Consider the following 46,879-nt stretch of genomic DNA (forward strand, 5'->3'; position numbering starts at 1 on the left):
GTCCGGTTGCGGGGGCGTGAGCCGCATGGATGCGGCGACCGAGCTTACATGGACGTACTTGCAGCGTCCCCCGCAACCGGACCCACCCCGCCAAACCACGGAATGCACGCTGTTGCCGTTGCTGTTGCTTCGGCTTTTGCTTCGGCAGGTGCAGGGCGCAGCCCTGCAAAGAACCCTATCCTCGCGGTCGGCTGCGCGAGGGCACCAGTGCGAACGTATCCACCGCCAGCTTCTCCGCATGGTTCAACCACGCGCGGATCTCCAGATCATCCACTTCGTGGTCCAGCCCGAACGACACGTTGATCTTGCCGTTGGCATCGGGCTGCACCCACTGCTGCGCCAGTACCACCTTGCGCTGCGAGGACACCGCCTCGATCCAGAAGCCGCGATCCGGGCGCGTGCTCGCCACCAGCTGCAGCATGTACTGGCCGGCACGGGTACGACGACCCTTCTGGGTGATCATGTGCGCCTGGCGCACGCTCGGGCGCGGGCCCTGGAACGCATCCAGCGGTGCATCCACCGCGATGCCGCCACGCAGGTCGTTGTCGCGGTACAGCTTGATGCCGTTGTCGCGGTTGACCAGCAGGGCGCACCAGTCACCGTCGGCCGAGCCGTCCTCGAACGCGGTGCAGCGGTCGACGTAGGCCAGGGTGTTGTCCGGGTTGGCATCGTCGAACTGGCGTGAGGTGTTTTCCAGGTACACGGACTTCAGACTCCAGTCCTTGTCGTACTCCAGCAACACCGGTGGCTGTACGTGCTGCAGGCCGACCACCACCTGGTCATCGCCATCGATCTTCAGCTCGCGGGTCGGTTCGCCCAGCCACAGTGAACGCGCGAAGGCCAGATACTGCGGATAGTCACGGCCACCATCGCGCTGGGTGGCCACGCTGGCGCTGGGCGCGCGCTGGCTGTCGATCAGCGAACGGCCGAAGCCCATCGTCTTCAGGTTCGGGTCCAGTAGGCTGAGCAGGGTCGCACCCGAATCCAGGGTGGTGCCGGCATCGGCGCTGAGCTGCTGCGGGGCAATGCCATCACCCAGGAACAGCAGCAGGTTCTCACGCTTCTGCCGGGTCAGGATGTGGGTCAGATCGTTGGGCATCGCCAGGTGGTCGGAGGCGATCACGATCAGCGTGTCCTTGCCGTACGGGCTGGCCTGGATGCGTTGCACCAGCTGCGAGATCAGCCGGTCGCTGCACTTGAGCGCGTTGAGCATGTTGATGTTGCCGTACTGGCTCTGGTAGCGCTCGCCCTTGCACGACACCGGCAGATGACCGGCCGGGTGGTGGGTGTCCATGGTCAGCGTGGTCAGCATGAACGGCGAACCGGCGCGCGAGAGCTGCTCGAAGCGCTGGTAGGCGGTATCCAGCAGCACGTCATCGTGCACGCCCCAGGCCGAGTAGTGGACGCGGCCGATCTTCTTCTGCTGCTTGAACCACGCCAGGTCATGCACTTCATCGAAACCATGGCTGGCCAGGAACTGGCCCTTGCCGGCGAACTGGCCGTTGGCACCGCCCAGATAGTGGTTGGTATAGCCCTGCTGCTTCAGGTAATCGCCCAGGCACACGGCCTTGGGCAGGAAGCTGCCCATGCGGTCCATGCTGTTCTCATCACCCTGCGAGGTGGTCAGCGGCACGCCGCACATCGACGACACCAGGCCGGCGATGGTCCAGCCGCTGCCCTCGGCCGAGGCCAGGTTGCGCACGTCCAGTGACTCGGACGCCAGGCGGTTGAGGTTGGGCATCAGGCCGGGAAACACGGCCTCGTCCAGGTAGGTACGTTCCAGGCTCTCGCCGTAGATCCAGACGATGTTGCGCGGGCGCTGCAGCGGCTGCGTCGGCACCTGGTATTCGGGTGCGATGCGGGCGAAGTCGACCGGCCGCAGCTGCTGGTACAGGCGCTGGCCGTCGCGGGCCAGCGGACTGATCATGATCGTGGCCACCCACACGGCCGCGAAACCGGCGAACAATGCGCCACCATGGCCGGGCCGGCGCCAGCGCTTCACCCGCGTGGCGAACAGCGGCAGCAGCGAGACCAGCGCCAGCACGATGAAGCCGGCGATATAGCCCTTGAAGTCGGAGACACCGGCGCCTTCCATGTCGGCGCCGAGGTGGTACAGGGTGGCGGCATTGAGCCCATCACCGGACAGCTTGTCGATCAGCCACCACGCGCTGAGCATGAGCAGCAGCAGCGAGAACGCACCAGCCTTCCACCACACCCACTTGTCGGACGCGAGGAACAACCAGCACAGCAGCAACAACGACAGCAGCAGTATCCAGAGCATAGGCAGCTTCGGCAGTGACGGGGTGGTGGTGATGGACGTCGTACCGACGCGTGTCCATCCGACCGACGCTGCCACAAGCACATGCACATGACAGGCCGATGACCCGATAGTGCATGCACGAACCTGACTGAAATGTTTGTTGAAATAACACGCGCGCAATCGCGCTAAGAAGGTAAAACGAGCGTGAAGGGCTTCGTTGGATTACATTAAAAACCGCATGAATACGGGTGTTTTCGTCGACGCGCTAGCGGTGCCCGCGCTCTTCGCGTGCACGCGCACGACGGTCGAACAGCAATGCACTGGTCACGATGCCCAGGCCGAGCACCACGCCGATGAACAACAGAATCAGGGCGATGAGCGGGTAGCCGAACAGGTGCCAGCCGGTGTCGATCTTCATCATCATTGCCGCAGCCATGATCAATGCCGCGCTGATGATGCCGGCTGCCACCCGGTTGGCGATCTTCTGCAGGTTTTCCATCAACCGTGATTCTTCCAGCCCGGTCACCTTCATCTGCAGGCGGTTCTCGGCGAGCAGCGCCATGATGTCCGACAGCTTGCGCGGCCCATCGCGCAGCAGCTGCTGCAACTCCATCGCCTCGCTGGCGATGTTGGCTGCCGACAGCGATTTCTTCAGGCGCGCACGCATCACGTGCTGCAGCTGGCGCTCGACGATGCGGCGGGTTTCCAGCTCGGGTGCCAGCAGCCGGCACACGGTTTCCAGATTGAGCAGCGCCTTGCCCAGCAGGCTCAGTTCCGGTGGCGTGCGCAGGCCGCAGGCGGTGGCGATGCGCACCATGTCCAGCACCACGCGGCCTTCGGAGAAGCTACCGCTGGCGGCGTAGCGCGCGATCAGCTGTCCGGTCTCGCGCAGGTAACGCTCTTCGTCGAAGGCCTCCAGCCGCGTGCTGATGCTGATCAGGTCGTCGGCCACTTCTTCGCCACGACCATCGACCGCGGCGAACAGGATCTTCAGCAGGCGCTCGCGCAGACGCGGCGGCATGTGCGCGACCATGCCCAGGTCGAAGATCGCCAGCCGTCCATCTGGCATCACCCGCAGGTTGCCCGGGTGCGGGTCGGCATGGATCTCGCCATGCACGAAGATCTGGTCCAGGTAGCCGCGGATCAGCGCCGCCGCCAGAGGATCCATCGATTGCTCGGTGCGGCGCACATCGGGAATCGCATCCACGCGCACGCCGGTGGCCAGTTCCATGGTCAGCACGCGCTGGCTGCTGTAGTCCCACAGCGGCTGCGGAATCCACAGGCGGCGGAACGGCTTCAGGTGCCGGCCGAAACGGGCCAGGTTCTCGGCCTCGGCGTGGTAGTCCAGCTCCTGCATCAGGGTCTTGGCGAACTCGTTGAGCCAGTCGCGCAGGCGCACGCGACGGCCCACCTGGGTCAGGTGGTCGGCGGCCAGCGCGAAGCTGCGCAGTGCCTCCAGGTCCGAGCGCAGCTGCGCGGCGACCTCGGGTTTCTGCACCTTCACCGCCACCTGGCGGCCATCGTGCAGCACCGCGCGATGCACCTGCGCGATCGAGGCACAGCCCAATGGCTCGGGATCGAACGCGGCGAACAGCTTGTTCACCGGCGCGCCCAGCTCCTGTTCAACGATGGCATGGATGCGCTCGACCGGAATCTCGGCCACCTTTTCCTGCATGCGCTCCAGCGCCGTGGCGAACTCCACCGGCACCATGTCCGGGCGGGTGGACAGCATCTGGCCTAGTTTGACGAAGGTCGGTCCCAGCGCTTCCAGGTCGCTGACGAACTGTTCCGGGTTGCCATCGGCGGGGACGTCGGCCTGGTTGCTGGCCGCGTCCAGGTTCATGCCCGAGAACACGCCCGAATGGCGGTAGCGCATCAGCAGGCGCAGGATCTGGCTGCGCCGGTTCATGCCTTTGACCAGCGGGGGATTGCCATTGGCGGTGGGCGGATTGCTCAAGCGACACTCCCATGCGACGGATACAGGTAGTGCCGGCCGCTGGCCGGCAATGTCCGGATTACGCAGTGTCGCCGGGGGGCGGTAGGCACGCGGTGAATCCGACCGCTTCCGCAGCTGCCCCGGTATCGGTCAGAATCCGCTCATTCCCTCACTTGGACGCCCCATGGCCGGTGCCAGCCTGTTCGCCCTGCTCGACGATATCGCCTCCCTGCTGGACGACGTCTCGGTCCTGACCAAGGTTGCGGCGAAGAAGACCGCCGGTGTGCTCGGCGACGACCTGGCGCTGAACGCGCAGCAGGTCACCGGAGTCAACGCCAACCGCGAACTGCCGGTGGTGTGGGCGGTGGCCAAGGGCTCGCTGGTCAACAAGGTGATCCTGGTACCGGCGGCGCTGGCGATCAGTGCACTGGAGGCGTGGCTGCACAGCCGTGGCTGGAACGTGCCGCTGATCGTGCCATTGATGATGATCGGTGGTGCCTTCTTGTGCTTCGAGGGCGTGGAGAAGCTGGCGCACCGCTTCCTGCATTCGGCTGACGACGATGCCGAGCATCAGGCCGAGCGGCGCAAGGCGCTGGCCGATACCCAGGTGGACATGGTCGCGTGGGAGAAGGACAAGGTGAAGGGCGCGATCCGCACCGACTTCATCCTCTCGGCCGAGATCATCGTGTTGACCCTGGGCGTGGTCGCCACCGCGCCGTTCACCAACCAGGTGGTCACCCTGGCCGTGGTTGCACTGGCGATGACGGTCTTCGTCTATGGGCTGGTCGCGGGCATCGTGAAGCTTGATGACGTCGGCCTGTACCTGTCGCGCAAGGGCGGTGCCATTGCTGCCTTCGGTCGTGGCCTGGTGGCCTCGGCGCCGTGGCTGATGAAGTTCCTGTCGGTGGCCGGCACCATCGCCATGTTCCTGGTGGGTGGCGGCATCCTGGTGCACAACGTGCCGGCACTGCACCACGCGGTGCAGGCACTGGGTGGCGAAGGGCAGTGGGGCTGGCTGATCAGCGCTGCGGCCAACATGGTGGTGGGCATCATCGCCGGTGCCATCGTGCTGGCGGCGGTGACCGGGTTCCAGAAGCTGCGCGGGAAGTAAACGGCGGCCCATTGCCCGGTAGAGGCCGACCTTGGTCGGCGCTTTGTTTCCGCGTGTGCCAACCAAGGTTGGCACCTACCGAAGCGCTGTCCTTTGCATTGGTAGAGGCCGACCTTGGTCGGCGCTTTGTTTACGCGCGTGCCAACCAAGGTTGGCACCTACCGAAGCGCTGTCCCTTGCGTTGGTAGAGGCCGACCTTGGTCGGCGCTTTGCCCCGGCGTGTGCCAACCAAGGTTGCCACCTACCAAAGCGCTGTCCTTGGTGTTGGTAGAGGCCGACCTTGGTCGGCGCTTTGCTTCCGCGTGTGCCAACCAAGGTTGGCACCTACCAAAGCGCTGTCCCTTGCGTTGGTAGAGGCCGACCTTGGTCGGCGCTTTGTTCCGGCGTGTGCCAACCAAGGTTGCCACCTACCGAAGCGGTTCGCGGTGGGCCGGGCGATCAACCCGCCTGCACCCGGTTCTTGCCCTGCCGCTTGGCCGCATACAGCGCGTCATCCGCGCGCCGCAGCAGCGCTTCGGTGTCATCGCCCGGCTGCCATTGCGCCAGCCCGGCGCTGAAATGCACCGGCACGCGCTGGTCCTGCACGGTCAGCACGCGGTGTGCCAGTGAACGCTGCAGGCGCTGCACGGTGGCCATGCTGTCGGCGCCCTGGGTCTCTGGCAGCACCAGCACGAACTCGTCGCCACCCAGCCGCGCGATGCCATCGGTGGCGCGCAGCAGCAGCTTGCAGACGGCTACCAGGTGCTGCAGCAGTGCATCGCCACCGGCATGGCCATGTGCATCGTTGGTCTGGTGGAAATCATCCAGGTCGATCACCGCCACGCCCAGCGGCGAGTTGTTGCGCGCGGCGCGGGCCAGTTCACGTTGCAGCAGTTCGTCCAGGCCGCGGCGGTTCAGCGCCTGGGTCAGTGGATCGATGCGCGCCAGGTCACCGGCGGCACGTAGTTCCTGCTCCAGCTCGGCGATGCGCTGCTCTGCACGCTCCACTTCCTGCCGCGCGTTGGCCAGGTGATCGCGCGCCTGCGCGGCCTGCTGCTGCACCTTGCCGGTGTCGCGCATCACGTCCTGCAGCAGCTGGTTGAGGTCGGCGATGCTGCGCGCCTCGCGCAGCTGCAGTGCATAGCTGCCAATGCGGTCGTGGTATTCGCCGGTGCTGGTGGCCATGCCATCCATGCGCTCGATGAATTCGCCCATCAGCCCGCGCATCGCCGCCTTCGAATCGTCGATGCCTTGGCGCAGCAGCCCCTGCTTGTAGATCACTTCGCGCAGTTCGGCGCGGGTGCGCTCGACCGCTTCAGCTTCCAGCGGACCATCCAGCAACTGGCGCACCGCCGCGATCTGGCCCTGCAGCCAGCTGCGGTCATCCAGCAGCTCGCTCACGTTCTCCAGCAGCAGCGCGAACAGTTCCAGCAGCAGCGCCTGCTGCTCCTGCCAGCTCTCGGCACGCACGCCGACCTGGTGGCCGAGTTCGCGCACACCCTGTTCGATCGGCTCCAATGCGGTACCCGGCTGCCACTGGCGCAGGCGCGTGGCCAATGCCTGTGCCTGCTCGCGCAGATCCGGGTCGTGCTGCAGCAGGGCCACCACGGCGCCGCCCAGCAGCAACCGCAGCTGCTCCGACAGGCGCAGGCTTTCCGGCTGCCCATCCGGGGAATGCTGCTCGATGGTGCGGATGTACTTGTCGATCAGCTGCCGCATCGCGCGCCCGTAGCGCGGCCAATCGGCACTGGCCTGCGCCGACTGCAGGCGGTCGCCCATGTCACCCAGTTCACCGGGCAGGGTGGCCATGCCGTTGGCGAACGCGGCCAGCAGCGGCTCCGGCGCGTCGGCACCAGCAAACAGCTGCTGCAGTGCCACACCACCACCGCCCTGCAGCACCACCCGGTCACCCAGGCCATCGTCCACCACCGCGCGCACGCGTGCCGGCGGCCCAAGGGCGGTACCGGGGGCAGGGCGGTGGTCGGGCTGGTCCGTCATCGAGCAAATCCTGGGGCTGGCAGGGACTGGTTCCAGCATATCGGCGCGGCCGCCGACGGCTTGAACGGCTAGGATGGGCGACAGGATGCCGCAGTGGAGGTGGTGATGCGCGTGATGTTGCTGGGGGCGACCGGCCTGGTCGGCGGGCTGACCCTGTCCAGGCTGCTGGACGACCCGCGCTGCAGCGCCGTGATCGCGCCGACCCGCCGCCCGTTGGCTGTGGCCCATGCCAAGCTGGAGAATCCAGTGCTGGCCTTCGATGCGTTGCCTGGCGCGCCCGAGTGGGCACGCGTGGACGCGGTCATCTGTGCGCTCGGCAGCACCATCGCCCAGGCCGGCAGCCGTGAGGCCTTCCATCGCATCGACCACGACTACCCGCTGGCGTTCGCCCGGCTGGCGCAGGCGCAGGGTGCGCAGACCTATGTGCTGAATTCCGCAGCCGGTGCCAACCCGCAATCGTCGATCTTCTACAGCCGGGTGAAGGGTGAGCTGGAGCGTGACCTGCGCGCGCTGGGCTTCAACTCGTTGACCCTGGTCCGCCCCGGGCTGATCGGGGGCGAGCGCACCGAGGTGCGACGTGGCGAGCGCCTGGCGCTGATGGTGCTGGGTGCTTTGGGGCCGATGTTGCCACGGGCGTGGCGGATCAACCCGGCCAGCGAGATCGCCAAGGCACTGGTCGAGGCCGCGCTGGCCCCGCAGCCGGGTGAGCACGTGGTGGCATCGCGCGCACTGGTCGGCTGATGTCGCGTGCGCTGCGCCTGACCCAGTTGCTGCAGCTGCTGCGCCGCCATCGACGGCCGGTGGCCGGGCAGGTGCTGGCCGAAGCGCTGGGTATCAGCCTACGCACGCTGTACCGCGATATCGAAACGTTACGCGAACAGGGTGCCGACCTGCGTGGTGAGGCCGGCGTTGGCTACCAGCTGGCGCCGAGCGACACCCTGCCACCGATGACCCTGCCACCGGCCGAGATCGATGCGCTGGTGCTCGGCCTGCGCTGGGTCGCCGCGCGCACCGAGCCGGCGCTGGCCGAGGCCGCACGCGATGCCCTGGCGCGTATCGCGCATGTGTTGCCCGCAGCGCGGCGCGAGGCCTTGCGTGACAGTGGCCTGCGGGTGGGCCCTTCGCGTGCGGCGGCCAAGGTTCCCCCAGCTCGTCTGCAGGCCGTGCGAGAGGCTGTCGGTTCACAGCAGCGCCTGAAGTTCGGCTACGAGGACGCGCACGGCCAGCGCAGCGAGCGGATCGTCTGGCCGTTCGCGCTGGGCTACTTCGATGAGGTGCCGATGCTGGCGGCGTGGTGCGAGCGCCGCGAGGATTTCCGCCATTTCCGTCTGGACCGCATCCGCCAGGCGCGTGTGCTGGAGGATCACTACCTCGTGCCACGCGCCACCCTGCTGCGACGCTGGCAGAAGGCGCAGGGCATCGCCCCGGACTGGCTGGACCGTTCGTAGCGTCGAGCGTGCTCGACTGCTTCTGCGCTTCGCTTCCTGCTTCTGGGGGAGGGGCCTTCGCTCTTTGCTTCTGGTAGGGGTCGAGCTTGCTCGACCGCCTTTGATCTTCGCGAACATCAGTCGAGCAAGCTCGACCTCTATCAGGGCAGGGGCAACAGCAGTCGGGCACGCTCGACGCTACTGACAGAATCTGTCAGCAGGGCCGTACCACCATGAGCGCTCCCAACAACGGAGCTTCCCCATGTTCACGCCCAGCACCCTGCTGCAGTACGTGCGCGACGTCGCCGCCAGCGCCACCTTCTACAGCGGCATCCTCGGCAAGCCGCCGGTCGAGCAGTCGCCCGGCTTCGCCCTGTTCCTGCTCGGCGATGGCGCCGCACTGGGCTTGTGGCAGCGCGACGACGTGCAACCGCCGGTGTCCGCACAGGCCGGTGCCGCCGAACTGGCGATGGTGGTCGCCAACCCGGAGGCCGTGCAGCAGATGCACGATGCGTGGCGCGGGCTCGGCGTGCGGATTCTGCAGGCACCGGTGACCCTGGAATTCGGCCACACCTTCGTCGGTGCCGATCCGGATGGCCATCGCCTGCGTGTCTATAGCCGCGCCGAGGGCATGGTCGCGCGCGATTGATTCAGGGAGGGAGCCGGTACTGGCGGGCTCCTCGACCTACCCTTGCTTCTGTGCTGCTTCGATGACGATTGAAAATGTCTCGTCGTCTTCCGAATCCCACTCAATGGCCAGCTGGGCCAGCTCTGCGACCACATCGCGGCCGGGGTTGCACCGCCTGAGTTCCTTGATGAACTGCCGTATCTGACGGGGTGTCAGTTCACAACCTGGATAATCAAACAGATTGAGCGCGGCATCTGAAGAACGGTCCAGCAGTTCAGGTGCGAGGATGGAGTAGGCTTTGATGTAGCGGGAGAACGGAATATCCGACAGGAAGTTGTCCGTTGCAGTCATGATCGACGCATCATGTGGTGGGTCGCGAAGAAATTCCCTCATGACTGCCAGGACGACCTCTACTGACGGTGGTTTCGTCAGAGGCCGATAGAAGTGGTTGGCGTATGCGCAGCAGCCTTCGTGGGTGATCGCAGCATCCGATAGCGTTGCCAGCGTTGAGATCCAAGCATCAGCGTCCAGCGGCGCAGCCGGTTCGGCGTCTCGTTGTTGATCGTTCTTGGCGATGAGCGCCCGGACGATGGGCTCGCCATTGCGCCATGACTGCAGACGAGAATCGATAATCGCGTACACCTGCTCCTGCTTGTCCCACATGGTTTCCGGCGAAGGCATGTCGCTTTGCGGAAAAAGGGAGAAGAAATCCGAGGAATAGGGGGCGCGCTTGCAGAAGTAGCGAATGGTAAATTCCAGCAATTCCGGGTCGAACGCAGATCCGGGAATCTCGTCCTGGAAAGCAGCTTTGATGCATGCCAAGGCATCCGCCAGTGAGGGGGCGGCTGCCACCGTAGACCCTACCGATGCGTCAAGGAGCGCGCGATTTCGAGCGAGCCAGCGCAGGAAGATGATGTCGAGAACCCAATTCCTGTCCGTGGGATCCTCATCCCTCGTCAGCAGTAATAAGAACGGGGAGGCACGGAAAATATCATCGCCCGCCTTCAGGATTTCTTCGATTGTGGGTGCTTTCTCCAGCATGGGAACTCGACGTCTCAAGAGAAGCTCAATGCTATCGAGCTGCTCTGGGGAATCCATGCAACTATTCTCAAAGTGCTCTCTTGCGCTCTCGACCGATCGACGGAGAGCCCTGTAGATCCACGCCATGCGTGGATGGAGCGCGACGGAGCAGGCACAAAAAAACGCCGGGCAATGCCCGGCGTTTCTCTAATTCATGTGCCAACCAAGGTTGGCACCTACCGGTCAGGTGGCCGATCAGCTGGCCAGTGCCAGGTCGTCCATCATCGCGCGCAGGAAGCGTGCTGCTTCGCCGCCGGTGGCCGCGCGGTGGTCGAAGGTGACCGACAGCGGGATCACCTTGTGCGCTTCCACGCCGCCCATCACCGGGGTCATCTGGTGGCGGGCACGGCCGGCACCGACGATGGCCACGCACGGCGGCACCACGACCGGGGTCGCGTAGCGGCCGGCGAACATGCCGAAGTTGGACAGCGAGATGGTGTAGCCGCTCAGTTCCGAGGCGGCGATGGAACGCGATTCCACTTGCTCGCGCAGGCGGTTGACGCCTTCGCGGATGCCACGTGCATCGAGCATGTCGGCATTGCGCAACGCCGGCACGAACAGGCCGTCGTCGGTGTCCACGGCGATGCCGATGTCCACCTGCGCGTGCAGGGTACGGGTCAGCGCTTCACCGTCGAACCAGGCGTTCATCGCCGGCACCTTCTGTGCGGCGACCACGATCGAACGCACCAGGCGCGCGGTGACGTCGTTGCCCGGCAGCCAGGCGTGGATGTCGGCATCGTCGTTCAGCGTGGTCGGCACGACCTTGCTGTGCGCATCGGCCATCACGCGCGCCATGTTGCGGCGCACGCCCTTCAGCGGTTCCGGCTGGCCCTTGGCGACCACGCCCGGCGGCTGGGTACGCATCGGCTTGCCGGCGGCGGACAGCGGGGTGCGCGCTTCGCTCTGCACCGGGGCAGACACCTGCGCCGGGGCCGGCGCGGCATAGGCAGCAGCGGCAGCCGGTGCCGGAGCAGCGCCGAGCTTGGCGGTGCCGTTGGCGGCGGCCTGCTTGACGTCGGCCATGGTCACCGCGCCATCGGTGCCGGTAGCGGCCACGCGGCTCAGATCCACGCCCAGCTTGCGCGCCATCGCACGCACGGCCGGCACGGCCTTGACGCCACCGACGGCCAGCGCCTGTTCGGCATGCACGGCGTTGGAGCTCTGCATGGCGCCGACCACGGTACCGGCGTCGTCACGCTCGGCGGCGGCCGGCTTGGCTTCCTCCGCAGCGACCGGCGCAGCCGGCAGCGGCGGCGGGGTCGGTGCCGCGGCCGGTGCCGCATGGCCGTGGCTGTGGCCGGTGTCCTGGCCATCCGCGCGCTGCGGCAGGTTGGGGTCCAGTTCGAAGCTGGCCAGCACCGAGCCGGTCGGGATGATGTCGCCGGCAGCGCCGGACAGCTTCAGCACCTTGCCGGAGAACGGCGACGGCACCTCGACGACGGCCTTGGCGGTCTCCATCGAGACCAGCGGCTCGTCCAGCTTGATCACATCGCCTTCCTTGACGAACCACTCGACGATGGTCGCGTCCGGCAGGCCTTCGCCCAGGTCGGGCAGGTTGAAGTTCTTGGTCTGGCTCATTTGCAGTTCTCTTCCAGCAGTTCCAGTTCGCGGGCCGGCAGCCAACCCGTCGCGCCATTGGCGCGCTCGGACCACCACCACCCGCCGTGTTCGTGATGAAGCTTCACCATCTCGCCGCTTTCCACATCCAGCTCGCGGGCGTCGTAGTCGCACAGCGCTTCGGCGCGACCCTCGTCCAGCAGCTGCAACCAGGCGATGGGCGCCCATCCAGCGCGCCCATCGTTGGTGCGTACCCAGGCAAACGCCGGCCATTCCTCGTCACGGACACCTACTTCGACGATCTGGCCGGTGTGGAACCGGAGCGGGTTGGGATACTGGCTGCGGTAAGCCCCCAGAAGGCGGGCCCGCATGTCAGCCGGCCGCCACCGCGCGCTTGGCCGCAGCCACGATCCGCTCAACGCTCGGCAGGTACTTCATTTCCAGGCGGAACAGCGGAATGTGGGTGTCGTAGCCAGTGACGCGCTCGACCGGGGCCAGCAGGTCGTAGATCGATTCCTCGGCCAGGCGCGCGGCGATCTCGGCGCCGAAGCCCGCGGTCTTCGGGGCCTCCTGCACGATCACGCAGCGGCCGGTCTTGGCCACCGATTCGGCGATGGTGGCGAAGTCCAGCGGACGCAGCGTGGCCACGTCGATGACTTCGGCACTGATGCCTTCGCCGGCCAGCTTGTCGGCCGCTTCCAGCGCTTCCTTCACCTGCGCGCCCCAGGTCACCAGGGTCACGTCGGTGCCATCGCGCAGCACAAAGCAGACGTCCAGCGGCAAGGCTTCGCCGTCGTTGACGACTACTTCCTTGTACTGGCGGTAGATGCGCTTGGGCTCCATGTAGATCACCGGATCCGGCTCGCGGATCGCGGCCAGCAGCAGGCCGTAGGCGCGCTGCGGCGACGACGGCAGCACCACGCGCAGGCCCGGCACGTTGGTGAAGATCGCCTCGTTGGCTTCGCTGTGGTGTTCCGGCGCGCGGATGCCACCGCCCCACGGCACGCGCAGCACCATCGGGCAGTGCAGGCGGCCACGGGTGCGGTAACGCAGGCGGGCGGCGTGGCAGACGATATGGTCGACCATCGGGTACATGAAACCGTCGAACTGGGCCTCGGCCACCGGCTTCATGCCCTGCGCCGCCAGACCGATGGTCAGGCCGGCGATGGTGGTTTCATCCAGCGGGGTGTCGAGGATGCGTTCGGAGCCGAAGCGCTGCTGCAGGCCGGCGGTGGCGCGGAACACGCCGCCGTTGACGCCCACGTCCTCGCCCAGCACCAGCACCGACGGGTCGTGCTCCAGCTCCCAGGCCAGTGCCTGGGTGATGGCTTCGATCAGGGTGATGGGGGTGGTGGTCATGCTCTCTTCTCCGCGCGCGACGGCGGCGCTGTCGGCGGCGTTGGTGTGCGCGCCGGGCGCGCCGTTCTTGATCTCATCCATGGCGCTTCTCCAGGGCGATCGCCTGGGCACGCTGGGCCAGCAGGTCCGGCGGCGGATCGGCATACAGGAAGTCGAACATCGCCTCGACCGGCTGCACCGGCGTGTTGAGGTACAGGTTCACTTCCTCGTCCACGCGGGTGCCGCACTCGGCGACCCACGCGGTTTCCTCTTCTTCGCTCCACACACCGGCGTTGATCAGGTACTTGCGCAGGCGCAGCATCGGCTCGCGCTGCCAGGCATCCTTCACTTCGGCGTCGTCGCGGTAGCGGCGCGCGTCATCGGCGGTGGTGTGGTCGGACAGGCGGTAGGTCATCAGTTCCAGCACGGTGCCACCGTTGCCGGCCAGCGCACGTTCGCGCGCCTGCTCCATCGCCGCCAGCACTGCGATCAGGTCGTTGCCGTCCACCTGCAGGCAGTGCAGGCCGCCGGCCAGGCCCTTCTGCGCCAGCGTTTCGGCACCGGTCTGGGCCGAACGCGGAACCGAGATGGCCCAGCCGTTGTTGACGATGCACAGGATCAGCGGCAGCTTATAGGCGCCGGCCGAATTCAGTGCCGCGTAGAAGTCGGTCTTGGAGCTGCCGCCGTCGCCACACACGGCCACCGCGATCTGCGGTTCCTTGTTGAGCTTGAACTTCAGCGCAGCGCCTGCGGCGTGCAGGCACTGGGTGGAAATCGGCACGCAGAACGGGAAGTCCTTGGCCGCGTTGCCGCCGTAATCGTTGCCGCGTTCGTCGCCGCCCCAGTACATCAGCACGTCGTGCGGGCGCACGCCACGCATGAACATCGCGCCATACTCGCGGTACGAAGGTGCGAACACGTCGTCCTTCTGCATCGCAGCGCCGATGCCCACGTGCGCGGCTTCATGGCCCAGGCAGGCGGCGTAGGTGCCGAGCTTGCCGGTGCGCTGCAGCGCGATGGATTTGCTGTCGAACGTACGTACGAACAGCATCTGCTTGAACAGCGGTACCAGGACCTTGGGGTCGCGCAGCGACGCGGGCAGGTCATCGCGGACGAGCTTGCCGTCCGTATCCAGGTACTGCAGGTATTCGATCTTGAATTCAGCGGCAACCGTCATTGCGTACTGCACCTTCGACAGAGAAGTTACAAATGATATGAATCGCCATGTTAAGGAACGCGTACGGAATAGCCTTCCTGCGCCGCAACACGGCGATTCCCCGTTTTACCCCTGCCGGCGGGTGGGGGGCCAATAACAACAACGTATTCAGTCGTTGCTGCAAAGCATCAGAATACGCCTCTGGCTGACCGCCAGTACAACGGCCTGGGCGGTTCCACGCGCAGGCCTGGTATCGGCCGATGCTCCACGGCCAACCGCACGCCCGAGTATGGACCCGGCGGCTGCCAGCGCGGCGGCAACGCGCTACCCTTGCCGCCCCCGATCTGGTCCCGCCCATGTCCGTCGACAACAACCAACGCGATCTCGAAGCCGGCATCCACACCGACCTGCAGGGACGCCTGACCTATGGCGGCTACCTGCGGCTGGACCAGCTGCTCAGCGCGCAGCAGCCGCTGTCCAGCCCGCCGCACCACGACGAGATGCTCTTCATCATCCAGCATCAGACCTCGGAGCTGTGGCTGAAGCTGCTGGGCCATGAGCTGCGTGCCGCAATCGGCTTCCTGCAGCGCGATGAAGTCTGGCAGTGCCGCAAGGTGCTGGCGCGCAGCAAGCAGGTGCTGCGCCAGCTGACCGAGCAGTGGTCGGTGCTGGAAACGCTGACCCCGTCCGAGTACATGGGCTTCCGCGACGTGCTGGGCCCGTCGTCGGGCTTCCAGTCGCTGCAGTACCGCTACATCGAGTTCCTGCTGGGCAACAAGAACGCGCAGATGCTGCAGGTGTTCGAGCACGACCCGGCCGGCCAGGCGCAGCTGCGCACGGCACTGGAAGCGCCGAGCCTGTACGAGGAATTCCTGAAGTACCTGACCCGTTTCGGCCACGCCGTCCCGGCGGTGTACGAGGCCCACGACTGGACCCAGCCGCATGTGGCCGATGACGCACTGCAGCCGGTCTTCGAACGCATCTACCAGGACACCGATCGCTACTGGCGCGAGTATTCGCTGTGCGAGGACCTGGTGGACCTGGAGACCGCCTTCCAGCTGTGGCGATTCCGACACATGCGCACCGTGATGCGGGTGATCGGCTTCAAGCGCGGCACGGGCGGCTCGTCCGGCGTGGGCTTCCTGGCCAAGGCGCTGGAACTGACCTTCTTCCCCGAACTGTTCCAGGTGCGGACCAGCCTGCAGGCCGGGCCCCCGGCAGAAGAGGGCTGATCCGTATTCAGCTTGGATCCCGGCCGGCGGCTGGATCGTTTCAGATGCAAGTTCAGGGAGCAGGCTGGCACCTGCCTCAAACGGCGTGTATTTGACGTGAACGCCAGAAGTCGGTGATCCTCGCGCGTTGCTCCAACTGCACATCGGACGTGCTCGTCATCCACCGAACCAGGAAATCCGCATGAGCGTAAACGCCACTGCGAACACCCCAGAGCCGGCGCTGCCGGACTTCAAGACCACGCTGGGCCACCCGCGCCCGTTGTGGATGCTGTTCATGACCGAGTTCTGGGAGCGCTTTGCGTTCTATGGCATCCGCTGGGCCTTGGTGCTGTACATCGTCGCCCAGTTCTACAACGGCAGCGCTGCCGGTGAAGGCGACGCCAGCCGCATCTACGGCGCCTACCTGGCCCTGGTGTATGCCGCAGCGATCTTCGGTGGCTACGTGGCCGACCGGGTACTGGGTTACCAGCGATCGATCCTGACCGGCGCGATCATCATGGCCGCCGGCCTGTTCATGATCTCGCTGCCGCAGGAGCACATCTTCAAGCTCGGCCTGGCCACGATCATCGTCGGCAACGGCCTGTTCAAGCCCAACATCTCGACCATGGTCGGCAAGCTGTATGGCCTGAAGGACGAGCGCCGTGATTCGGGCTTCACCATCTTCTACATGGGCATCAACATCGGCGCGATGATCGCCCCGGTGCTGACCGAGTACCTGGCCCGCAAGGTCTTCGGTACCGACGCGATGCCGTCCTACAAGGTCGTGTTCATCGCCTCGGGCGTGGGCATGCTGATTTCGCTGGTGTGGTTCTACATCGGTCGTGCCGGCCTGAAGGGCATCGGTGCACCGCCGGCCGGCGCTGAAGGCTTCGGCCGCATCATCATGGTGCTGGCCGGTGCCGTGGTCGCCATCCCGGTCGCCTACTTCCTGCTGGCCACCGGCGCCACCGCACTGGCCTGGATCCTGGGCGCGATGTTCACCGCGCTGGCCATCCTGCTGCTGGTCGAGGGCATCCGCGAAGGCAAGGTGCAGCGCGACCGCGTGATCGCGATGCTGATCATCTTCGCCTTCAACGTGATGTTCTGGATGTTCTTCGAGCAGGCCGGCAGCTCGTTCACCTTCCTGGCCGAGAACATCGTCAACCGCCAGATGGGTGACTGGACCTTCCCGACCGCGTGGTTCCAGTCGGTCAACTCGGTGGCCATCATCACCCTGGCGCCGATCATCGCCTGGATCTGGGTGGCCCTGGGCCGCGCCAACCCGTCCATTCCGCGCAAGTTCGGCCTCGGCCTGCTGTTCAACGGCGCCGCCTTCGCCCTGCTGATGTACGCGCTGTCGCAGATGGTCGTGGACGGCAAGATCCCGTTCTGGACCCTGTTCATGGTCTACGTCATCCAGTCGGTGGGTGAGCTGTGCCTGTCGCCGATCGGCCTGTCGATGGTGACCAAGCTGGCCCCGGTGCGCCTGGTCGGCTTCGGCATGGGTGGCTGGTTCCTGTCCACCGGCATCGGCAACAACCTGTCGGGCATCTTCGCTGGCGTGGTCAGTGGTGAAGGCGGCATGACGGTCGAGTCGGCCCTGAAGGGGTATACCTTCGGGTTCTGGGCCCTGATCGGCTCCGGCGTGGTGCTGTTCCTGGTCGCCCCGCTGATCAACAAGCTGATGCACGGCGTCAAATGATGATGAGAGGGTAGTAGGCATGCGCAGCAAGCTCGGTGGTGCAGTGGTGGTGGTCTGTGTGGCGCTGATCGGCGCCTGTTCCCAACCGCAACCGCCTGCCGCCGCCGAGCCTACGCAGCCTCTGGATACCCGACCCACCGAGCCACCGGTCGCTGACCCCAGCGAACCGGTGGCCTCGGGCAACACCCCGGTGGCGGCGGACATCGCCGCCATCGCAGGGCTCGGCGCGCAGTTCGACCCGGCCCGCAACCCCGCCGACGACCTGGCCACCGCCAAGGTGGAAGCCCAGCGCGGCAAGAAGCGCATCCTGCTCGAGGTCGGCAACGCCGCCTGCGAGCGCTGCCGGGCGCTGGACGAGGTGGTGGAAGGCAACGGCGACCTGCGCCGCTTCCGCGATGCCCACTACGTGTGGGTGAAGGTCAACGCCAGCGACGAACAGCCCAACACCGCTTTCTTCGCCCAGTTCCCGATGATGGAACGCGACTACCCGTACCTGCTGGTACTCGATGCCGATGGCGGACTGCTGGTGTCGCAGGCGACCGGCGAGCTGCGCAAGGGCGAAGCCTTCCAGCCCGCGCGCGTGACCGCGTTCCTCAAGCAGTGGGCACCTGACAAACCGGAATAGGGTAGTGCCGGCCGCTTCGGTGGATGCCGACCGCTGACCGCCACCCCCGTTGGGTGCCGACCGTTGGTCGGCACTGAGGCACATCCACGCGTGACGTGGGTCGATTGCGCGCGCCGTCACACTCTCTGAAACGGCGTCTCAACTTCATCGCACGTACGCCGTTACCGGCAAGGACCTCAGTCGACATCCCGTCGATGCAACCTTCCGGAACGCCCATGCACAGCGACCACGCCGAACGACTGCCCGAACCTGCCAGCGACCTGGCCGAGGCTGGGGCAGGCGAGGGCGTGACCCTGCCGCCGCAGGAGGCGTTGCTGGATGACGCCGGTACCGGCGAGGACACCGTTGAACTGGCACCGCCGCGTCACCGCCTGCCGCAGATCGCGCTGCCCGACAACGTGGTGCTGAAGGGGGCGGTGCAGAAACTGGTCGAGCAGAAATCACGGCTCGATGCATTGGCCGCCGACGGCCAGCTGGCCGGGCTGCTGCCGCCGGAATGGCAGGGCCAAGGCGTGCGTGCGATCGAACTGTCCACGTTCATCCAGGGCGTGCTGCCGTTCCTGCAACCCGGCGAACGTGGCGAAACCGCGCCCGCGCGCCTGCCGGTGCGCCACGTGCTGGGAGACGACAGCCGCTGGGGCTTGGAGGATGTCGCCGAACCGAAATCGCTGGCCTGGTACCTGGCCAGTGACGAACGCGCTACCGTCGGCAGCAAGGACGTGGCCGAGGCCTATCTGGTGGGTGCACTCGGTCTGGCGTGGATGCAGGAAGGGCGCAGCCGTCCTGGCTTCCTGCGCGCGATGGGCCAGGACAGCCTGGCCGCGCGGGTGACCATGCTCGGCTACCCGCCGGCCAACGAACTGGCGCTGTACAGCGTCACCGCGCACGGCCAGCCGCAGATCTGGTGCGTGCATGGCCGCCGCCGCATGCGCCCGCTGGTGGCGCCGTGGCTGAGCGTGCCGCTGCTGACCGCCTATGGCGTGCCGGCGCCGGTTGCGTGGCCGTCCAGTTTCCCGCCGGTGGAGGCGGTGGCCGAACTGCTGGCGACCGCACGGCAGGGGCGTGCGCTACCGGAGGTGGACCTGGGCAAGGTCGTGGCGAAAATCGCCGAAGACACCGCGTCTGACGCCTGGCAGCCGGTCAGCCTGCTGCAGCTCAACACCTGGTCACCGCGTTGGCACTTCTTCCTGGGCACCTTCGTCGGCCTGCCGTCGCTGCTGCTGGTGGCTGCTGCGCTGGCGCTGCCGGGCGCGGTCGAAGCGGCCACGGTTGCCGCATCGCTGGGCTTCGCCGGCGGTGCCATCGCTGCGCTGGCGGTGCCGTGGATCCATGCGCGGCGCAAGCATCTGAGCTGAAGCATGAGCGCCATCCACGCGCGGCGTGGATCTACAGGGGGCCGGGTGCCGCGGTCTGCAGCTTTTGCCGGGCCCGCTCCATGGCGGTCTGCAGTCTTTGCTTGAGGACCTTACGAGAGGGCAGCGTGGTCAGGTATTCCGCAACATGGATGCCTGAGCGATCCAGCTCCAGCAATTCGATCTGACCCGCCTTTTTCCCCGTGCAGAGGATGATGCCCAACGGCGCCTGCTCGCCGTCCTCACGTTCGTAGCGGTCCAGCCAGCGCAGGTAGAGTTCCATCTGCCCTTTATAGGCGGGCTTGAACTCGCCGATCTTCAGCTCGATAGCGATCAGCCTGCGCAGACGCCGGTTGTAGAACAGCAGGTCAAGGTGGAAGTCATCGCCGTCGATCTGGATGCGCTTCTGGCGGGCGACGAAACTGAAGCCCGTGCCAAGTTCGAGCAGGAAGCCCTGCATCTCGCGAAGGATCGCGCTTTCAAGGTCCTGCTCGTCCCAGCTGTCCTTCAGGCCAAGAAAATCCAGGACGTAGGGATCACGCAGTACCAGCCCTGGAGACAGCTGCTGGTTGCCACGCAGTGCCGCCAACTCATCGGCGATGGTCTGCTCGGGTTGACTGGAAAGCGCCGTGCGCTCGTACAACATCGAATCGATGCGCTGGCGCAGCATGCGCACACTCCAGCCCTCGGTGGCGGCCATCTGCGCATAGAAGTCACGCTTGAGCGGATCCGCCAGGGGGATCAGTGCGATGAAGTGGGTCCAGCTCAATTGTCGTATCAGCGATACGACAATCTGCTCGTCCGCAAATGCGGTGGAGAACTGCACCATCCGGCGCAGGCTCTTTTCACCGAAGGAGGTACCGAATTCGGTCGTCAGCGCCTTGGCTATCCGGGTGAAGACAAGCTCTCCGTAGCGGGCCCGTCGGCCCCTCAACTGATCAGCGTGGATGCGCCGCCCGATCCGCCAGTACAACAGCGTGAGCTCGCTGTTGATGGTTCTGTGCATCCTGTTGCGCGCCGCGCAGATCAGCTCTCTGAGATCGGCCAGCAATTTCTGGCCATGCGGCAGCGTTGAATGCGAGTCATCCATGAGGGGGCCCGTCCGATGTGGATCCATGGCCGGGCTGATACCCGTTGAACGTTTACCGTCAGGCCGCACACGTGAGCAGTCCAATAGGAGAATTCACTGGATCAGCCCGTTTCGATACACCAGCCTGGCGGAAACGGGCCGTATCGGGCCAATGCGGAAATGTCGCCGGGCGAGGGCGACACTTCAGGACGGGATCTGCGGGGGGGGAATGCGTCCGATGGCATCGTTTGCGGTCGGTCCGCAGTCCGCCAAAGAGCGGGTCCCGTCAGATCAAAGGGGGCGGACGACAATCGCCCAGCCACTGTTCCGCTGCCGGTCGGGGTCGGAACCCGCGATCTGGGGGCCAAAACGACTTAATCCCCTCCGTCCCCTTTTTTCTTTCAGACCCCTTCGCCCATCCGCTCCAGGCCTTCGCCGGCCAGGCGAAGGATCAGTCTTTCCAGCACCTGCTCTTCCTCTTCGCTCAGCACCGACATCAGTTTGCGGGTGATCTCGATCACCATCGGCGCGATGGTCTCGTACACCTCGAAGCCGGCCGCCGACAGCGCCAGCACCGAGCGGCGGCGGTCGTCGCCGTGGGTCTCGCGCTTGATGAAGCCGCGCTCCAGCAGGCGCGCCACGGCACGGCTGACCGCCACCTTGTCCATCGCCGTGCGGTCGGAGACCTCGCTGGCCGAGGAGCCCGGGTACAGCGCCAGGATGGTGATCACCCGCCACTCGGGAATCGCCAGACCGTAACGATCGCCGTATAGCTTGGCGATGTTGCCGCTGACCCGGTTGGACAGCACGCTCAGCCGGTACGGCAGGAACTGTTCCAGGTCGAGCAGGACGTGCGAGGAACGCAGGCGGGTCGAAACGGGATCGGCGGGGCTCATGTTGCGGTGCACCTTGCTGGTGGTTTCAAGTGTAACTATAAGGGGTAGGTCCAGACCCTGCATTCTCGCCGGGTCCCTACCTGCCCGCACCTGGTTTGTACCGATGCGGTACCGATTCGGAGCCACGCCATGAATACCGCAGTCCCGACCGCCTCGCACCCCAACCCCGGCATGCAGGTCACCACCTTCGAGAACCCGATGGGCATCGACGGCTTCGAGTTCGTCGAATTCGCCGCCCCGGCCGGCCGTGGCCAGGAGCTGCACGAGTACTTCCGGAAGATGGGCTTCAGCGCGGTGCTCAAGCACAAGCAGCGTCCGATTACCGTCTATCGCCAGGGCGACGTCAACTTCCTGGTCAACGAAGACCCCGATTCGTTCGCCTCGGACTTCGCCGAAAAGCACGGCCCGTGCGCCTGCGGCTTCGCCATCCGCTTCAAGAAGCCGGGCCAGGAGGTCTACCAGACCGCGCTGGGCAACGGCGCCGAAGCCATCGCCTTCAAGCCGGACAGCAAGGCGGTCAACGCGCCGGTCATCAAGGGCATCGGCGACTGCATGCTGTACCTGGTCGACCGCTACGGCAGCGCTGGCAGCATCTTCGACGGCGACTACGAGCCGATCGCCGGTGCCGACCTGCACCCGGTGGGCTTCGGCCTGACCTTCATCGACCACCTGACCCACAACCTGTACTTCGGCAACATGCAGCAGTGGTCGGACTACTACGAACGCCTGTTCAACTTCCGCGAGATCCGCTACTTCGACATCAAGGGCCTGAAGACCGGCCTGGTGTCCAAGGCGATGACCGCGCCGGACGGCATCGTGCGCATTCCGCTGAATGAATCGTCCGACCCGAAGAGCCAGATCAACGAGTACCTGGACGCGTACAAGGGCGAAGGCATCCAGCACATCGCCTGCTTCACCGAGAACATCTACGAGACCGTCGAAGCGATGCGTGCGCAGGGCGTGGACTTCCTCGACACGCCGGAGACCTACTTCGACGTGATCGATCAGCGCGTGCCGAACCACGGTGAAGACGTGGCGCGCCTGGCCAAGAACAAGATCCTGATCGACGCTGATCCGGAAACCCACCAGCGCAAGCTGCTGCAGATCTTCACCCAGAACTGCATCGGCCCGATCTTCTTCGAGATCATCCAGCGCAAGGGCAACGAAGGCTTCGGCGAAGGCAACTTCACCGCGCTGTTCGAAAGCATCGAGCGCGATCAGATCCGCCGCGGCGTGCTGTAACGTTCAACGGTAGCGCCGGGTCATGCCCGGCGCCTGCTCATCTGTAGAGCCGAGCCATGCTCGGCTGCTTCCCGTTCCGGTCTCGCCGTTCTTCAGGAGCCCCCATGTCCACCGCCATCACCACCCGCGGCTACCAGTCCGGTTTCGGCAACGAATTCGCCACCGAGGCCGTCGCCGGCGCGCTGCCGGTCGGGCAGAACTCGCCGCAGAAGGTGGCCCACGGCCTGTACGCCGAACAGCTGACCGGCACCGCCTTCACCGCGCCGCGCGGCAGCAACCGCCGCAGCTGGCTGTACCGGATCCGCCCGGCGGTGACCCATGGCGAATTCACGCCGTTCGCGCAGTCGCAGCTGCAGTGTGATTTCGGCGCTCAGCCTGCTTCGCCGAACCAGCTGCGCTGGAGCCCGCTGCCGCTGCCGGAACTGCCGACCGACTTCGTCGAGGGCCTGTACACGATGGGCGGCAACGGCTCGCCCGATGCGCATGCCGGCGTGGGCATCCACCTCTACGCCGCCAACCGCGACATGGTCGGCCGCTACTTCTACGATGCCGATGGCGAGCTGCTGATCGTGCCGCAGCTGGGCGGCCTGCGCCTGCTGACCGAGCTGGGCGTGATCGAGATCGAGCCGCAGCAGATCGCGGTGATCCCGCGCGGCGTGCGCTTCCGCGTCGAACTGCCCGATGGCCCGAGCCGCGGCTATATCTGCGAAAACTACGGTGCGCTGCTGAAACTGCCGGACCTCGGTCCGATCGGGTCCAACGGCCTGGCCAACCCGCGCGACTTCGAAACCCCGCACGCGGCGTTCGAGGATGTCGACGGTGATTTCGAACTGATCGCCAAGTTCGAGGGCCGCCTGTGGCGTGCGCCGATCGACCATTCGCCGCTGGACGTGCTGGCCTGGCATGGCAATTACGCGCCGTACCGCTACGACCTGCGCCGCTTCAACACCATCGGTTCGATCAGCTACGACCACCCGGATCCGTCGATCTTCCTGGTGCTGCATTCGCCCAGCGACACGCCCGGCACCAGCAACATGGACTTCGCGATCTTCCCGCCACGCTGGCTGGTGGCGCAGAACACGTTCCGTCCGCCGTGGTTCCATCGCAACATCGCCAGCGAGTTCATGGGCCTGGTGCATGGCGCCTACGATGCCAAGGCAGAGGGCTTCGTGCCGGGTGGCGCGTCGCTGCACAACTGCATGAGCGGCCACGGCCCGGACGCGCCGACCTTCGACAAGGCTTCCAATGCGGACCTGTCCAAGGCCGATGTGATCAAGGACACGATGGCCTTCATGTTCGAGACCCGCGCGGTGATCCGCCCGACCGCACAGGCGCTGGCCGCCGGCCATCGCCAGGGCGATTACCAGCAGTGCTGGAACGGCCTGCGCAACAACTTCCGGTCGTCCCGCTAGCTTGGTGGGTGCCGACCTTGGTCGGCACGGATCCTGATCGCATCCACGCCATGCGTGAATGTTCTCCGCCGGAACCTGCGCTTACGCCACCTCGACGAACGCGTCGCAGTGCTCCAGCGGCAGCGCTTCCAGCAGGCGTTGGCGCACGCGCTGGCAGTAGCCCTCCGAGGTCAGCCCGGGCAGCAACTGCATGGCCGAGTGCAGCACCTGCAGTACTTCACTTTCGGCGCGTGCCTGCTGCAGGTCGCGGAACAGCGCCGCCGCCTGCGGATGGCGCTGCATTTCCAGGATGCCCAGCACGTAGATGCGCGCAGCTACCAGCGAGCGGCGGCGCTCCACTGCGGTGGCCGGAGTTGCCGCAGGTGCCGCGGCTGGTGGTGCGGGCGGAACCGGCGCTGCCGCGGGTGCCGGCGACGGCGGTGCGGCCGTGGCGGCAGTACCGGTGCTCAGGTACCCCGCCTGTACAAGCTGGATGACCATCGCAGGTGCGTCCTGGCCGAGCAGGCCGGTCAGGTCGGCAATGGTGCGCTGGCCGTCGCACAGGATCAGCAGCCGGCGCTGGCGCATGTCCAGCGGCGCGCGGTGGGCCTGCAGCGCGGTTCGGGCGAGATCGGTCTTGCGCGGTTGCATGGAAGGGACGGCCAGGTCGGTGCTCGCCGAGCCTGAACGAAGGCGATGAAACCGCGATGACAATGCAGCGCCTGCACACAGGATGGGCTAGCGTGCAGCCACCTTCGTGCCAGGGAACCGCACCGATGAAGCACCTTCCGCTTGCTGGTCTGTTGCTCCTTTCGCTCACCGCCTGCAGTGCTGGCTCCGACAGGCAGGGGGCGGCCGGCAGCGGCAGCGATACCCCGGCCGAAACCGCCTCGGCTACCGGGCCCGCGCAGTCGACGGATCCTGATCTGGCAGCCCGTCCAGCCAATGACCGCCGCGAGGACAGTCCCGCGCACCTGGAGGGCTTCGCCGGCGCGAAGCTGGGCGCCGGCATCGCTGAGGTCCGCAGTGGCTTCGGCGCGCCGTTGCAGGGGCTGGGCACCGATGCCAGTGGCAAACCGCTGCCGGCCGACGACAGCAACGATGGCTGCTATTTCCTGCGACCGCAGAATGCCGAAGACCCCCGCCTGATGATCGAAGGCCGCAAGCTGGTGCGCTACGACGTGCGCAGCGCAGCCATCACCGCACCAGGTGGCGGCAAGGTCGGCATGACCCTGGGTGAGCTGCAGGTGCTTTACCCCGAGCGCGCTGACGTCGGCCCCGACAAGTACGACGAGAAGGCCCAGCACCTGCGCGTGCGTCCGGCGCAGGAGGGTGGGGCGGTGATCGATTTCGCACTCGGTGCGGACGGCCGGGTCGGTGCGTGGAGGGTCGGGCAGACCCCGCAGGTGGATTATGTGGAAGGCTGTGGCTGATCCTTGATCCACGGCCCAGCCATGCGCGCGGGGCCAGCGTAGAATCGCGCCACGACCGCAGGGGGAGTGCTCGATGATCGCCATTGCCATTGCCTGGTTCCTGCTCGGCCTGCTGCTGCTGGCGCTGGGCGGGGACTCCATCGTCAAGGCCGTGTCCGGCTTGGCGCAACGCTTCGGGGCCAGTCCGTTCACGGCTGGTCTGTTGCTGCTCGGCGTGACCACTTCGCTGCCGGAACTGGCGGTCAACGCGCGCGCGCTGGCGGTCGGTCAGCCGGAGCTGGCGCTGGGCAACGCGGTGGGCAGCAGCATCGTCAACCTGGGCCTGACCCTGGCCGTGGCGGCCATGGCTGCGCCACTGCTGCTGCGCGCGCGCCTGCAGACGGTGCTGTGGTGGTCGCTGCTGGCGGCCGGCGTGCTGCTGATCCTGTTCGGTCTTGATGGTGGCCTGGCACGCTGGGAGGGCGGCGTGCTGCTGGCCGGCTTCATCGTGGTGCAGGTGCTGCTGCTGCGCCGTGGTCGCAGCGAGAGTGCGGAGGTGCAGGCAGCCATCGCCGAGTCCGCACTGAGCCGAACCAGCCTGCCGTTGAATGTACTGCGGGTGCTGATCGCCGCGCTGGCCCTGTACTGGGGCGCACGCCTGGTGGTGGGGGCCGCAGCGGACTTCGGTACTGCACTGGGTTGGACACCGCTACTGGTCGGTCTGCTGCCGGTCGCGATCGGTACCGCGCTGCCGGAGGTGGCAACCGCGATTGCTGCCGCACGCCGTGGTCATGGCGACATGGTGCTGGGCCACGTGCTGGGTTCCAGCGTGGTCAACCTGTTGCTGGTGATTGGTGCGATGGCCGTACTGCAGCCGCTGGCGCTGCCGGCCTCGTTCGTGCGCCTGGAATTGCCGGCGCTGCTGGCCTTCGCACTGGTGCTGTACCCCATGCTGCGCGGCGACCTGAAGATCAGCCGCGGCGAAGGCGCGATCCTGCTGGTCGCGTTCGCGGGCTGGTTCGTGCTGGAGCTGCTGCTGGTGGGCGCACCGGCGTTGTAGATCCACGCCATGCGTGGATGCGGTTGGTTCCGTGCCGACCAAGGTCGGCACCTACCGGTCACCTCGCCGATGATGCGGTAGCTGCCAACCTTGGTTGGCACTCAGGGAAACAAAGCGCCGACCAAGGTCGGCCGCCACCGGGCATTGCGGTCGGTAGATCCACGCCATGCGTGGATGCGGTTGGCTCCGTGCTGACCAACGGTCGGCACCCACCGGTCCACCCACCGATGATGCGGTCGCTGCCAACCTTGGTTGGCACTCAGGGAAACAAAGCGCCGACCAAGGTCGGTCGCTACCGGATTCACCGGTTCTGCGTGGTTTCTTCTTCCCGCACCGGTTCCGGCGGCGGCAGCTGCTCTTCAGCAGCCGGCTCGTTGCCGGGCAGGCTGGGGCGGGTTTCCATCAGCAGCGACAGCGCGGCCTTGGCCATCATGTGCGCGCTGATCGGTGCGGTGATGAACAGGAACACGGTGATCAGCAGCTCGCGCGGCTGCGGGTCCTGGCCGAGAAAGATGTGGTAGCACACCGAGCACACCAGCACGCAGCCCACGCCCAGCGTGCTGGCCTTGGTCGGTGCGTGCAGCCGCTTGAAGAACGTGGACAGCTTCACCAGGCCCAATGCACCGACCAGGATGAAGAAGCAGCCGAACAGCAGCAGGATCGACAGGCCGATCTGGATCGCGGTGATCATTCGACGATGTCCCGGCGCAGCACGAACTTGCTCAGCACCACGGTGCTGCCGAAGCCGAGCATGGCGATGATCAGCGCCGCCTCGAAGTAGATCGGCGAGTTGAGGTACATGCCGAACAGCATCAGCTCGGCAATCGCGGTCACCGACAGCGTGTCCAGCGCGAGGATGCGGTCGGGCACGGTCGGCCCGCGCAGCAGGCGCCAGGTGGCCAGCAGCATGGCCAGGCCGACCACGTGCATGCACACCACCAGGGTGGTCTGGATGACTTCAAAACCGGTCATGGGAAGATCTCCATCAACGGCGCCTCGTAACGGCGCTTGATCGTATCGATCAGGTCCTGCGGGTCCTCCAGGTGCAGCACGTGCACCAGCAGGAACTTGCGGTCGTCACTGAGCGCGGCCGAGACCGTGCCCGGGGTCAGCGTGATCATGCTGGTCAGCGCGGCGATGCCGTGGATGTTGGCGATGTCCAGCGGCAGCCAGATGAAGCCCGGATGGATGTTCTTCTCCGGGCCCAGCACCTGCACGGCAACGCGGATGTTGGACATCAGGATGTCCCACAGGGTCACGCACAGCAGCTTGGGCAGCGGGCGCAGGGTACCGATGCGGGCGAACTCGCGGTCCAGGCGCGCGGCGAACAGCGGCACCACCACGCCCAGCACCAGCCCCAGCACGAACTGGCCGAGGGTGAAGCTGTCGGACATCAGCAGCCAGAACGCCACCACCATGATGCTGAGCATCGGCGAGGGAATGACGCGACGGAACAGGGAGCGCTGGGCGGTCATGGCTGGCGGATCTCCGGCGTGGTCGCGCGCAACTGCTGCACGTACTCGCTGGGTTGCAGCAGCTGTGCGGCGGTGGCGTCGGTGTAGCGCATCAGCGGTGCAGCGGCCAGGGTCATGCCGATGCCGTAGGCCAGCAGGATGCAGGCCGCGTACAGCTCGACCCGGCGCAGGCGTGCCTTGCGCGGCTTCGGTGCATCGGCCTCTACCGGCGGCACGCGCCAGAACAGGCGGATGCCGCCTCGGGTCAGGCCCATGATCACCAGCAGGCTGCTGACCAGCACGGCGGTCCAGACCGGGCCGGTGTACTGCGCCGGCATGCCGGCCAGCAGTGCGGCCTTGGCCAGGAAGCCGGACAGCGGCGGCAGGCCGGCCACGGACACCGCGCCGATCAGGAACAGCACCGCCGGCGTTTCCTTGCCCGGCATCGGCGCGACCACTTCCTTGCGGTCGCTGGCGCCACCGCGGCGGCGGCGGATCAGGTCGGCAATCAGGAACAGTGCGGCGGCGACGAAGCTGCTGTGCGGCAGGTAGTACAGGCCGGCGGACAGCACCTGCGGCGTGCCTACCGAGAAGGCGATGAACAGCGTGGCCGCCGAGACGATTACCAGATACGAGATCAGCACGCGCAGGCGGGTCGCGGCCAGCGCACCGAGGCCGCCCAGCACCAGCGTTGCCACGCCGGCCCACAGCAGCCAGTCGCGGCCATAGCCGGCCATCGCACCGGCATCGTCGCCGAACCACAGCATCTGGATGCGCAGCACCGAGTACAGGCCGACCTTGGTCATGATCGCGAACAGGGCGGCCACGGCGGCCGGTGCGCGCGAATAGGCTTCCGGAAGCCACAGGTACAGCGGCATCAGCGCAGCCTTGGCGCAGAACACCAGCAGCAACAGGCCCATCGTGGCCTTTACCAGGGTCAGCTGCGCCGGCGGAACCTCGGCAATACGCTGCGACAGCTCGGCCATGTTCAGCGAGCCCAGCGAGGCGTACAGCAGGCCCAGCGCGATCAGGAACAACGTCGAGGCGGTGACGTTGAACACCACGTAGTGCAGGCCGATGCGCATGCGCAGGCCGCGGCCGCCACTGAGCAGCAGGCCGTAGGAGGCGATCAGCATCACCTCGAAGAACACGAACAGGTTGAAGATGTCGCCGGTCAGGAACGCGCCATTCAGGCCGACCAGCTGGAACTGGAACAGCGCATGGAAGTGCGGTGCGCGGCGGTCCCAGCCCGAGCAGGCATGCAGCAGGCAGGGAATGGCCAGCAGCAGGGTGGTCAGCAGCATCCACGCCGACAGCCGGTCGGCGACCAGCGCGATGCCCAGCCGCGACGGCCAGTCGCCGAGCAGGTAGACGTTGATCTCACCAGTGGCGGTGGCGGCAAACAGCAGGCCCACCGCCAGCGCCAGCGCCGACAGCGCAGTCCAGGCCACCGCGCGCTGCACCTTCGGGCCATAGCGGCGGTGTTCGACGAACAGCGACAGTGCAGCACCCAGCAGCGGAATCAGGATGGGCAGGATCACCAGGTGGTTCATGCGCGGTCCTCGCCCTGGCGCGGCAGCACGCTCTCATCCTGCAGGTCGTCATCCGGCTCGTGGGCGTCCACATGGTCGCTGTGGTTGTCGCTGCGGCTGCGCATGGCCAGCACGATGCTGACCGCGGTCATCGCGAAGGCGATCACGATCGCTGTCAGCACCAGCGCCTGTGGCAGCGGATCGGTGTAGTTGCCCAGGTGACTGTCCACGCCTTCCTGCAGCACCGGTGCCTTGCCCAGCACCACGCGGCCACCGGCGAAGATCAGCAGGTTGGTGGCGTAGGACAGGAAGGTCATGCCGAGGATCACATCGAAGCTGCGCGCACGCAGCAGCAGGTAGATGCCGATCGCGGTCAGTACGCCGATCGCGGTAGCCAGGGCCAGTTCCATCAGTGCATCTCCCCGGTGCGTGCCGAACGGCGTTGCAGGTCGATCTCACCCTTGCGGGCAGTGCGGGTACGCGACGGCTTGATCGTGCCCATCATCGACAGCATCAGCATGGCGCCACCGAACACCACCAGATAGACGCCGATGTCGAAGCCGATCGCACTCGCCAGCGGCACGTCGCCGATCAGCGGCAGGTGCAGGTCGAGGTGGCCGCTGGTCAGGAACGGCACGCCGAACAGCATCGACGCGGCGCCGCTGAGGATGGCGATCAGCAGGCCGATGCCGATGCAGCGGATGTAGTCGAAGCCGAAGCGTGACTCCACCGAGGCGGTACCCTGGATCACGTACTGGATCAGCAGCGGCACCGCCAGCACCAGGCCGGCGATGAAGCCGCCGCCCGGCGCGTTGTGGCCGCGCAGGAACAGGAAGATGGAGACCGTCAGGGTCAGCGGGAACATGATCTGGGCCAGATCGGCCGGCACCGGCAGCTTGATCGGCGGACCAGGCATGATCTGCTCCGGCGCCATCCGCGTGCGACGCAGCAGTGCATGCACGACCAGTGCGGCAATGCCGAACACGGTGATCTCGCCGAAGGTATCGAAGCCGCGAAAGTCGACCAGGATCACGTTGACCACGTTCTGGCCGTATGCCTCCGGCAGGGCGCGGGCAACCAGCTCGCCGGCCATGGTGTTCGGCGGCAGGGTCATCGCGCTGTAGGCCAGCGCGCCCAGGCCGGCACCGGCCACGATCGCGATCAGCGCATCACGGCGCTTGCGCCACCGCGGCCGCTCCGGGCCGGACTGTGCCGGCAGGTAGTTCATGCCCAGCAGCATCAGCACCAGGGTCACCATTTCCACCAGCAGCTGGGTCAGCGCCAGGTCCGGTGCGGACAGGAACACGAAGGTCAGCGCCACCATCAGGCCGACGCCGCCGACCAGCAGCACGGCCAGCAGGCGCTGCTTGTACATGCGCAGGGTCGCCACCGCGCAGGACATCATCACCAGCCACAACGCCCAGCCCAGCAGCGGTATCGGCTGCGGTCTGGTCCATTCCGGCGAGGCCGGGTTGGCGATGTAGGGCGCGGCGGCGGCCACGATCGCCACCAGCACCAGGCCCAGCAGCATGCGCTGCAGGCTGCCGTTGGCGATGCCGGCGGTCAACCGCTGCGCACCGGCCGACAGCAGGTCCAGCTGGTGGTGGAAGACGTTGCGTCCCGGCGTGGTGTTGGTTACCGCATGCAGATCGATCAGCCTGCGCAGGCCGAAGTAGAGGAGCACGCCACCGACCACGCCAGCAGCGCTCATCGCCAGCGGCAAGTTGAAGCCATGCCAGATCGACAGGTTGTACTCGGGCATCGCGCTGCCGAGGATCGAGGCCGCTGCCGCGTGCAGTACCGGGGCCACGGTCACGGCGGGAGCGATACCCACCGCCACGCAGATCACCACCAGGATCTCCACCGGTACCTTCATCCAGCGCGGCGGCTCGTGCGGCACGCGGTCCAGGTCATGCGGGCCGTTGCCGAAGAACGTGTCATGCACGAAGCGCAGGCTGTAGGCCACGCCGAACACGCCGGCCAGCAGCGCGGCGATCGACACCGCCGTGCGCATGGTGTCGGTGCCACCGGCCGACAGCGCTTCGGCAAACAGCATTTCCTTGGACAGGAAGCCGTTGAGCAACGGGATGCCGGCCATCGCCAGCGAGGCGATGATCGCCAGCGCGCTGGTGAATGGCATCAGTTTGCGCAGGCCACCCAGCTTGCGCATGTCACGGGTGCCGGTTTCGTGGTCGATGATGCCGGCGGCCATGAACAGCGAGGCCTTGAAGGTGGCGTGGTTGAGGATGTGGAACACGCCGGCCACCACCGCCATCGGCGTGGACAGGCCGAACAGCAGGGTGATCAGGCCCAGGTGGGAAATGGTCGAGTACGCCAGCAGGCCTTTCAGGTCGTGCTGGAAGATCGCATTCCAGGCGCCGATCAGCAGGGTCAGCGCGCCGATGCCGCTGACCGTGTAGAAGAACAGGTCGCTGCCGGCCAGTGCCGGGTGCAGCCGCGCCAGCAGGAACACACCGGCCTTCACCATGGTGGCCGAGTGCAGGTAGGCCGAGACCGGGGTCGGCGCCGCCATCGCGTGCGGCAGCCAGAAGTGGAACGGGAACTGCGCGCTCTTGGTGAAGATGCCGGCCAGCACCAGGAACAGTGCGTACGGGTACAGCGCGCTGGCACGGATCTGCTCGCCGGCGGCCAGCACCACGTCCAGGTCGAAGCTGCCGACGATGCGGCCGATCAGCAGCACGCCACCGAGCAGGGCCAGGCCACCGCCGCCGGTGATCACCAGCGCCATGCGTGCGCCTTCGCGGGCGTCCTGGCGGTGCGACCAGAAGCCGATCAGCAGGAACGAGCTGATGCTGGTCATTTCCCAGAAAATCATCAGCAACAGCAGGTTGCCCGACAGCACCATGCCCAGCATGGCGCCCATGAACAGCAGCAGGTAGCAGTAGAAGCGGTGGGCGTTGTCCTGCTGGCTCAGGTAGTAGCGCGCATACAGCACCACCAGCGCGCCGATGCCGAGCACCAGCCCGGCGAACATCCAGGCCAGCCCGTCCAGGCGCAGGGTGAAGTCCAGACCGATCTGCGGCAGCCAAGGGACCATCGTCCGCACGACCTGGCCGTCGAGCACCGATGGGGTCAGCCAGCCGAGGATGGCCAGTCCGCCCAACGGCGCCAGCGCCGCCAGCCAGGCAGCAGTCGAGCGCGAACTACGGGGGAAGGCCGCAACAGCCGCTGCCATCAGGAACGGCAGGGCCAGCAGCAGGGGCAGGCTGGGGAGCATGCAGGGAATCCATGATTCACGAGCAGGTCAGGGAGGATAACAGGCTGCGAAATGTCGCCGAAACCCATCGAACAGCGATCAATTGCATGTAACGTCCGCTGATTCATTTTTTCTGCAGCGCAGCATCGCGTTGCTGCGGTCCCTCCCCGGTTGCCCTCGGGGGACACCCTACGCCCACGCAGGGAGACCGCAGGCCCTGTCGCACAGGGGCTGCCGTCGACGGGCGGGAGGTGGGGAACGGATCACCGGTGCAGGCTGGCAGGGCCGTCGTGGAGTGCGGGTGACGGAATCTGCCCGTTCAGGAAACGAGGGGCACCGTCGGCCACGGGCAGGTCAGTAGCGCCAGTCGAGCTTGCGGTAGAACTTGGCCATCACCCAGGCCGGGCCGATCAGCAGGTAGGTCAGGTCGGTCAGGAAGCTGGGCTTGCGGCCCTCGAACTTGTGACCGATGAACTGCGCGATCCAGGCCACAACGAATACACCCACCGCCAGCCAGAACAGGTTATGCAGGCCGATCTCGGCCTCCAGCAGGCGGCATAGGCAGCCGAATACGAAGAACTGGATGAGCATGCCGATGCCCAGCGGGCGCGACAGCTTGTTGTAGAAGCACCAGGCGCTGAACATCGCGAACGCCGACCAGATGCCGTACTGGAACCAGGTGATCAGCGGCGGCAGGCACCACAGCAGGGCCACCACCGACCACAGGATCGCCGGCACCGCCACCACGTGGATGCGCTGGTTGATCAGATTGCGGTGGTCGTCGGAGTAGCTGGCGAAATAGCGGTCGATCGGCCGCGCAAGCTCGGTGGATGTCTGCATGCTGCGTTGCTTCCTCGGACAACGGTAGTGCCGGCCCCAGGGCCGCAAAACAAAGCCAATCCCAGATCGCGCGGTTGCCCGCCCGCGGCCCGCACGAACCCACGCCACCCGCCGGAGAGCCAGGCGCGGGCGGGGGGCGGTCATTCTTTCTTTTTGCCTTGGTGGGGTGGGTGCGGCCCTGGGCCCGGCAGTACCCCAGGCAACCGGCAGTAGAGCCAGGCCATGCCTGGCTGCAGGTTCGCGAGGTTGCCGGCCAGCGGCCGGCAGTACCGCATTCAGAACGCCCCCAGCCAGACCGGCGGGGGGCGCAGGGCATCAGTCGACGCTGATCCCGGCCAGGCGCTGCAGCGCCTCGGCGTACTTGGCGCGGGTGCGCTCGATGATCTCGGCCGGGATGGTCGGGCCCGGGGCGGTCTTGCCCCAGTCCAGCGTCTCCAGGTAATCGCGCACGAACTGCTTGTCGTAGCTCGGCGGGCTGGTGCCCACTTCGTACTCGTCGGCCGGCCAGTAACGCGAGGAATCCGGCGTCAGCATCTCGTCCATGATGTACAGGCGGCCATCGGCGTCGGTACCGAACTCGAACTTGGTATCGGCCAGGATGATGCCGCGCTCGCGGGCGTACTCGGCGGCGAACTTGTAGATGCGCAGGGTGGCATCGCGCACGCGCTCGGCCATCTCGGCACCGACCTGCTTCACCATCGCATCGAAATCGATGTTCTCGTCATGGTCGCCCACGGCGGCCTTGGTCGAGGGGGTGAAGATCGGCTCGGGCAGCTGCTCGGCCTGGCGCAGGCCGTCGGGCAGGTCGATGCCGCTGACCTTGCCGGTGCGCTGGTAGTCCTTCCAGCCGCTGCCGATCAGGTAGCCGCGGGCGATCGCTTCCACCGGCACCGGCTTCAGCTTGCGGGTGACCACCGCGCGCTTGGCGTACAGGGCCGGGTCCACGCCTTCGGGCAGCACGCTGGCCACGTCGATGCCGGTCAGGTGGTTGGGCATCAGGTGCGCGGTCTTGGCGAACCAGAAGTTGGAGACCTGGCAGAGCATCTCGCCCTTGCCCGGAATCGGGTCGGGCAGGACCACGTCGAACGCCGACAGGCGATCGGTGGCCACCATCAGCAGGTAGTCGCCCGGCGGGGTCCCTGCTGGCAGCCGCTCGCGCGGGATATCGAACACATCACGCACCTTGCCGCGATGGCGCAAGGGCAGGCCGGGGAGATCGGATTGCAACAGCGTGGTTGGCACGGGCACTCCTGGGGCGTTGTCGATACGGCTGCTGCCCAACGGACCCGGCGGGCCCGCTGACCAGCGGGCGGCCTAGTGTAAAGCCGTCCGGGCCCGCTGTGACGTAAAATGAGCGTCCATTTCGTCGGTCGACCCCGGAGCGCCATGCGCTGGTACGGAAAACTGCTCGGATTCATCGCCGGCGCCCTGCTGTTCCGGCCCAATCCGCTGTTCGGCGCGGTGGTCGGCCTGTTGATCGGCCACGCCTTCGATTCGGACTGGTTCCGCCTGAACAAGGAGAACCCGTACCGGGAGCTGGGGCTGACCTCCGAGGCCACCGATGCCGAGGTCGAGCGCGCCTACCGCAGGCTGATCTCGCAGTACCACCCCGACAAGCTTGGCGGCGCCGCCCCCGAGCTGCAGCAGCAGGCCGAGCAGAAGTCGCGGCGGATCAACGCCGCCTACGACCGCATCAAGACCCTGCGCAAGCGCTGACCCTCTTTCCTACCGTTGCAAGGCCCGGCCATGTCCAACTGCCTCATCGCCCCCTCCATCCTGTCCGCCAACTTCGCCCGCCTCGGCGAGGAAGTCGACAACGTCCTCGCCGCCGGCGCGGACTGGGTCCACTTCGACGTGATGGACAACCACTACGTGCCGAACCTGACCATCGGCCCGATGGTCTGCCAGGCGCTGCGCAAGCACGGCGTGACCGCGCCGATCGACGTGCACCTGATGGTCGAGCCGGTGGACCGCATCATCCCGGACTTCGCCGAAGCCGGTGCCACCTACATCAGCTTCCACCCGGAAGCGAGCCGCCACGTGCACCGCACCATCCAGCTGATCCGCTCGCTGGGCTGCAAGCCGGGCATCGTGCTCAATCCGGCCACCCCGGTGGACATCCTCGACTGGGTGCTGGACGACCTGGACCTGGTGCTGCTGATGTCGGTCAACCCGGGCTTCGGCGGCCAGGCCTTCATTCCCTCGGCGCTGGACAAGCTGCGCGTGGTGCGCAAGATGATCGATGCCAGCGGCAAGGACATCCGCCTGGAGATCGACGGCGGCGTGAAGGCCGACAACATCGGCGAGATCGCCGCTGCCGGTGCCGACACCTTCGTTGCCGGTTCGGCCATCTTCAACGCCAAGACCAGCTACCAGGACGTGATCGCGCAGATGCGCGCGAATGTCGCTGCGGCACGCTGACAAAAAAGGGACGGAGGGGATTAAGCTCGCCTGATTCCCTCCGTCTCCCTTTTCCGCCCATGGCTCTGTTGAACATCCGTCCGGCCACTGTGGCCGATGCCGGCCTGATCCTGCATTTCATCCGCGAACTGGCCATCTACGAGAAGGCCGAGCATTCGGTGCAGACCGATGAGATCGGCATCGCCGAGAGCCTGTTTGGCGCCGATGCCACGGCGCGCGCGCTGATCTGCGAAGCCGACGGCGAGCCCATTGGTTACGCCGTGTATTTCTACAACTACTCCACCTGGTTGGGCCGCAAGGGCATCTACCTGGAAGACCTGTATGTCAGCCAGGAAAAGCGCGGCGCAGGCGCCGGCAAGGCGCTGCTGAAGTACATCGCACGCCAGGCCGTGGCCGAGGGTTGCGGTCGTTTCGAATGGTCGGTGCTGGACTGGAATACCCCGGCCATCGAGTTCTACACCGCCGCTGGCGCCACGCCGCAGGACGAGTGGACCGTGTACCGGCTGCAGGGCCAGGCATTGCACGATTTCGCCAACGGTTGAGGCGAAGTGCATCCACGCATGGCGTGGATCTACCCACCTGGTGTGCGCGAACCGCAGCCTGGTGGGTGCGAACCGCAACCCGGTGGGTGCGAACCTTGGTTCGCACTCCCTACGCACCAAAAAAAAGCCACGCCAATCACTGGCGTGGCCTCGCTGCATGCGTGGGAGGCTGATCCTGCCTCCATCCGTCGTCCCTGCTATGGCCTTCCATTCTCCAGCAGCTGAATGACACCTGCGTGACATTCACTGCGGACAAACGGCGCATTGCTAGCCTGTGCCACCCCCGTCCTGGAAGCACCGCATGACCACCCCGCGCTGGCGCCTGATCCTCAACGGAAAATCCGCAGGCAATGACGAGCTGCGCGACGCGGTCGGTCATTGGCGTGGGCAGGGCGTGCAGCTGGAAGTGCGGGTGACCTGGGAAGACGGTGACGCCGAACGCTACGTGGCCGAGGCGATCGATCATGGCGTGGACGTGATCGTGGCCGCCGGTGGCGACGGCACGCTCAGCGCGGTGGCCGAGACACTGGCGCATCGTGAGGAGCCGGCAGATGCGTTGCCCTCGCTGGCGCTGATCCCGATGGGCACCGCCAACGACTTCGCGACTGCGGCCGGCATCCCGACCGAGCCGAAGGCGGCCTTGGCCTTGATCGGGCAGGCCACGCCGCATGCCATCGATCTGCTGCGCGTGGACGCCGATGGCACGCAATGGTGGTGCGCCAACCTCGCCAGCGGTGGCTTCGGCACGCAGGTGACGGTGGAGACCGATGCCGGCCTGAAGAAGATGCTGGGCGGGCTGGCCTACGTGATCACCGGCATTGCCAAGCTGGGGCGGATCGAGCCGATCCATGCGCGCCTGTCGGGCCCGGATTTCGCGTGGGAAGGCGACTTCATCGCGCTCGGCATCGGCAATGGCCGCCAGGCCGGTGGTGGCCAGCAATTGTGCCCGCAGGCGCTGATCGATGATGGGCAGCTGGACGTGACGGTGCTTCCGGAGCTGGAAGGTGAAGTCACCGCCACGCTCGGCCAGATGCTGAAGTCGGGCACCCAGGCCGCACTGGAACAGCTGGCAACGCGCGCGCGCCTGCCGTGGCTGCAGGTGGATTCCGAGCGCCCGTTGACGCTCAACCTGGACGGCGAACCGGTACAGGCGCGCCAGTTCCGCATCGCGTGCGTGCCGGGCAGGGTGCGGATGCACCTGCCCGTGGGCTGTGCCCTGTTGTCCGAGCCGCGCTGAGCCGGACCGGAAGTCCTACAACGGGGGGATGTCCTGCTCCTTCGCCGGGAAGCCGAATGCTTCGCGCTTCTCGCGGATGTACTGCGGCAGCGGCGGCCGCGCAATGCCGTGATCGATCAGCCACTGCTGGCACTTCTTCTGCCAGGGCAGCAGGTCCGGTGTGGTGATTTCCCAGTAGATGGCTTCGACCATGGCCATCCGATCGGGCGCGCCTGGTTGCGCCGATGACGGCGATGCAATCGTGGGGTCCGCACCATGCTCAAGCAGCCAGTAAGCCTGCTCGAAGCCGCCACGGCCGGTGTACCAGCTGAGAACGGTATCGGCCTGGCCGATGTTGGATTCGTTGACGTGCGCGCCTCGCTCCACCAGCAGCTGGATGTTCTTCCACAGGTTGCCGGAAATGAAAGCCTGGAACAGCAGCGTTTCGGTATTGGAGGTGCGCGTGTCCGGGTCGCCGCCATGGTCCAGCAGCAGGGCCAGGTAGCGCGGATCGTCCATCTTCGCGGCATAGACCATGGCGTTGTTGTGGCGGAACGTCTCGCCGTCCAGCGTTTCAATACGCCGTGCATTCGGGTCGGCGCCGTTGTCGAGCATCGCGCGCAGGCCTTCCAGGTTCTGTGCGCGCAACGGCCACGCGATGAGCGGAATGCCATCCTGCTTCGAGAACTCCTTGTCGGGGTTCACGCCTTCGGTCTTGATCAGGCGCGTGATCGTCGCTGCATCACCCTGTTCGGCGGCGATGGCCAGTTCAAGTGCCTTGCCCTCGAAATAGCGCTCCGCGCCATGTGAAGACGTGCGCGCGCAGGCGCTCAGCAGCATCAGCAGCATCAGCGCCAGGCAGGAAAATGGCGTAAAGGAACTGTGAGGGTGACGGTGCATGTGATCCCTTGACATGGACGCGTTCGGGGGATGATAGCGTTGGCCGTGGTCATTCCAGCAGGTCCTGGATGACCGTGTCTTCACTGATGAGCAATGGAGTCTGCCATGAGCGGTCACGATCCCGAGCAGCAGGAACGCCTGTTGCAGGCCCGCGCCAAGAGCGTCCAGGCGCAGCAGCACCTGGTCGAGCAACTGCAGGGAGGTGGACATGCCACCGAGGCGGCGCGCTTGCGCGAGACCTATCACGCCCGCGAGCTGGGTTCGCTTGCTGATGATGTGTATGCCTCGGCAAAGGGCAAAGGTGAGCCGCCGGTCGGGTGGACGCGAGCCAGTGCCGTGACCGACCCGGACACGCTCAAAGCGGCGGGCATCAGCCTGGGAGCGGCCGACCTGAAGAAGCTGATGCGGCCGAACGATTCGGGCTTCCGCGCAGAGATCTACATTCCGGACAAAAGGGTGTTCGGTGATGACGCCAAGCCGGTGCTGGTGTTCAAGGGATCAACGGGCGAAATCATCGATCCCCGGGCGAAAGGCGGGCGGCGTGAATCCGGAGGCGAGGATTTCCTCAACAATGGACGCCAGGGCGTAGGCATGCAGAGCGACTACTACGATCGGGCCATGGCACTGGCGAGTCGCTTGAAGACCTCTGGTACCCAGTTTGAACTCGCCGGTCATTCGCTTGGTGGCGGCATGGCCTCTGCCGCTTCGGCGGTTACCGGTGTACGTGCGACCACCTTCAATTCGGCGGGGCTGCATCCGGCCACCGCCGATCGCTACGCGAAATCCCACGGATTGCCGGTGTTCAACACGCGCGACACGGTGCACACCTACCAGACGTCGGGTGAAGTGCTCAACGATGTGCAGAACGGATTGAAGCGGCTCAACGAGCATCACCGGCAGGGCTTTGGCCTGTTGGCCAGTGAGACCAGCCAGCTGCTGCGTCAGCCCGGCGTGCAGCAGATGGTTACCCGCAAGCTGCAGGAGATGATGCCGGCGGGTGCGCAGACGGCCACGGCCCAGCTGGTTGACCAGCTGGCGTCGAAATCCGGGGCAGAGGCATTGCGCAATGTCCCGGTGGCCGCGGGCAGGATGGAACTGTTGCTGGACGCCAAGACCGAAGTGAACGGAAAGGTGGTGGACCGCCGCCATCGAGAAGCGCCAAGCCAGCTTGCCGAATACGGTGGCCCGCTGGCCGAGGTGCTGATCGCAGGTGCGCGCGGCATGCGTGCCGGACGGGTTGCCGGTGAACATGTCGAGCAGGTCGGCGCGCTGGCGGGCCGGGGCATGAGCTTGTCCGGCGTGGCCGTCGAGCGTGCGTCGACCCTGCAGGGAAATGCGATCGGCACCGTGGTCGACTACGGTGGCAAGAGCATGCGGGTGGGCATCGAAGGCGGTGCGACGGTCATTGCCAAGGGGCGCGAGCTGCAGGGTCTGGTCGAATCGGTCAGCCACCGCGTGCAGGCCAAGGGCAGTTACGGCTGGAACATCGGGGCCAGCGTGCTGGGTGCGCTCGGTGCCGACGACATGGCCAGACAGATGCGTGAGCACGGTGATGCGGCGCGCAATCAACACGAAACCAAGGCCCGTGAAGCCACCCGTGAAGCGGCGGCGGATGCCGGCCGCATCCGTGCCGGCGGCCATCATCTGGGCGGCCAGCTGCAGCAGGGCGTGCATGGCGTGGCCAATGGGCTGCGCAACGGCTATGCCGTGTACGGCGCGACTTTCCACATGGGCATGAACTGGAGCAGCCATCAGATCACCGGGCTGACCTCGCAGGCGCCGGCCGTGCTGGCCGGCACCGTCGGGCTGGGCGCGATGGCCAACAAGGGCATTGCCACGCACCTGCCCACGCCGGCACTGCCGCAGAACCTGGTCAACCTGGCCAAGACGTCGTGGGTGATCGGGCGCGGCAGTGCGACCATGGGGGAGTCGGTGGACCGGCATGGCATGAGCGAGACGATGAACCCCAGTCTCGACGCGGCAATCGCGAGCCAGGAGGCGGCCGCGCGCAAGCTGCTTGGACGGCCGCATGCGCAGCTGCAGGAGGGGGGCGCGAAGATACCCGCGCTGAACGATCCGGGGCACATCGATTTCCATCTGTTCAAGGGCGCGCAGACCGGTGTGCACGGCCTCGATGTGGCACATGGCCGCATCCCGAACCTGCAGAGCGATCAGCTGGCCGGGGCGTTGGCTGCGCAGGCCAAGCGCGAAGGGTTGCAGGCCATCTCCCATGTGCTGCTCAGTGACGACCGCACGCGGGCATTCGCGATCGACACCCCGGATCTGCAGGCGGCCCACCGCCGACATGCGCATGTGGACGTGGCGGCCGGCATGGCCCAGCCGCTGGCCGTGAGCACGGCGCAGGTTGACGCCCTGAACACCGGTCGCGAACAGGCGACGGCAGCCGGACTGGCACAGCAACAGGGGCTGGAGGCCCAGGACAACGCCCGGCGGATGGGCTAATGGCCGAATGAACCGCGACGCCGCGACGGGGTTCCCCTCCCGCCCCGGCTGCGATACAGTCAAGGGGTGTCCAGCCTGACGACCCCGCATACCCTTTCTTCCGCACGCCGTTGGTGGCGATGGTGGCCCGTTGCCGTCGTCCGCCCCCATAACGCTGTGTCCCGGAAGGAAAGTCGTCTTGAACTCGCACGCTCAGTTTCTGCAGCAGGCCGCTGAAGGCCACACCCATATTCCCGTCGTCCGTGAAGTGCTGTCCGACCTGGACACGCCGCTTTCGGTCTATCTGAAGCTCGCCGACGGCCCCAATACCTACTTGTTTGAATCCGTCGAAGGCGGCGAGCGCTTTGGTCGTTACTCGATCATCGGCCTGCCGGCGCGCCGCGTGTATGCCTTCCATGGCCACACGCTGACCGTGCGCGAAGATGGCCAGGTGGTGGACACCCGCGAGGTGGCCGACCCGTTCGCCGAAGTCGAGGCGCTGCGCAGCGCCCACTCGGTGCCCAAGCTGGAAGGCCTGCCGGGCTTCACCGGTGGCCTGGTTGGCTGGTTCGGCTTCGAGTGCATCGGCTACATCGAGCCGCGCCTGGCCCCGCCGGCTGGCCGCGATGAGCTGGGTACGCCGGACATCCTGCTGCTGGATTCCAACGAGCTGGCGGTGTTCGACAACCTCAAGGGCCGGCTGTACCTGATCGTGCATGCCGACCCGCGTGTCGAGGGTGCGTTCGAGCAGGCCCAGGCGCGCCTGGATGCACTGACCGCCAAGCTGCGCGCGCCGGGTGCTGGTTATCCCGCACCGCTCAACAGCGATGTGCTGGACGAGTCCGATTTCGTCTCCGGTTTCACCCGCGAAGGCTTCGTCGATGCGGTCCAGCGCAGCAAGGAATACATCCGTGCCGGCGACATCTTCCAGGTGGTGCTGAGCCAGCGCCTGAGCGTGCCGTTCAAGGCGCGCCCGGTGGATGTGTACCGTGCGCTGCGTGCACTGAACCCGTCGCCCTACATGTATTTCCTCGATGTCGGCGACCTGCAGGTGGTAGGTTCCTCGCCGGAAATCCTGGTGCGTCTGCAGGATGGCGAAGTGACGGTGCGCCCGATCGCTGGCACCCGGCCGCGCGGTGCCACTGTCGAACAGGACCTGGCGCTGGAAGCCGAGTTGCTGGCCGATCCGAAGGAGCGCGCCGAGCACCTGATGCTGATCGACCTCGGCCGTAACGATGCCGGTCGCGTGTCCAAGGCCGGCACCGTGGAAGTGGGCGAGCAGTTCGTGATCGAGCGCTACAGCCACGTCATGCACATCGTCAGCGAAGTGACCGGGCAGCTGCAGCCGGGCCTGAGCTATGCCGACGTGCTGCGTGCCACCTTCCCGGCCGGCACGGTCAGCGGTGCGCCGAAGATCCGCGCGCTGGAAGTGATCCGCGAGCTGGAACCGATCAAGCGCAATGTCTACGCCGGCAGCATCGGCTACATCGGCTGGCATGGCGATGCCGATACCGCGATCGCGATCCGCACCGCGGTGATCAAGGACGGCCGCCTGTATGTGCAGGCCGGCGCCGGCATCGTCTACGACTCGGACCCGGACAAGGAATGGGACGAGACGATGAACAAGGGCCGCGCGCTGTTCCGCGCCGTCGCCCAGGCCGCCAAGGGCCTGTAAGCCTGCCTCGCCACGGCCGCTGCGCCGTGGTCGTTCCGCCGTTCCCGTTCAAGACAAGGAGTACCGCATGAAGCTGCTGAGCGCATTGCTGTGGTCGTCACTGCTGGCCACGATGGCCCCGTCTGCGTGGGCGCAGGCCAACACCATTCCCTCGCAGCCGCACCTGCTGGTGAAGGGCGAGGCGCGCCGCGAGGTGATGCCCGACCGGTTCGGCCTGCAGTTGAATATCGAAGAGACCGACATGGATGCCGACGCCGCGCGCCGCCGCGTGCAGGACAACGTCGCGCGCGTGCTGGCGCTGTTCAAGCAGCACAAGGCGGTGGAGGGCAGCGTGCGTGCGGACAATCTGCGGATCGGCCCGGCCACGCGCTATGAGCAGAACCGGCAGGTCTTCGTCGGCACCCGCGTGTCGCGCCAGCTGCGTGCCAGCTTCGCCAGCGTGAAGGCGATGCAGGACGTGCTGGGTGCACTGAAGGCCAACGAGAACTTGCAGGTCAGCAGCGTGGCCCCGACCTACTCGGGCGAAGTGGCGCTGCGGCGCGAACTCAAGGGTGAGGCCGCCGCGTCGACGCGCCAATCCGCGCAGGGCCTTGCCAATGCCTACGGCACGAAGCTGCGCGGGCTGTACAGCATCTCTGATGTGGCGCCGAACTTCGCCTATGGCGTGCAGGCGGGCAATTGGCCCAGAAGCGACGACATGGTGACACCGCCATCGCCGCCGTCACCTGCGGCGCAGATGGACATGATCGAGACCACCGGCTCACGCCTGCGCGAATCCATCGAAGCCGGCCCCATCACCTACACCGAAAACGTATACGCCATTTTCCTGATAAGCGACGGAACCTGACCATGTTGTGGATGATCGACAACTACGACAGCTTCACCTACAACCTCGTGCAGTACCTGCAGACGCTGGGCGCCGAGGTGAAGGTGGTGCGCAACGATGCGATGAGCGTGGACGAGATCGCCGCGCAGAAGCCTGAGCGCATCGTCATTTCGCCCGGCCCGTGCACGCCCAACGAAGCGGGCGTGTCGCTGGAACTCATCCAGCGCCTGGGCCCGACCACGCCGATCCTCGGCGTGTGCCTGGGCCACCAGGGCATCGGCCAGGTCTACGGCGGTACGGTCATCCGCGCCGGCAACATCATGCATGGCAAGACCTCGCCGATCCGCCATGAAGGCAAGGGCGTGTTCGCCGGCCTGCCGGACCGTTACCAGGCCACCCGCTACCACTCGCTGGTGGTGGACAAGAACAGCCTGCCCGAGGTGCTGGAAGTGACCGCCTGGACCGAGAACGACGACGGCTCGATCGAAGAGATCATGGGCCTGCGCCACCGCCAGTTCCCGGTGGAGGGCGTTCAGTTCCACCCCGAATCCATCCTCACCGAACACGGCCATGCCCTGCTGCGCAATTTCCTGCAGCGTCCGGCCGCCTGATCCCAGGAGCATTCCCATGAGCTTCTCCCCCCAGGAAGCCCTGCAACGCACCATCGAGCACCGCGAAATCTTCTTCGACGAGATGGTCGACCTGATGCGGCAGATCATGCGCGGCGATGTCTCGCCGATGATGACTGCCGCCATCCTCACTGGCCTGCGCGTGAAGAAGGAAACCATCGACGAGATCGCCGCTGCGGCCACGGTCATGCGTGAATTCGCGCTGGCGGTGCCGGTGGCCGATACCACCCACCTGGTCGACATCGTCGGCACCGGCGGCGATGGCTCGCACACCTTCAACATCTCCACCTGCGCGATGTTCGTCGCGGCCGCGGCCGGTGCGCGCGTGGCCAAGCATGGCAACCGCAGCGTGTCGTCCAAGTCCGGCAGCGCCGATGCAGTCGAAGCACTGGGTGCGGCCATCGAGCTGCAGCCGGCGCAGGTGGCCGCGGCCATCGAACAGACCGGCATCGGTTTCATGTTCGCGCCGATCCATCACCCGTCGATGAAGGTGGTCGCGCCGGTCCGCCGCGAGATGGGCGTGCGTACCATCTTCAACATCCTTGGCCCGCTGACCAACCCGGCCAGCGCACCGTCGGTGCTGATGGGCGTGTTTCACCCGGATTTAGTGGGTATCCAGGCACGCGTGCTGCGCGAGCTGGGCACCGAGCGCGCCATGGTGGTCTGGGGCCGCGACAACATGGACGAGATCTCGCTGGGCGCCGGTACCCTGGTGGGCGAGCTGCGCGACGGCAAGGTACGCGAGTACGAGATCCACCCGGAAGACTTCGGCATCGCGATGTCGGCCAGCCGCAACCTGCGCGTGGATGGCCCGGAGCAGTCCATTGCCATGCTGCGCGCCGTGCTGGACAACCAGCCCGGTCCGGCGCTGGACATCGTGGCCCTGAACGCCGGCGCCGCGCTGTACGTGGCCGGCGTGGCCAGCGACATCGGCGACGGCCTGGCCCGTGCCCGTGCCGCCATCGCCAACGGCAGCGCCCGCCAGCGCCTGCAGCAGTATGTAGAGACCACCCGCGCGCTGGTTGCCTGAGCGCGCGGTTCAGCCTGACCCTCTTGATGGCCGATAATGGCCGTCCTCACCGCCCCCGCACCGAATCGAAGACGATGAGCGACATCCTGCAGACGATCCTGGCCCGCAAGGCCGAAGAAGTGGCCCAGCGCCGTGCCCAGCGTCCCCTCGAGGACCTGCAGGCCGCCGTGGCCAGCGCCCCGCCGGTACGTGGCTTCGTGCGCGCGCTGCAGGCGGCAGTGGCCAACGGCGATCCGGCGGTGATCGCCGAGGTGAAGAAGGCCAGCCCGTCCAAGGGTGTGATCCGCCCGGATTTCCGCCCAGCCGACATCGCCGTCAGCTATGAGTTCGGCGGCGCCAGCTGCCTGTCGGTGCTGACCGATGTGGACTTCTTCCAGGGTGCCGATGCCTACCTGCAGCAGGCCCGTGAGGCCTGCACGCTGCCGGTGCTGCGCAAGGACTTCGTGATCGACGCCTACCAGGTGTACGAGGCGCGCGTGCTGGGTGCCGACTGCATCCTGCTGATCGTCGCTGCGCTGGACGACACGCAGTTGGCCACGCTGTCCGAACTGGCGATGTCGCTGGGCATGGACGTACTGGTGGAAGTGCACGACATCGACGAGCTGGAGCGTGCGCTGCAGGTACCGGCACCGATGATCGGCATCAACAACCGCAACCTGCGCACCTTCGAGGTGTCGCTGCAGACCACGCTGGACATGCAGAAGGCGGTGCCGCGCGATCGCCTGCTGGTCACCGAGAGCGGCATCCTCGGTCCGCAGGACGTGGCGCTGATGCGCGATGCCGGCATCCACTCGTTCCTGGTGGGCGAAGCCTTCATGCGCGTGGAAGAGCCGGGCGAGGGCCTGCGTCAGCTATTCTTCGCGGCATGAAAACGCACTATCCGACGCCGCGCGACGATGCGCCGCTGGTGGTCTTCGATTTCGACCACACCCTCTACGACGGCGATTCGGGTACTCACCTGTTCGCTTCGCTGATCAAGCGCAACCCGCTGCGCATGCTGGCGGCGCTGCTGGTCACGCCGATCGCCGGGCCGATGGTGGCGCTGCTGCCGACCCGCCGTACCGGCATTTCGGTCTATGTGTGGATCGGCAGCTTCGGCCTGCACCGTGCGCGCGATTTCAACAAGGTGATCGACGCCTATGTGCTGCGCAACGAGGCGCAGATGCGCGCCAAGCTGCTGCCACAGGCGCTGGAGGTGTTCGCAGCGCACCGGGCCAAGGGTGACCGCGTGGTGGTTGCCACGGGCGCGCCACCAGAGCTGGCACGCGCGATCCTGGCCTTCGTCGCCCACCAGGACGTACCGGTGATCGGCACCGAGGTCGGCCCACGGCTGGGTGGCGTCGGCCCGACCCGCCACTGCCACAACGAAGAGAAGATGCGCATGCTGCGCGAGCGCGGCTACGGCGACATCGATATCGCCTACTCCGACAGCACCGCCGACCTGCCGTTGCTGCTGGCCGCCAAGGCGCCGGTGGTGGTGAACCCGAAGCCGGGCAGGGTGGACTTCTTCCGCCGCGTGCTGCCGGCCGGCACCCGCATCCTCAACTGGGGCTGCGTGGACCGCGGCGGCGACAAGGCGTAACGCGCGGAATCCGCCGGGGATGGGATGACGGAGTGCCGGGCTGCGACCCGGTAGTGGGGGGGGGGGGGGGGGGCCGGGGAGGTGGTGGGGGGGGGGGGGGGGGGGGGCGGGGGCGGCGCGGGGCCGCGCGCGCCCGGCCCGCA

Annotated in this window: 42 protein-coding genes and 1 pseudogene; 23 read left to right on the top strand and 20 right to left on the bottom strand. The window is 66.5% G+C overall.

What is annotated here, in order from left to right:
- Positions 1-175: 175 nt before the first annotated feature.
- Both ABE423_RS12865 and ABE423_RS12870 read right to left on the bottom strand, forming a co-directional pair.
- Positions 176-2,281, bottom strand: a complete 2,106-nt coding sequence (locus ABE423_RS12865; RefSeq protein WP_346486269.1) for a phosphoglycerol transferase I — start codon at positions 2,279-2,281, stop codon at positions 176-178.
- Positions 2,282-2,525: 244 nt separating this feature from the next.
- Positions 2,526-4,181: pseudogene (locus ABE423_RS12870) on the bottom strand (AarF/UbiB family protein); the annotation flags it as partial.
- Between the two features lie 199 nt (positions 4,182-4,380).
- On the opposite strand from ABE423_RS12870, the gene ABE423_RS12875 reads away from it, so the two are divergent.
- Complete coding sequence (locus ABE423_RS12875; protein ID WP_032127139.1) at positions 4,381-5,307, top strand: DUF808 domain-containing protein; 927 nt, start codon at positions 4,381-4,383, stop codon at positions 5,305-5,307.
- 438 nt (positions 5,308-5,745) lie between these two features.
- On the opposite strand, the gene ABE423_RS12880 is transcribed toward ABE423_RS12875, so the two are convergent.
- Positions 5,746-7,284 carry a GGDEF domain-containing protein gene (locus tag ABE423_RS12880; RefSeq protein ID WP_164161331.1) on the bottom strand — a complete coding sequence of 513 codons (1,539 nt, stop codon included), beginning with the start codon at positions 7,282-7,284 and terminating at the stop codon, positions 5,746-5,748.
- A gap of 105 nt (positions 7,285-7,389) precedes the next feature.
- Between ABE423_RS12880 and ABE423_RS12885 the strand changes: the two genes are divergently transcribed.
- From ABE423_RS12885 to ABE423_RS12895, 3 genes are all read left to right on the top strand, one after another.
- Positions 7,390-8,025, top strand: coding sequence for an NAD-dependent dehydratase (locus ABE423_RS12885; protein ID WP_185749960.1), 636 nt, complete (start codon positions 7,390-7,392; stop codon positions 8,023-8,025).
- Entirely contained in the window at positions 8,025-8,732 is a 708-nt protein-coding gene (locus ABE423_RS12890; protein WP_125894241.1) for a YafY family protein, read from the top strand. Before ABE423_RS12885 ends, ABE423_RS12890 begins: the two co-directional genes overlap by 1 nt.
- 241 nt (positions 8,733-8,973) lie before the next feature.
- Positions 8,974-9,360 carry a VOC family protein gene (locus ABE423_RS12895; protein WP_125894239.1) on the top strand — a complete coding sequence of 129 codons (387 nt, stop codon included), beginning with the start codon at positions 8,974-8,976 and terminating at the stop codon, positions 9,358-9,360.
- Between the two features lie 36 nt (positions 9,361-9,396).
- On the opposite strand, the gene ABE423_RS12900 is transcribed toward ABE423_RS12895, so the two are convergent.
- From ABE423_RS12900 to pdhA, 5 genes are all read right to left on the bottom strand, one after another.
- A complete protein-coding gene (locus tag ABE423_RS12900; RefSeq protein ID WP_260467341.1) occupies positions 9,397-10,380 on the bottom strand; it encodes a hypothetical protein in 984 nt (327 codons plus the stop codon).
- A gap of 234 nt (positions 10,381-10,614) precedes the next feature.
- Complete coding sequence (locus tag ABE423_RS12905; protein ID WP_125894237.1) at positions 10,615-11,997, bottom strand: dihydrolipoamide acetyltransferase family protein; 1,383 nt, start codon at positions 11,995-11,997, stop codon at positions 10,615-10,617.
- A complete protein-coding gene (locus tag ABE423_RS12910) occupies positions 11,994-12,347 on the bottom strand; it encodes an SH3 domain-containing protein (protein ID WP_005411349.1) in 354 nt (117 codons plus the stop codon). The genes ABE423_RS12905 and ABE423_RS12910 overlap by 4 nt, the downstream gene beginning before the upstream one ends.
- 1 nt (position 12,348) lies before the next feature.
- Positions 12,349-13,416: an alpha-ketoacid dehydrogenase subunit beta gene (locus ABE423_RS12915; RefSeq protein WP_019338598.1), complete on the bottom strand. Its 1,068-nt coding sequence runs from the start codon at positions 13,414-13,416 to the stop codon at positions 12,349-12,351.
- Complete coding sequence (gene pdhA, locus ABE423_RS12920) at positions 13,409-14,491, bottom strand: pyruvate dehydrogenase (acetyl-transferring) E1 component subunit alpha (RefSeq protein ID WP_049461216.1); 1,083 nt, start codon at positions 14,489-14,491, stop codon at positions 13,409-13,411. The genes ABE423_RS12915 and pdhA overlap by 8 nt, the downstream gene beginning before the upstream one ends.
- 335 nt (positions 14,492-14,826) lie before the next feature.
- On the opposite strand from pdhA, the gene ABE423_RS12925 reads away from it, so the two are divergent.
- The 4 genes from ABE423_RS12925 (at position 14,827) to ABE423_RS12940 (ending at position 19,363) form a co-directional block, all read left to right on the top strand.
- A complete protein-coding gene (locus ABE423_RS12925) occupies positions 14,827-15,702 on the top strand; it encodes a tryptophan 2,3-dioxygenase family protein (RefSeq protein ID WP_125894235.1) in 876 nt (291 codons plus the stop codon).
- A 181-nt stretch (positions 15,703-15,883) separates the two neighbouring features.
- On the top strand, positions 15,884-17,383 hold the full coding sequence (locus tag ABE423_RS12930) for a peptide MFS transporter (protein ID WP_032127146.1): 1,500 nt from the start codon (positions 15,884-15,886) through the stop codon (positions 17,381-17,383).
- Between the two features lie 19 nt (positions 17,384-17,402).
- A complete protein-coding gene (locus ABE423_RS12935; protein WP_125894233.1) occupies positions 17,403-18,008 on the top strand; it encodes a thioredoxin family protein in 606 nt (201 codons plus the stop codon).
- A gap of 215 nt (positions 18,009-18,223) precedes the next feature.
- Positions 18,224-19,363, top strand: coding sequence for a hypothetical protein (locus ABE423_RS12940; protein WP_293793575.1), 1,140 nt, complete (start codon positions 18,224-18,226; stop codon positions 19,361-19,363).
- Between the two features lie 31 nt (positions 19,364-19,394).
- Here the strand turns inward: ABE423_RS12940 and ABE423_RS12945 are convergent, their stop codons facing one another.
- Positions 19,395-20,450: a PDDEXK nuclease domain-containing protein gene (locus tag ABE423_RS12945; RefSeq protein WP_125894229.1), complete on the bottom strand. Its 1,056-nt coding sequence runs from the start codon at positions 20,448-20,450 to the stop codon at positions 19,395-19,397.
- A gap of 380 nt (positions 20,451-20,830) precedes the next feature.
- Positions 20,831-21,325, bottom strand: a complete 495-nt coding sequence (locus ABE423_RS12950; RefSeq protein ID WP_125894227.1) for a MarR family winged helix-turn-helix transcriptional regulator — start codon at positions 21,323-21,325, stop codon at positions 20,831-20,833.
- A gap of 129 nt (positions 21,326-21,454) precedes the next feature.
- Here ABE423_RS12950 and hppD point away from each other — a divergent pair, with 129 nt between their 5' ends.
- Both hppD and hmgA read left to right on the top strand, forming a co-directional pair.
- The gene (gene hppD, locus ABE423_RS12955) at positions 21,455-22,567 is read left to right on the top strand and encodes a 4-hydroxyphenylpyruvate dioxygenase (RefSeq protein ID WP_182266825.1); all 1,113 of its coding nucleotides are present in this window, start codon (positions 21,455-21,457) and stop codon (positions 22,565-22,567) included.
- Between the two features lie 104 nt (positions 22,568-22,671).
- Positions 22,672-23,979, top strand: a complete 1,308-nt coding sequence (gene hmgA / locus ABE423_RS12960) for a homogentisate 1,2-dioxygenase (protein ID WP_346486276.1) — start codon at positions 22,672-22,674, stop codon at positions 23,977-23,979.
- 81 nt (positions 23,980-24,060) lie between these two features.
- On the opposite strand, the gene ABE423_RS12965 is transcribed toward hmgA, so the two are convergent.
- The gene (locus ABE423_RS12965) at positions 24,061-24,609 is read right to left on the bottom strand and encodes a hypothetical protein (protein ID WP_125894223.1); all 549 of its coding nucleotides are present in this window, start codon (positions 24,607-24,609) and stop codon (positions 24,061-24,063) included.
- 125 nt (positions 24,610-24,734) lie between these two features.
- On the opposite strand from ABE423_RS12965, the gene ABE423_RS12970 reads away from it, so the two are divergent.
- Both ABE423_RS12970 and ABE423_RS12975 read left to right on the top strand, forming a co-directional pair.
- Positions 24,735-25,391: a hypothetical protein gene (locus ABE423_RS12970; protein WP_125894221.1), complete on the top strand. Its 657-nt coding sequence runs from the start codon at positions 24,735-24,737 to the stop codon at positions 25,389-25,391.
- 73 nt (positions 25,392-25,464) lie between these two features.
- Positions 25,465-26,430, top strand: coding sequence for a sodium:calcium antiporter (locus ABE423_RS12975; protein ID WP_032127153.1), 966 nt, complete (start codon positions 25,465-25,467; stop codon positions 26,428-26,430).
- 301 nt (positions 26,431-26,731) lie between these two features.
- Here ABE423_RS12975 and ABE423_RS12980 read toward each other — a convergent pair whose 3' ends face one another.
- From ABE423_RS12980 to ABE423_RS13015, 8 genes are all read right to left on the bottom strand, one after another.
- Positions 26,732-27,121 (bottom strand): Na+/H+ antiporter subunit G, encoded by a 390-nt coding sequence (locus ABE423_RS12980; protein ID WP_049401677.1) that lies wholly within the window; start codon positions 27,119-27,121, stop codon positions 26,732-26,734.
- Entirely contained in the window at positions 27,118-27,402 is a 285-nt protein-coding gene (locus ABE423_RS12985) for a K+/H+ antiporter subunit F (protein ID WP_005411334.1), read from the bottom strand. Before ABE423_RS12985 ends, ABE423_RS12980 begins: the two co-directional genes overlap by 4 nt.
- Positions 27,399-27,905: a Na+/H+ antiporter subunit E gene (locus ABE423_RS12990; RefSeq protein ID WP_049401676.1), complete on the bottom strand. Its 507-nt coding sequence runs from the start codon at positions 27,903-27,905 to the stop codon at positions 27,399-27,401. The genes ABE423_RS12985 and ABE423_RS12990 overlap by 4 nt, the downstream gene beginning before the upstream one ends.
- Entirely contained in the window at positions 27,902-29,437 is a 1,536-nt protein-coding gene (locus ABE423_RS12995; RefSeq protein ID WP_346486280.1) for a monovalent cation/H+ antiporter subunit D, read from the bottom strand. The genes ABE423_RS12990 and ABE423_RS12995 overlap by 4 nt, the downstream gene beginning before the upstream one ends.
- A complete protein-coding gene (locus ABE423_RS13000; RefSeq protein WP_180845044.1) occupies positions 29,434-29,826 on the bottom strand; it encodes a Na+/H+ antiporter subunit C in 393 nt (130 codons plus the stop codon). Before ABE423_RS13000 ends, ABE423_RS12995 begins: the two co-directional genes overlap by 4 nt.
- Positions 29,826-32,654: a monovalent cation/H+ antiporter subunit A gene (locus tag ABE423_RS13005; protein ID WP_346486283.1), complete on the bottom strand. Its 2,829-nt coding sequence runs from the start codon at positions 32,652-32,654 to the stop codon at positions 29,826-29,828. Before ABE423_RS13005 ends, ABE423_RS13000 begins: the two co-directional genes overlap by 1 nt.
- Before the next feature lie 333 nt (positions 32,655-32,987).
- A complete protein-coding gene (locus ABE423_RS13010; RefSeq protein WP_032127158.1) occupies positions 32,988-33,473 on the bottom strand; it encodes an Mpo1-like protein in 486 nt (161 codons plus the stop codon).
- Positions 33,474-33,788: 315 nt separating this feature from the next.
- Positions 33,789-34,715, bottom strand: coding sequence for a phosphoribosylaminoimidazolesuccinocarboxamide synthase (locus ABE423_RS13015; RefSeq protein ID WP_032127159.1), 927 nt, complete (start codon positions 34,713-34,715; stop codon positions 33,789-33,791).
- A gap of 144 nt (positions 34,716-34,859) precedes the next feature.
- On the opposite strand from ABE423_RS13015, the gene ABE423_RS13020 reads away from it, so the two are divergent.
- The 4 genes from ABE423_RS13020 (at position 34,860) to yegS (ending at position 37,673) form a co-directional block, all read left to right on the top strand.
- Positions 34,860-35,189, top strand: coding sequence for a DnaJ domain-containing protein (locus tag ABE423_RS13020; RefSeq protein WP_014038745.1), 330 nt, complete (start codon positions 34,860-34,862; stop codon positions 35,187-35,189).
- 30 nt (positions 35,190-35,219) lie between these two features.
- On the top strand, positions 35,220-35,894 hold the full coding sequence (gene rpe / locus ABE423_RS13025; protein ID WP_032127160.1) for a ribulose-phosphate 3-epimerase: 675 nt from the start codon (positions 35,220-35,222) through the stop codon (positions 35,892-35,894).
- 59 nt (positions 35,895-35,953) lie between these two features.
- On the top strand, positions 35,954-36,436 hold the full coding sequence (locus ABE423_RS13030; RefSeq protein WP_032127161.1) for a GNAT family N-acetyltransferase: 483 nt from the start codon (positions 35,954-35,956) through the stop codon (positions 36,434-36,436).
- 301 nt (positions 36,437-36,737) lie between these two features.
- Complete coding sequence (gene yegS, locus ABE423_RS13035) at positions 36,738-37,673, top strand: lipid kinase YegS (protein ID WP_049401671.1); 936 nt, start codon at positions 36,738-36,740, stop codon at positions 37,671-37,673.
- 15 nt (positions 37,674-37,688) lie between these two features.
- Here yegS and ABE423_RS13040 read toward each other — a convergent pair whose 3' ends face one another.
- The gene (locus ABE423_RS13040) at positions 37,689-38,501 is read right to left on the bottom strand and encodes an ankyrin repeat domain-containing protein (RefSeq protein ID WP_032127163.1); all 813 of its coding nucleotides are present in this window, start codon (positions 38,499-38,501) and stop codon (positions 37,689-37,691) included.
- A gap of 156 nt (positions 38,502-38,657) precedes the next feature.
- Here ABE423_RS13040 and ABE423_RS13045 point away from each other — a divergent pair, with 156 nt between their 5' ends.
- From ABE423_RS13045 to ABE423_RS13075, 7 genes are all read left to right on the top strand, one after another.
- A complete protein-coding gene (locus ABE423_RS13045) occupies positions 38,658-41,015 on the top strand; it encodes an XVIPCD domain-containing protein (protein WP_253144347.1) in 2,358 nt (785 codons plus the stop codon).
- 178 nt (positions 41,016-41,193) lie between these two features.
- Entirely contained in the window at positions 41,194-42,669 is a 1,476-nt protein-coding gene (trpE, locus tag ABE423_RS13050) for an anthranilate synthase component I (RefSeq protein ID WP_049401669.1), read from the top strand.
- Positions 42,670-42,736: 67 nt separating this feature from the next.
- Positions 42,737-43,516, top strand: a complete 780-nt coding sequence (locus ABE423_RS13055; protein ID WP_049461246.1) for an SIMPL domain-containing protein — start codon at positions 42,737-42,739, stop codon at positions 43,514-43,516.
- Positions 43,517-43,518: 2 nt separating this feature from the next.
- Positions 43,519-44,106, top strand: a complete 588-nt coding sequence (locus ABE423_RS13060; RefSeq protein WP_125895885.1) for an aminodeoxychorismate/anthranilate synthase component II — start codon at positions 43,519-43,521, stop codon at positions 44,104-44,106.
- 16 nt (positions 44,107-44,122) lie between these two features.
- Positions 44,123-45,154: an anthranilate phosphoribosyltransferase gene (trpD, locus tag ABE423_RS13065; RefSeq protein WP_049401667.1), complete on the top strand. Its 1,032-nt coding sequence runs from the start codon at positions 44,123-44,125 to the stop codon at positions 45,152-45,154.
- 74 nt (positions 45,155-45,228) lie between these two features.
- On the top strand, positions 45,229-46,023 hold the full coding sequence (gene trpC / locus ABE423_RS13070; RefSeq protein ID WP_049401666.1) for an indole-3-glycerol phosphate synthase TrpC: 795 nt from the start codon (positions 45,229-45,231) through the stop codon (positions 46,021-46,023).
- Positions 46,020-46,736 (top strand): haloacid dehalogenase-like hydrolase, encoded by a 717-nt coding sequence (locus ABE423_RS13075; protein ID WP_032127168.1) that lies wholly within the window; start codon positions 46,020-46,022, stop codon positions 46,734-46,736. Before trpC ends, ABE423_RS13075 begins: the two co-directional genes overlap by 4 nt.
- Positions 46,737-46,879: the final 143 nt, after the last annotated feature.

The sequence above is a fragment of the Stenotrophomonas sp. TWI1409 genome (genome assembly GCF_039673015.1).
Classification (GTDB): domain Bacteria; phylum Pseudomonadota; class Gammaproteobacteria; order Xanthomonadales; family Xanthomonadaceae; genus Stenotrophomonas; species Stenotrophomonas maltophilia_A.

What these genes read in the sequence shown, in the direction of transcription:
- ABE423_RS12865 (WP_346486269.1), bottom strand. Translation starts at nt 2,281, where the DNA reads ATGCTCTGGATACTGCTGCTGTCGTTGTTGCTGCTGTGCTGGTTGTTC.
- ABE423_RS12875 (WP_032127139.1), top strand. Translation starts at nt 4,381, where the DNA reads ATGGCCGGTGCCAGCCTGTTCGCCCTGCTCGACGATATCGCCTCCCTG.
- ABE423_RS12880 (WP_164161331.1), bottom strand. Translation starts at nt 7,284, where the DNA reads ATGACGGACCAGCCCGACCACCGCCCTGCCCCCGGTACCGCCCTTGGG.
- ABE423_RS12885 (WP_185749960.1), top strand. Translation starts at nt 7,390, where the DNA reads ATGCGCGTGATGTTGCTGGGGGCGACCGGCCTGGTCGGCGGGCTGACC.
- ABE423_RS12890 (WP_125894241.1), top strand. Translation starts at nt 8,025, where the DNA reads ATGTCGCGTGCGCTGCGCCTGACCCAGTTGCTGCAGCTGCTGCGCCGC.
- ABE423_RS12895 (WP_125894239.1), top strand. Translation starts at nt 8,974, where the DNA reads ATGTTCACGCCCAGCACCCTGCTGCAGTACGTGCGCGACGTCGCCGCC.
- ABE423_RS12900 (WP_260467341.1), bottom strand. Translation starts at nt 10,380, where the DNA reads ATGCTGGAGAAAGCACCCACAATCGAAGAAATCCTGAAGGCGGGCGAT.
- ABE423_RS12905 (WP_125894237.1), bottom strand. Translation starts at nt 11,997, where the DNA reads ATGAGCCAGACCAAGAACTTCAACCTGCCCGACCTGGGCGAAGGCCTG.
- ABE423_RS12910 (WP_005411349.1), bottom strand. Translation starts at nt 12,347, where the DNA reads ATGCGGGCCCGCCTTCTGGGGGCTTACCGCAGCCAGTATCCCAACCCG.
- ABE423_RS12915 (WP_019338598.1), bottom strand. Translation starts at nt 13,416, where the DNA reads ATGGATGAGATCAAGAACGGCGCGCCCGGCGCGCACACCAACGCCGCC.
- pdhA (WP_049461216.1), bottom strand. Translation starts at nt 14,491, where the DNA reads ATGACGGTTGCCGCTGAATTCAAGATCGAATACCTGCAGTACCTGGAT.
- ABE423_RS12925 (WP_125894235.1), top strand. Translation starts at nt 14,827, where the DNA reads ATGTCCGTCGACAACAACCAACGCGATCTCGAAGCCGGCATCCACACC.
- ABE423_RS12930 (WP_032127146.1), top strand. Translation starts at nt 15,884, where the DNA reads ATGAGCGTAAACGCCACTGCGAACACCCCAGAGCCGGCGCTGCCGGAC.
- ABE423_RS12935 (WP_125894233.1), top strand. Translation starts at nt 17,403, where the DNA reads ATGCGCAGCAAGCTCGGTGGTGCAGTGGTGGTGGTCTGTGTGGCGCTG.
- ABE423_RS12940 (WP_293793575.1), top strand. Translation starts at nt 18,224, where the DNA reads ATGCACAGCGACCACGCCGAACGACTGCCCGAACCTGCCAGCGACCTG.
- ABE423_RS12945 (WP_125894229.1), bottom strand. Translation starts at nt 20,450, where the DNA reads ATGGATGACTCGCATTCAACGCTGCCGCATGGCCAGAAATTGCTGGCC.
- ABE423_RS12950 (WP_125894227.1), bottom strand. Translation starts at nt 21,325, where the DNA reads ATGAGCCCCGCCGATCCCGTTTCGACCCGCCTGCGTTCCTCGCACGTC.
- hppD (WP_182266825.1), top strand. Translation starts at nt 21,455, where the DNA reads ATGAATACCGCAGTCCCGACCGCCTCGCACCCCAACCCCGGCATGCAG.
- hmgA (WP_346486276.1), top strand. Translation starts at nt 22,672, where the DNA reads ATGTCCACCGCCATCACCACCCGCGGCTACCAGTCCGGTTTCGGCAAC.
- ABE423_RS12965 (WP_125894223.1), bottom strand. Translation starts at nt 24,609, where the DNA reads ATGCAACCGCGCAAGACCGATCTCGCCCGAACCGCGCTGCAGGCCCAC.
- ABE423_RS12970 (WP_125894221.1), top strand. Translation starts at nt 24,735, where the DNA reads ATGAAGCACCTTCCGCTTGCTGGTCTGTTGCTCCTTTCGCTCACCGCC.
- ABE423_RS12975 (WP_032127153.1), top strand. Translation starts at nt 25,465, where the DNA reads ATGATCGCCATTGCCATTGCCTGGTTCCTGCTCGGCCTGCTGCTGCTG.
- ABE423_RS12980 (WP_049401677.1), bottom strand. Translation starts at nt 27,121, where the DNA reads ATGATCACCGCGATCCAGATCGGCCTGTCGATCCTGCTGCTGTTCGGC.
- ABE423_RS12985 (WP_005411334.1), bottom strand. Translation starts at nt 27,402, where the DNA reads ATGACCGGTTTTGAAGTCATCCAGACCACCCTGGTGGTGTGCATGCAC.
- ABE423_RS12990 (WP_049401676.1), bottom strand. Translation starts at nt 27,905, where the DNA reads ATGACCGCCCAGCGCTCCCTGTTCCGTCGCGTCATTCCCTCGCCGATG.
- ABE423_RS12995 (WP_346486280.1), bottom strand. Translation starts at nt 29,437, where the DNA reads ATGAACCACCTGGTGATCCTGCCCATCCTGATTCCGCTGCTGGGTGCT.
- ABE423_RS13000 (WP_180845044.1), bottom strand. Translation starts at nt 29,826, where the DNA reads ATGGAACTGGCCCTGGCTACCGCGATCGGCGTACTGACCGCGATCGGC.
- ABE423_RS13005 (WP_346486283.1), bottom strand. Translation starts at nt 32,654, where the DNA reads ATGCTCCCCAGCCTGCCCCTGCTGCTGGCCCTGCCGTTCCTGATGGCA.
- ABE423_RS13010 (WP_032127158.1), bottom strand. Translation starts at nt 33,473, where the DNA reads ATGCAGACATCCACCGAGCTTGCGCGGCCGATCGACCGCTATTTCGCC.
- ABE423_RS13020 (WP_014038745.1), top strand. Translation starts at nt 34,860, where the DNA reads ATGCGCTGGTACGGAAAACTGCTCGGATTCATCGCCGGCGCCCTGCTG.
- rpe (WP_032127160.1), top strand. Translation starts at nt 35,220, where the DNA reads ATGTCCAACTGCCTCATCGCCCCCTCCATCCTGTCCGCCAACTTCGCC.
- ABE423_RS13030 (WP_032127161.1), top strand. Translation starts at nt 35,954, where the DNA reads ATGGCTCTGTTGAACATCCGTCCGGCCACTGTGGCCGATGCCGGCCTG.
- yegS (WP_049401671.1), top strand. Translation starts at nt 36,738, where the DNA reads ATGACCACCCCGCGCTGGCGCCTGATCCTCAACGGAAAATCCGCAGGC.
- ABE423_RS13040 (WP_032127163.1), bottom strand. Translation starts at nt 38,501, where the DNA reads ATGCTGCTGATGCTGCTGAGCGCCTGCGCGCGCACGTCTTCACATGGC.
- ABE423_RS13045 (WP_253144347.1), top strand. Translation starts at nt 38,658, where the DNA reads ATGAGCGGTCACGATCCCGAGCAGCAGGAACGCCTGTTGCAGGCCCGC.
- ABE423_RS13055 (WP_049461246.1), top strand. Translation starts at nt 42,737, where the DNA reads ATGAAGCTGCTGAGCGCATTGCTGTGGTCGTCACTGCTGGCCACGATG.
- ABE423_RS13060 (WP_125895885.1), top strand. Translation starts at nt 43,519, where the DNA reads ATGTTGTGGATGATCGACAACTACGACAGCTTCACCTACAACCTCGTG.
- trpD (WP_049401667.1), top strand. Translation starts at nt 44,123, where the DNA reads ATGAGCTTCTCCCCCCAGGAAGCCCTGCAACGCACCATCGAGCACCGC.
- trpC (WP_049401666.1), top strand. Translation starts at nt 45,229, where the DNA reads ATGAGCGACATCCTGCAGACGATCCTGGCCCGCAAGGCCGAAGAAGTG.
- ABE423_RS13075 (WP_032127168.1), top strand. Translation starts at nt 46,020, where the DNA reads ATGAAAACGCACTATCCGACGCCGCGCGACGATGCGCCGCTGGTGGTC.